General features: G+C 76.4%; 49 protein-coding genes, 6 pseudogenes and 1 riboswitch (1 of these 56 cut by a window edge). Of the genes and pseudogenes, 39 read left to right on the top strand and 16 right to left on the bottom strand.

Annotated features, from left to right (window positions below; all coding sequences use genetic code 11):
• Together IEY96_RS21965 and IEY96_RS21960 are read right to left on the bottom strand one after the other, a co-directional pair.
• Positions 1-280: the 5' end (the start) of an alpha/beta hydrolase gene (locus tag IEY96_RS21965; protein WP_189196693.1), read on the bottom strand. It extends 416 nt beyond the left edge of the window; only the first 280 of its 696 coding nucleotides appear in the window; the start codon lies at positions 278-280; the stop codon falls past the left edge of the window.
• Between the two features lie 144 nt (positions 281-424).
• Entirely contained in the window at positions 425-1,414 is a 990-nt protein-coding gene (locus tag IEY96_RS21960) for a LacI family DNA-binding transcriptional regulator (RefSeq protein ID WP_189196692.1), read from the bottom strand.
• Between the two features lie 105 nt (positions 1,415-1,519).
• Here IEY96_RS21960 and IEY96_RS21955 point away from each other — a divergent pair, with 105 nt between their 5' ends.
• Positions 1,520-2,776 (top strand): MFS transporter, encoded by a 1,257-nt coding sequence (locus IEY96_RS21955; RefSeq protein WP_373293622.1) that lies wholly within the window; start codon positions 1,520-1,522, stop codon positions 2,774-2,776.
• Positions 2,777-2,883: 107 nt separating this feature from the next.
• Positions 2,884-3,216, top strand: coding sequence for a hypothetical protein (locus IEY96_RS21950; protein WP_189196690.1), 333 nt, complete (start codon positions 2,884-2,886; stop codon positions 3,214-3,216).
• A 75-nt stretch (positions 3,217-3,291) separates the two neighbouring features.
• On the opposite strand, the gene IEY96_RS21945 is transcribed toward IEY96_RS21950, so the two are convergent.
• Complete coding sequence (locus tag IEY96_RS21945; RefSeq protein ID WP_229791779.1) at positions 3,292-4,002, bottom strand: MBL fold metallo-hydrolase; 711 nt, start codon at positions 4,000-4,002, stop codon at positions 3,292-3,294.
• Between the two features lie 147 nt (positions 4,003-4,149).
• A riboswitch (cobalamin riboswitch) is annotated at positions 4,150-4,279 on the top strand.
• A gap of 46 nt (positions 4,280-4,325) precedes the next feature.
• On the opposite strand from IEY96_RS21945, the gene IEY96_RS33190 reads away from it, so the two are divergent.
• The 15 genes and pseudogenes from IEY96_RS33190 (at position 4,326) to cobA (ending at position 22,208) form a co-directional block, all read left to right on the top strand.
• Positions 4,326-4,460, top strand: coding sequence for a hypothetical protein (locus tag IEY96_RS33190; RefSeq protein ID WP_268247161.1), 135 nt, complete (start codon positions 4,326-4,328; stop codon positions 4,458-4,460).
• Positions 4,461-4,612: 152 nt separating this feature from the next.
• Positions 4,613-8,281 (top strand): cobaltochelatase subunit CobN, encoded by a 3,669-nt coding sequence (gene cobN / locus IEY96_RS21940; protein WP_189196689.1) that lies wholly within the window; start codon positions 4,613-4,615, stop codon positions 8,279-8,281.
• Positions 8,282-8,336: 55 nt separating this feature from the next.
• Positions 8,337-10,633, top strand: a pseudogene (locus tag IEY96_RS21935) (VWA domain-containing protein).
• Positions 10,633-11,244, top strand: coding sequence for a cob(I)yrinic acid a,c-diamide adenosyltransferase (gene cobO, locus IEY96_RS21930; protein WP_189196688.1), 612 nt, complete (start codon positions 10,633-10,635; stop codon positions 11,242-11,244). Before IEY96_RS21935 ends, cobO begins: the two are co-directional and overlap by 1 nt.
• Positions 11,238-12,593 carry a cobyrinic acid a,c-diamide synthase CobB gene (locus tag IEY96_RS21925; RefSeq protein WP_189196687.1) on the top strand — a complete coding sequence of 452 codons (1,356 nt, stop codon included), beginning with the start codon at positions 11,238-11,240 and terminating at the stop codon, positions 12,591-12,593. The genes cobO and IEY96_RS21925 overlap by 7 nt, the downstream gene beginning before the upstream one ends.
• Positions 12,590-13,348, top strand: a complete 759-nt coding sequence (gene cobI, locus IEY96_RS21920) for a precorrin-2 C(20)-methyltransferase (protein WP_189196686.1) — start codon at positions 12,590-12,592, stop codon at positions 13,346-13,348. Before IEY96_RS21925 ends, cobI begins: the two co-directional genes overlap by 4 nt.
• Positions 13,345-14,217 carry a precorrin-4 C(11)-methyltransferase gene (gene cobM / locus IEY96_RS21915; RefSeq protein WP_229791778.1) on the top strand — a complete coding sequence of 291 codons (873 nt, stop codon included), beginning with the start codon at positions 13,345-13,347 and terminating at the stop codon, positions 14,215-14,217. The genes cobI and cobM overlap by 4 nt, the downstream gene beginning before the upstream one ends.
• Entirely contained in the window at positions 14,214-15,359 is a 1,146-nt protein-coding gene (locus tag IEY96_RS21910; protein WP_189196685.1) for a cobalt-precorrin-5B (C(1))-methyltransferase, read from the top strand. Before cobM ends, IEY96_RS21910 begins: the two co-directional genes overlap by 4 nt.
• Before the next feature lie 8 nt (positions 15,360-15,367).
• Positions 15,368-16,747: pseudogene (cbiE, locus tag IEY96_RS21905) on the top strand (precorrin-6y C5,15-methyltransferase (decarboxylating) subunit CbiE); the annotation flags it as partial.
• A gap of 41 nt (positions 16,748-16,788) precedes the next feature.
• Positions 16,789-17,334, top strand: a pseudogene (locus IEY96_RS33395) (precorrin-3B C(17)-methyltransferase); the annotation flags it as partial.
• 105 nt (positions 17,335-17,439) lie between these two features.
• A pseudogene (gene cobJ / locus IEY96_RS21900) lies at positions 17,440-18,681 on the top strand (precorrin-3B C(17)-methyltransferase); the annotation flags it as partial.
• Positions 18,669-18,827 (top strand): annotated as a pseudogene (locus IEY96_RS21895) (4Fe-4S binding protein); the annotation flags it as partial. The pseudogenes cobJ and IEY96_RS21895, both read left to right, overlap by 13 nt.
• 26 nt (positions 18,828-18,853) lie before the next feature.
• Positions 18,854-19,930, top strand: coding sequence for a HoxN/HupN/NixA family nickel/cobalt transporter (locus IEY96_RS21890; RefSeq protein ID WP_373293621.1), 1,077 nt, complete (start codon positions 18,854-18,856; stop codon positions 19,928-19,930).
• The gene (locus IEY96_RS21885; RefSeq protein ID WP_189196681.1) at positions 19,927-20,520 is read left to right on the top strand and encodes a precorrin-8X methylmutase; all 594 of its coding nucleotides are present in this window, start codon (positions 19,927-19,929) and stop codon (positions 20,518-20,520) included. The genes IEY96_RS21890 and IEY96_RS21885 overlap by 4 nt, the downstream gene beginning before the upstream one ends.
• Positions 20,517-22,208: a uroporphyrinogen-III C-methyltransferase gene (cobA, locus tag IEY96_RS21880; RefSeq protein ID WP_189196680.1), complete on the top strand. Its 1,692-nt coding sequence runs from the start codon at positions 20,517-20,519 to the stop codon at positions 22,206-22,208. Before IEY96_RS21885 ends, cobA begins: the two co-directional genes overlap by 4 nt.
• A gap of 19 nt (positions 22,209-22,227) precedes the next feature.
• Here cobA and crcB read toward each other — a convergent pair whose 3' ends face one another.
• The 3 genes from crcB to IEY96_RS21865 form a co-directional block, all read right to left on the bottom strand.
• Positions 22,228-22,590, bottom strand: a complete 363-nt coding sequence (crcB, locus tag IEY96_RS21875; RefSeq protein ID WP_189196679.1) for a fluoride efflux transporter CrcB — start codon at positions 22,588-22,590, stop codon at positions 22,228-22,230.
• Positions 22,587-23,081: a FluC/FEX family fluoride channel gene (locus IEY96_RS21870; RefSeq protein ID WP_189196814.1), complete on the bottom strand. Its 495-nt coding sequence runs from the start codon at positions 23,079-23,081 to the stop codon at positions 22,587-22,589. The genes crcB and IEY96_RS21870 overlap by 4 nt, the downstream gene beginning before the upstream one ends.
• A gap of 155 nt (positions 23,082-23,236) precedes the next feature.
• On the bottom strand, positions 23,237-24,454 hold the full coding sequence (locus tag IEY96_RS21865; protein ID WP_189196678.1) for an MFS transporter: 1,218 nt from the start codon (positions 24,452-24,454) through the stop codon (positions 23,237-23,239).
• Positions 24,455-24,593: 139 nt separating this feature from the next.
• Between IEY96_RS21865 and IEY96_RS21860 the strand changes: the two genes are divergently transcribed.
• The 4 genes from IEY96_RS21860 to IEY96_RS21845 all read left to right on the top strand — a co-directional run bounded on the left by IEY96_RS21860 (position 24,594) and on the right by IEY96_RS21845 (position 27,495).
• Positions 24,594-25,043: a MarR family winged helix-turn-helix transcriptional regulator gene (locus IEY96_RS21860; protein ID WP_189196677.1), complete on the top strand. Its 450-nt coding sequence runs from the start codon at positions 24,594-24,596 to the stop codon at positions 25,041-25,043.
• A gap of 120 nt (positions 25,044-25,163) precedes the next feature.
• Complete coding sequence (paaK, locus tag IEY96_RS21855) at positions 25,164-26,471, top strand: phenylacetate--CoA ligase PaaK (RefSeq protein ID WP_189196676.1); 1,308 nt, start codon at positions 25,164-25,166, stop codon at positions 26,469-26,471.
• Between the two features lie 37 nt (positions 26,472-26,508).
• Positions 26,509-26,880 carry a hydroxyphenylacetyl-CoA thioesterase PaaI gene (gene paaI, locus IEY96_RS21850; protein ID WP_229791802.1) on the top strand — a complete coding sequence of 124 codons (372 nt, stop codon included), beginning with the start codon at positions 26,509-26,511 and terminating at the stop codon, positions 26,878-26,880.
• Between the two features lie 48 nt (positions 26,881-26,928).
• A complete protein-coding gene (locus tag IEY96_RS21845; RefSeq protein WP_189196674.1) occupies positions 26,929-27,495 on the top strand; it encodes a dienelactone hydrolase family protein in 567 nt (188 codons plus the stop codon).
• 92 nt (positions 27,496-27,587) lie between these two features.
• On the opposite strand, the gene IEY96_RS21840 is transcribed toward IEY96_RS21845, so the two are convergent.
• Positions 27,588-29,918 (bottom strand): adenylate/guanylate cyclase domain-containing protein, encoded by a 2,331-nt coding sequence (locus IEY96_RS21840; protein ID WP_229791777.1) that lies wholly within the window; start codon positions 29,916-29,918, stop codon positions 27,588-27,590.
• Between the two features lie 189 nt (positions 29,919-30,107).
• Here IEY96_RS21840 and IEY96_RS21835 point away from each other — a divergent pair, with 189 nt between their 5' ends.
• Both IEY96_RS21835 and IEY96_RS21830 read left to right on the top strand, forming a co-directional pair.
• A complete protein-coding gene (locus tag IEY96_RS21835; RefSeq protein ID WP_189196673.1) occupies positions 30,108-33,050 on the top strand; it encodes a helix-turn-helix transcriptional regulator in 2,943 nt (980 codons plus the stop codon).
• A 112-nt stretch (positions 33,051-33,162) separates the two neighbouring features.
• Positions 33,163-33,933 carry a DUF5995 family protein gene (locus IEY96_RS21830; RefSeq protein ID WP_189196672.1) on the top strand — a complete coding sequence of 257 codons (771 nt, stop codon included), beginning with the start codon at positions 33,163-33,165 and terminating at the stop codon, positions 33,931-33,933.
• A 73-nt stretch (positions 33,934-34,006) separates the two neighbouring features.
• Here IEY96_RS21830 and IEY96_RS21825 read toward each other — a convergent pair whose 3' ends face one another.
• Positions 34,007-34,555 (bottom strand): CGNR zinc finger domain-containing protein, encoded by a 549-nt coding sequence (locus IEY96_RS21825; protein ID WP_189196671.1) that lies wholly within the window; start codon positions 34,553-34,555, stop codon positions 34,007-34,009.
• Between the two features lie 124 nt (positions 34,556-34,679).
• Between IEY96_RS21825 and IEY96_RS21820 the strand changes: the two genes are divergently transcribed.
• From IEY96_RS21820 to IEY96_RS21810, 3 genes are all read left to right on the top strand, one after another.
• Positions 34,680-35,531, top strand: coding sequence for an alpha/beta hydrolase family protein (locus IEY96_RS21820; RefSeq protein ID WP_189196670.1), 852 nt, complete (start codon positions 34,680-34,682; stop codon positions 35,529-35,531).
• 111 nt (positions 35,532-35,642) lie between these two features.
• Positions 35,643-36,044 carry a hypothetical protein gene (locus IEY96_RS21815; RefSeq protein ID WP_189196669.1) on the top strand — a complete coding sequence of 134 codons (402 nt, stop codon included), beginning with the start codon at positions 35,643-35,645 and terminating at the stop codon, positions 36,042-36,044.
• A gap of 82 nt (positions 36,045-36,126) precedes the next feature.
• Positions 36,127-38,229, top strand: a complete 2,103-nt coding sequence (locus IEY96_RS21810) for an APC family permease (protein ID WP_189196668.1) — start codon at positions 36,127-36,129, stop codon at positions 38,227-38,229.
• A 100-nt stretch (positions 38,230-38,329) separates the two neighbouring features.
• Here the strand turns inward: IEY96_RS21810 and IEY96_RS21805 are convergent, their stop codons facing one another.
• The 6 genes from IEY96_RS21805 to IEY96_RS21780 form a co-directional block, all read right to left on the bottom strand.
• Positions 38,330-39,289: a TIGR03557 family F420-dependent LLM class oxidoreductase gene (locus IEY96_RS21805; protein WP_189196667.1), complete on the bottom strand. Its 960-nt coding sequence runs from the start codon at positions 39,287-39,289 to the stop codon at positions 38,330-38,332.
• Positions 39,290-39,504: 215 nt separating this feature from the next.
• Positions 39,505-39,711 (bottom strand): hypothetical protein, encoded by a 207-nt coding sequence (locus IEY96_RS21800; RefSeq protein ID WP_189196666.1) that lies wholly within the window; start codon positions 39,709-39,711, stop codon positions 39,505-39,507.
• A 118-nt stretch (positions 39,712-39,829) separates the two neighbouring features.
• Positions 39,830-41,032, bottom strand: coding sequence for a low temperature requirement protein A (locus IEY96_RS21795; protein WP_189196665.1), 1,203 nt, complete (start codon positions 41,030-41,032; stop codon positions 39,830-39,832).
• 214 nt (positions 41,033-41,246) lie between these two features.
• Positions 41,247-42,179, bottom strand: a complete 933-nt coding sequence (locus IEY96_RS21790) for a helix-hairpin-helix domain-containing protein (protein ID WP_229791776.1) — start codon at positions 42,177-42,179, stop codon at positions 41,247-41,249.
• A gap of 235 nt (positions 42,180-42,414) precedes the next feature.
• On the bottom strand, positions 42,415-42,762 hold the full coding sequence (locus IEY96_RS21785) for a TcmI family type II polyketide cyclase (protein WP_189196664.1): 348 nt from the start codon (positions 42,760-42,762) through the stop codon (positions 42,415-42,417).
• Between the two features lie 133 nt (positions 42,763-42,895).
• On the bottom strand, positions 42,896-43,720 hold the full coding sequence (locus IEY96_RS21780; RefSeq protein ID WP_373293620.1) for an AfsR/SARP family transcriptional regulator: 825 nt from the start codon (positions 43,718-43,720) through the stop codon (positions 42,896-42,898).
• Between the two features lie 435 nt (positions 43,721-44,155).
• Between IEY96_RS21780 and IEY96_RS21775 the strand changes: the two genes are divergently transcribed.
• From IEY96_RS21775 to IEY96_RS21740, 8 genes are read left to right on the top strand one after another with little or no spacing between them, the layout of a single operon-like run.
• Positions 44,156-44,518: a TcmI family type II polyketide cyclase gene (locus IEY96_RS21775; protein ID WP_189196663.1), complete on the top strand. Its 363-nt coding sequence runs from the start codon at positions 44,156-44,158 to the stop codon at positions 44,516-44,518.
• Complete coding sequence (locus tag IEY96_RS21770; RefSeq protein ID WP_189196662.1) at positions 44,515-46,257, top strand: acetyl-CoA carboxylase carboxyltransferase subunit alpha; 1,743 nt, start codon at positions 44,515-44,517, stop codon at positions 46,255-46,257. The genes IEY96_RS21775 and IEY96_RS21770 overlap by 4 nt, the downstream gene beginning before the upstream one ends.
• Complete coding sequence (gene accB, locus IEY96_RS21765; protein WP_189196661.1) at positions 46,254-46,730, top strand: acetyl-CoA carboxylase biotin carboxyl carrier protein; 477 nt, start codon at positions 46,254-46,256, stop codon at positions 46,728-46,730. Before IEY96_RS21770 ends, accB begins: the two co-directional genes overlap by 4 nt.
• Positions 46,730-48,235 (top strand): acetyl-CoA carboxylase biotin carboxylase subunit, encoded by a 1,506-nt coding sequence (locus IEY96_RS21760; RefSeq protein WP_189196660.1) that lies wholly within the window; start codon positions 46,730-46,732, stop codon positions 48,233-48,235. The genes accB and IEY96_RS21760 overlap by 1 nt, the downstream gene beginning before the upstream one ends.
• On the top strand, positions 48,232-48,942 hold the full coding sequence (locus IEY96_RS21755; protein ID WP_189196659.1) for an SRPBCC family protein: 711 nt from the start codon (positions 48,232-48,234) through the stop codon (positions 48,940-48,942). Before IEY96_RS21760 ends, IEY96_RS21755 begins: the two co-directional genes overlap by 4 nt.
• Positions 48,939-49,346, top strand: a complete 408-nt coding sequence (locus tag IEY96_RS21750) for a cupin domain-containing protein (RefSeq protein WP_189196658.1) — start codon at positions 48,939-48,941, stop codon at positions 49,344-49,346. The genes IEY96_RS21755 and IEY96_RS21750 overlap by 4 nt, the downstream gene beginning before the upstream one ends.
• Positions 49,343-50,611 (top strand): beta-ketoacyl-[acyl-carrier-protein] synthase family protein, encoded by a 1,269-nt coding sequence (locus IEY96_RS21745; protein WP_189196657.1) that lies wholly within the window; start codon positions 49,343-49,345, stop codon positions 50,609-50,611. Before IEY96_RS21750 ends, IEY96_RS21745 begins: the two co-directional genes overlap by 4 nt.
• Positions 50,608-51,855 carry a beta-ketoacyl synthase N-terminal-like domain-containing protein gene (locus IEY96_RS21740; RefSeq protein ID WP_189196656.1) on the top strand — a complete coding sequence of 416 codons (1,248 nt, stop codon included), beginning with the start codon at positions 50,608-50,610 and terminating at the stop codon, positions 51,853-51,855. Before IEY96_RS21745 ends, IEY96_RS21740 begins: the two co-directional genes overlap by 4 nt.
• A 3-nt stretch (positions 51,856-51,858) precedes the next feature.
• Here IEY96_RS21740 and IEY96_RS21735 read toward each other — a convergent pair whose 3' ends face one another.
• Positions 51,859-52,503 (bottom strand): dihydrofolate reductase family protein, encoded by a 645-nt coding sequence (locus tag IEY96_RS21735; RefSeq protein ID WP_189196655.1) that lies wholly within the window; start codon positions 52,501-52,503, stop codon positions 51,859-51,861.
• A gap of 124 nt (positions 52,504-52,627) precedes the next feature.
• Here IEY96_RS21735 and IEY96_RS21730 point away from each other — a divergent pair, with 124 nt between their 5' ends.
• Together IEY96_RS21730 and IEY96_RS21725 are read left to right on the top strand one after the other, a co-directional pair.
• Entirely contained in the window at positions 52,628-53,101 is a 474-nt protein-coding gene (locus IEY96_RS21730) for a winged helix-turn-helix transcriptional regulator (protein ID WP_229791774.1), read from the top strand.
• Positions 53,102-53,336: 235 nt separating this feature from the next.
• On the top strand, positions 53,337-54,719 hold the full coding sequence (locus IEY96_RS21725) for a class I adenylate-forming enzyme family protein (RefSeq protein WP_189196653.1): 1,383 nt from the start codon (positions 53,337-53,339) through the stop codon (positions 54,717-54,719).
• On the opposite strand, the gene IEY96_RS21720 is transcribed toward IEY96_RS21725, so the two are convergent.
• Positions 54,617-55,336: a 4'-phosphopantetheinyl transferase family protein gene (locus IEY96_RS21720; RefSeq protein WP_189196652.1), complete on the bottom strand. Its 720-nt coding sequence runs from the start codon at positions 55,334-55,336 to the stop codon at positions 54,617-54,619. The genes IEY96_RS21725 and IEY96_RS21720 overlap by 103 nt on opposite strands.
• A 17-nt stretch (positions 55,337-55,353) precedes the next feature.
• Between IEY96_RS21720 and IEY96_RS21715 the strand changes: the two genes are divergently transcribed.
• The 3 genes and pseudogenes from IEY96_RS21715 to IEY96_RS32800 all read left to right on the top strand — a co-directional run.
• Complete coding sequence (locus IEY96_RS21715) at positions 55,354-55,617, top strand: acyl carrier protein (RefSeq protein WP_189196651.1); 264 nt, start codon at positions 55,354-55,356, stop codon at positions 55,615-55,617.
• Positions 55,617-55,862, top strand: coding sequence for a hypothetical protein (locus tag IEY96_RS21710; protein ID WP_091305853.1), 246 nt, complete (start codon positions 55,617-55,619; stop codon positions 55,860-55,862). Before IEY96_RS21715 ends, IEY96_RS21710 begins: the two co-directional genes overlap by 1 nt.
• Positions 55,855-56,174, top strand: a pseudogene (locus IEY96_RS32800) (beta-ketoacyl-[acyl-carrier-protein] synthase family protein); the annotation flags it as partial. The gene IEY96_RS21710 and the pseudogene IEY96_RS32800, both read left to right, overlap by 8 nt.

Raw genomic sequence — 56,174 nt, 5'->3', positions numbered from 1 at the left:
GCGGGGCGAGCAGCAGCAGTCGGTGCGCGTCGGCCAGCGGCAGCAGCAGGTCGAGGCCCTGCCGGGCCGAGCCGCCCGCGCCGTGCAGCAGCAGCACCAGCCGGTACGGTCCCGTGCCGCCGGTCGGCACGTGGCGCAGCGCGGGCGGCCCGCCCGCAGGATCGGGCACCTCGGCCGGCCCGGTCGGACCGGGTGCGGCCACGGCGGTGGGGCGGGCGGTCAGCCGGCCGTGCCGGTACCCCTCCTCGGGCTGCCGGTGCGGCGGCGCGGGCTCGGTCACCTCGGCCCCCTGTCGTCGGTCGGGTCGGGCCGCGGATACCCGGCTGCCGGCGACTCAACCGCCCGGCCGCGCCCAGCCGGCGAATGCGCGCCGCCGCCGGCCCCGTGCCCGACCGCGGCTGCCTGCGGGTCCCCGCCGCGCGGGTCAGGCGCTCTCGCGCGCCACCAGCGTCGAGGGGAACGCGGTCACCGGCGGCACCGGCCGGCCGTCCAGCACCGCCGTCGCCGCCGCGGTGGCGATGCGGGCCACCGGATGGGTGGCCGTGGTCAGAGCCGGGCTGCTCACCGCCGCGTACGGGATGTCGTCGAAGCCGCCCACCGCCACGTCGTGCGGCACCCGGATCCCGCGCCCGCGCAGCGCCGCGATCACGCCCAGCGCGGTGGCGTCGCTGGCCGCGTAGATCGCGTCGGTGTCCGGCCAGCGGGTCAGCGCCTCCAGCGCCGCCCGGCCGCCCCGCGCGGCGGTGAAGTCGCCGGTGACCAGCCGCACCGGCAGCCCGGCCGCCCGCATCAGCTCCTGGTACGCGGTCACCGACCGCTCGGCGCAGCTCAGCCAGCGCGGGCCGGTGACCATGGCGATCCGGCGGCGGCCGCCGGCGTGCAGGTGGCGCAGCACCGCGTCGGCGCCGCCGGCGTTGTCGACGTCGAAGGAGGGGACGGCCGGCGAGCCGGTGCCGATCGAGACGACCCGCCCGCGCAGCCCGGCGGGCACGGCGTCGAGCACCGGCGCGGTGGTGTTGACCAGCAGCACCCCGCAGACGCTCCGGTCGTCGCCGAGCCGGCGTAGCCCGGCCGGGGCGTCCAGCGGCAGCCACTCCAGGGCCACCCCGACCCCGTGCGGGGCGCACACCCGGGCCGCCGCGCTCACCAGCCGGTCCACGTACGGGTCGTCCAGCACCGTGGCGTCGGTGCCGGAGACCGCCACGACGAGGCGTACCCCGGCGCCCCGGACCAGCGCGCGGGCCGTGATGTTCGGCACGTAGCCGAGCCGGTCGGCGGCGGCGCCCACCCGCTCGCGGGCGTCCACCGAGGCGAACCCGTAGCCGCCGAGCACCCGGGACGCGGTGGCCCGGGACACCCCGGCCGCCCGCGCGACGTCGTCGAGGGTCACCGGGCGGCTGGTCGGCGTCTCCATGTCTGGTCCTCCCCGTGGTGGCCGTTCTGTCGGCATCATGCCCGGTCAGGGCCGGCCGGGGTAAGGGGTGGGAGCGTTTGTGGTGGTAGCGCTCTCAGGTGTGCGATGGTCGTCGGACGACTTCGGGGAGAGGACCACACCACGGTGAGCAGCACCATCGACGCGCCGGCCGAGGCCCGCGCCGTGAACCCCCGGGCGGTCCTGGCCGCCCGCAACGGCGTGGCGGTCGTGTTCGCCCTCAACGGGCTGGCCGTGGCCACCTGGTTCTCCCGGGTGCCCGCCATCCGCGAGGCGCTCGGGCTCAGCGCCGGGCGGCTCGGCCTGCTGCTGCTGGCCATGTCGGCGGGCGCGCTGATGGCCATGTCCACGGCCGGACTGGTCACCCTGCGGCTCGGCCCGGCCCGCACCGTGGCCGGTTCGACCGTGCTGGTCGCGCTCGGCCTGACGACCGCCGGCCTGTCGGCCACGCTGGGCGGCTCGCTGGTCGGCGTCGTGGTCGGGCTCTTCGCCGTGGGCTACGGCTCCGGCACCTGCGACGTGGCGATGAACGTCGAGGGCGCGGCCGTGGAGAAGCGGCTCGGCCGGACGATCATGCCCCGGTTCCACGCCGCCTGGAGCCTCGGTTCGGTCGCCGGGGCCGGGCTGGGCGCCGGGGCGGCCCGGCTGGGCGTACCGGTCGGCTGGCACCTGCCGGTGATCGCGGCGGTGGTCCTGGCCGGCACGCTGCTCGGCGTCCGCGCCTTCCTGCCCGCACCGGCCGAGACGGCCGGCTCGGCCGACCCGACCGCCCACCGGCGCGCGCTGCTGGCCACCTGGCGTGAGCCGCGCACCCTGCTCATCGGCCTGTTCGTGCTGGTGATGGCGTTCACCGAGGGCAGCGCGAACGACTGGCTCGCGGTGGCGTTCGTCGACGGGTACGGGGTCAGCGAGGCGGCCGGCGCCGCCGTCTTCGGGGTCTTCGTGGTCGGCATGACCCTCGGCCGGACCGCCGGCACCGTGGCGATCGACCGGTGGGGCCGGGTGCCGGTGCTGTTCGGCACCATCGCGCTGGCCGTCACCGGGGCCACGTGCGCGGTGCTGGCCGGCTCCGGGCCGCTCGCCGTGGTCGGCGTGGCGCTGTGGGGCGTCGGCGCGTCACTCGGCTTCCCGGTCGGGATGAGCGCCGCCGCCGACGACGAGGACCGGGCGCCGACCCGGGTCAGCGTGGTCGCCATGATCGGCTACACGGCCTTCCTCGCCGGCCCGCCGCTGCTCGGCTTCCTCGGTGACCACCTGGGCATCCTCCACGCCCTCGGCGTGGTGCCGCTCCTGCTGCTGCCCACCCTCGCCCTGGTCCCGGTGCTGCGCCCGCGGGCCCGCTGACAGCGGTCCGGCGGCCCGCACCGGCTCAACGGACTCCCACCCGGCTCGCAGCCGCTTCCCAGGTACGGGTGCTGCACTGGACGGAACGCCGAGGAGAGGAGGCGGGCATGGGCTGGTTCAGTCGACGGGCCGCCGAACCGACGACCCCGACGAAGCTCGACCGGGAGGCGACCCGGGACGACCTCGCCGCGCTGGAGGCGTTCGTGACCAGCCGCCGCGGGGTGGAGTTCTACCTGGAGCCGGAGACCACCGCCACGGACACGACCGTGGTGGCCATCGCCCACGACGGTGAGTGGATCCGCCGCCGCACCGGCTCGCCCCGGGCCGCCGGGAAGATCGCCCAGAAGCACGCGGTCCCGCTCTACGAGGCGGCCCGCACCGGCTACCCGGAGCGGATGCGCGCCTGGAACCGGGCCCACCCGGAGCGGCGCGCCCGCTGACCCCGACGCGGGTCGGCCCGCGCCGGCCAGCGGCCCGCTCGGGTCGGCCCGCGCCGCCCAGCGCGGCCGCTCGGATCAGCCCGCGCCGCCCAGGGCGGCCCGCGCCTCGGCCAGCGGCAGCGGCTCGTCGTGGGCCGAGACGTACCAGGCGAGGTCGTCGTCGAGCAGGCTCGCCGCGAGGGCCAGGTCGGGCACGTCCTCGGGCGTCCGCAGGTGCGCGGGCGGCGGGTACCAGCAGTCGCCGAGCAACAGCACCCCGGAGTCCGGCACCCGCACCACCGCGGAGTCCGGCGCGTGCCGGCCACCCACGTGCCGAACCACCACGCCGGTGGGCAGGGTCAGCTCGTCGGCGAAGGTGCGGGTGGGCGGGAGCACGGCGAAGCCGTCCCAGGAGTCGACCGCCAGGGCCCGGGCGCGGAAGCTGTGCCCGAGGCGGGGGTTCTCGCGGACCTGCTCGCGCAGGTAGCGGTGGCTCCACGGCCGAGCCGCCTCGGCGCGCAGCAGGGCCACCGCCGACTCGTGCCCGACGATCTCCACGCCCGGCCAGGCGCAGGCGCCCCAGACGTGGTCCCAGTGGTGGTGGGTGTAGACCAGCCAGCGCGGCTCCGGCAGCCCGGCCGCCGTCAGCTCGGCCTGGACCTCCCGGGCGTGGGCGGGGCTCTGGCCCGCGTCGATGATCACACTTCCGCGGTCGTCGGCGACCACCGCCACGGTCGGGCGGACCGCCAACGGGTCGGGATCGCCGGGGAACAACCAGACCCGACCGGCGAGATGTCGCAGTGCCACCCTCAGTTCCTCCCCGTTCCGTGGCCCGTGGTCCACGGTCGACCGATGCTATCGGCCGGGCGCCGCTGCGGGCTGGCCGGCCGCTCGGGGACCCGGCGTTGACCCCCGCCGGGCGGCTGTGGCAGCATTCGCGGCCTGACGGCAGTGAAGGAAGCCGGTGCGATTCCGGCGCGGTCCCGCCACTGTCACCGGGGAGCGATCCCCCCTCGTGAGTCACGGCCGTGCGTGCGCGGTTGGAAGGCCGGGGGTGAGCGTCGATCCGGGAGCCAGGATACTTCGGCCGTCGGAGAACCCCAGGGCGTGGACACCCGAGGAGGACCCCGATGCACGGCCTTTCCGCCATCGACGACGATCGTCGTATCCGGCCGGCGCGCACTGACGCGCCGATGACCGCACACCTCGCCGCCCCGCAGGCCGTCGCGCCGCGCGCCGGGCGGGCCCGCGCCGCCCGCCGCTGATCGTCCCGCCGGGTTCCGTGCCCGGCCGGACGCCCCTGCCGACTCGTGGTCGGTGAGCCGTCCGCCGGACCCGCGTACCCGCAGAACCCGCACCCGCCCCCGCCCGCCGCCGGCCCCGCCGCGCCGCCGGGCGTCACGCTCCGGAGCCGTCCGTGCGCATCCTGCTGCTCTCCACCGCCGACACCGACCTGCTCGCCGCCCGCGCCAGCGGCGCCGACTACCGGCTGGCCAACCCCGCCCGGGTCGCCGCCGACGCCGTACCCGCGCTGCTCGACGGCGTCGACCTGGCCGTCGTACGCCTGCTCGGCGGGCGGCAGGCGTGGCCGGACGGCCTCGCCGCGGTGCTCGACTCCGGCGTGCCCACGGTCGTGCTCGGCGGCGAGGCGGTGCCCGACGCGGAGCTCATGGCGGCGTCCACGGTGGCCGCCGGGGTGGCCGCCGAGGCGCTCGCCTACCTGGTCGAGGGCGGGCCGGAGAACCTCGCCGAGCTGGCCCGGTTCCTCTCCGACACGGTGCTGCTCACCGGCGAGGGCTTCGCCCCGCCCGCGCCCACCCCGTCGCACGGGATCCTCGGCCCCGACCCGGCGCCCGACGGTCGGCCCGTGGTCGGCATCGTCTTCTACCGGGCGCACGCCCTGGCCGGGAACACCGCCTTCGTCGAGACCCTGGCCGACGCGGTCACCGCGGCCGGCGGGCAGCCGCTGCCGGTGTTCTGCGGCTCGCTGCGCGCGCTCACCCCGAGCGCGGGCCCGCTCGACCTCTTCGCCCGGTGCGACGCCCTCGTGGTGACGGTGCTCGCGGCCGGCGGGGCGGTCGCCGCGGACGCCTCCGGTGGCGGCGACGAGGACGCCTGGGACGTCGGCGCGCTCGCCGCCCTGGACGTGCCGATCGTCCAGGCGCTCTGCCTCACCAGCGACCGCGACCGGTGGGCGGCCAGCGACGCCGGACTGTCCCCGTTGGACGCTGCCATGCAGGTGGCCATCCCCGAGTTCGACGGCCGGATCGTGACCGTGCCGTTCTCGTTCAAGCGGATCGACGCCGACGGGCTCTCGGTCTACCAGCCCGACCCGGAGCGCGCCGCCCGGGTCGCCGGCATCGCCGTCCGGCAGGCCCGGCTGCGGCACGTGCCGAACGCCGACAAGCGCCTCGCCATCGTGCTCAGCTCGTACCCGACGAAGCACTCCCGCGTGGGCAACGCCGTCGGCCTCGACACTCCGGCCTCCGCGGTCCGGCTGCTCGCCGCCCTCGCCGAGGCCGGCTGGCACCTGGGCGACGGGCCGGTGCCGGACGACGGGGACGCCCTGATCCACGCCCTGATCGCCGCCGGCGGACACGACGTCGAGTGGCTCACCCCGGAACAGCTCGCCGTCGCCGAGGCGCGGGTGCCGGGGGAGACCTACCGGCGCTGGTTCGACGCGGTCCCCGCCCCGCTGCGCGAGCGGATGCGGGAGCACTGGGGCGAGCCGCCCGGCCGGCTCTACACCGACGGCGGCGACCTCGTCCTCGCCGGCCTGCGCTTCGGCAACGTGGCGCTGCTCATCCAGCCGCCCCGCGGCTTCGGCGAGAACCCCGTGGCCATCTACCACGACCCGGACCTGCCTCCCAGCCACCACTACCTGGCCGCGTACCGCTGGCTGGCCGTGCCGGTCGCCGACGGCGGCTTCGGCGCGGACGCCGTCGTCCACCTCGGCAAGCACGGCACCCTCGAATGGCTGCCCGGCAAGGGTCTCGGGCTGGCCGCCGACTGCGCCCCCGACGCCGTCCTCGGCGACCTGCCGCTGGTCTACCCGTTCATCGTCAACGACCCCGGCGAGGGCACCCAGGCCAAGCGCCGCGCGCACGCCGTGGTGGTCGACCACCTCGTGCCGCCGATGGCCCGCGCCGAGACCTACGGCGACCTGGCGAAACTCGAACAGCTCCTCGACGAGTACGCCACCGTGCAGGCCCTCGACCCGGCCAAGGCGCCCACCGTGCAGCGGCAGATCTGGGACCTCGTCCGCGCCGCCGAGCTGCACCACGACCTGCACCAGGCCGAGATGCCCGGAACGGACGACTTCGACGACTTCGTGCTGCACCTCGACGGCTACCTCTGCGAGGTCAAGGACGTGCAGATCCGCGACGGCCTGCACGTGCTCGCCGAGGCGCCCGCCGGGGAGGCCCGGGTCAACCTGGTGCTCGCCGTGCTGCGCGCCCCGCAGGTCTGGGGCGGGGTCCGCGCGCTGCCCGGGCTGCGCCAGGCCCTCGCCGCCCACGCCGGCCTCGACGAGGCGGCGCTGCTCGCCACGCCCGGCGCGCGGATCACCGTGCCGGCGGCGCTCACCGAGGCCGTCGACGGGCCGGCCGCCACCGCCGCCGACGCCGTCGACCTCATCGAGGCCCTGGCCCGCCGGCTCGTGCTCGGCATGGAGACCCTCGGCTGGGACGACACCAAGGCCGGCGCGGTGGTCGAGGAGGTGGTCGGCGCTCCCGTGCCCGACGCCACCGAGGTGCTCCGCTTCGCCGCCCGCGAGGTGGTGCCCCGGCTGGACCGGACCACCGACGAGATCGACCGCGTGCTCGGCGCCCTCGACGGCCGGTTCGTGCCGCCCGGCCCGTCCGGCTCGCCCACCCGCGGGCTGGTCAACGTGCTCCCCACCGGCCGCAACTTCTACTCCGTCGACCCGAAGGCCATCCCCAGCCGCAACGCCTGGGACGTCGGGGTGGCCCTCGCCGACTCGCTGCTCGCCCGGCACCTCGCCGACACGGGGGCGTACCCGCGGTCGGTCGGGCTCACCGTCTGGGGCACCAGCGCCATGCGGACCCAGGGCGACGACATCGCCGAGGTGCTGGCGCTGCTCGGCGTCCGTCCGACGTGGGACGACCGGTCCCGCCGGGTCACCGGCGTCGAGGTGCTACCCCTCGCCGAGCTGGGCCGCCCCCGGGTCGACGTCACCGTGCGCATCTCTGGCTTCTTCCGCGACGCCTTCCCGCACGTGGTCGCGCTCATCGACGACGCCGTCCGGCAGGTCGCCGCGCTCGACGAGCCGGCCGCCGAGAACTACGTGAAGGCGCACGTCGACGCGGACGTCGCCGAGCACGGCGACCCGCGCCGGGCCACCGCCCGGATCTTCGGCTCCAAACCCGGGGCGTACGGGGCCGGGCTGCTGCCGCTCATCGACGCCCGGAACTGGCGCACCGACGCCGACCTGGCCGAGGTGTACGCCGTCTGGGGCGGCTACGCGTACGGGCCGGGGCTGGACGGGCGGGAGGCACGCGCCGACATGGAACGCTCCTTCGCCCGCATCGCCGTCGCCGTGAAGAACCAGGACACCCGCGAGCACGACATCGTCGACTCCGACGACTACTTCCAGTACCACGGCGGGATGGTGGCCATGGTCCGCCACCTCACCGGCGGCGCCCCGGCCGCGTACGTGGGCGACTCCGCCATGCCGCACGACGTGCGGACCCGCACCCTCGGCGAGGAGACCCGCCGGGTGTTCCGCGCCCGCGTGGTCAACCCGCGCTGGATCGCCGCCATGCGCCGGCACGGCTACAAGGGCGCCTTCGAGCTGGCCGCCACCGTGGACTACCTGTTCGGCTACGACGCCACCGCCGGGGTCGTCGACGACTGGATGTACGAGCGGCTCGCCGAGGCGTACCTCTTCGACCCGGAGACCCGGGAGTTCCTGGAGCGGTCCAACCCGTGGGCGCTGCGCGGCATCGCCGAGCGGCTGCTGGAGGCCGCCGGCCGGGGGCTGTGGGCGGCACCCGAGCCGGCCACCCTCGACCGCCTGCACGAGACGTACCTGGCCAGCGAGGGCGACCTGGAGGAGCGGCAGTGAGCGCGAGGAGTGGGTCGGGTCTGCGAGCCCCGCAGTCGCGAACGAAGGAGGGGCAGTGAGCGTGAGGAGTGAGCCGGGTTTGCGAGCCCCGCAGTCGCGAACGAAGGAGGCGCAGTGACGAGCTATCCGTTCAGCGCGGTGCTCGGGATGGACGAGATGCGCCTGGCCCTGCTGCTCAACGCGGTCAGCCCGGCCGTCGGCGGGGTGCTGGTCCGGGGCGAGAAGGGCACCGCCAAGTCCACCGCCGTCCGCGCCCTCGCCGGGCTGCTGCCCCCGGTCGACCGGGTCGCGGCCTGCCGCTTCGCCTGCGACCCGGCCGCGCCCGACCCGGGCTGCCCGGACGGGCCGCACCCGGCCGGGTCGGCGGCCGAGCGCCGCCCGGCCCGCCTGGTCGAGCTGCCCGTCGGCGCCGCCGAGGACCGGGTGGTCGGCTCGCTCGACCTGGAGAAGGCCCTCGCCGAGGGGGTACGCGCCTACGAGCCCGGCCTGCTCGCCGCCGCCCACCGTGGCGTGCTCTACGTCGACGAGGTCAACCTCCTTCACGACCACCTCGTCGACCTGCTCCTGGACGCCGCCGCGATGGGGCGCTGCCACGTCGAGCGGGAGGGCGTCTCGGTGAGCCACGCCGCCCGGTTCCTGCTGGTGGGCACCATGAACCCGGAGGAGGGGGAGCTGCGCCCGCAGCTGCTCGACCGGTTCGGGCTCACCGTCGAGGTGGCCGCCAGCCGCGACCCCGCCGTACGGGCCGAGGTGGTCCGCCGCCGGCTCGCCGCGGACGCCGACCCGGCCGGCTTCGCCGCTGGCTGGGCCGAGGCGGACGCCGAGGTGGCCCGCCGGGTGGCCGCCGCCCGCCGCCGGCTGCCCCGGGTGGCGCTGCCGGACGCGGCGCTGCGGCAGATCGCCGAGGTCTGCGCCGCGTTCGACGTGGACGGCATGCGCGCCGACATCGTGACCGCCCGCGCCGCCGTGGCGCACGCCGCCTGGCAGGGCCGGGACCGGGTGACCGCCGACGACGTCCGGGTCGCCGCGCGGCTGGCCCTGCCGCACCGCCGCCGCCGGGACCCGTTCGACACGCCGGGGCTGGACGAGCAGCGCCTGGACGAGGCGCTGCGCCGGGCCCGCGAGCAGCACCCCGACGACGACCCGGACGGCGACGGCCCAGACGGTGGACCCGGCGGCGGGCCCGGGCCGGACGGCGGCTCCGGCGGCGGGCCCGGCGGGGGCTCCGGCGGGCCCGGGGCGGACGACGACCGGTTCAACGACGACCAGCCCGGCGACGGTCTGTCCGGCGACAGTTGGCCCCGCGACGGCTGGTCCGGTGACGGCCGGCCCGGCGACGACCGCGGCGGCCGGGACGACGCCGGGTGGGACCGGTTCGGGCGCGACGACCGGGGCGCCGGCGAGGACGGGGACGGCCCGGAGGCCGATGGGCCGGGCCGGGGCACAGGGGCCGGGAATGGCCGCCGGCCGCGCGCCGGCCGGCCCCGGTCCAGCGGCCGGCCGGGGGACCCGGGCGGCGCCGAGGGACGCCCGGGGACCGTGGCCGTTCCCGACCGGGGGCTGCGGGCCCGGCTGTTCACCGCGCCCGGCGTCGGCGAGGGCGTGCCCGGCCGGCGCTCCCGGGCCCGCACCGGGCGGGGCCGCACCACCGGCGCGCGGGTGCCCGCCGGCCGCGCCGGGGCGCTGCACCTGCCGGCCACCGTCCGGGCCGCCGCCCCGCACCAGGCCGCGCGGGGCCGGGGCGGCGGGCCGCTGCGGCTGCGCCCGTCGGACGTGCGCGAGGCGGTCCGCGAGGGGCGTGAGGGCAACCTCGTCCTCTTCGTGGTGGACGCCAGCGGGTCGATGGGCGCCCGGGAGCGGATGTCCGCCGTGAAGGGCGCGGTGCTGGCCCTGCTCACCGATGCGTACCAGCGGCGGGACAAGGTCGCCGTGGTCGCCTTCCGGGGCACGGGCGCGCAGACTCTCCTCCCGGCCACCTCGTCCGTGCTGGCCGCCTCGGTCCGGCTCGCCGAGCTGCCGACCGGCGGGCGTACCCCGCTCGCGGAGGGGCTGCTGGCGGCGGCCGACCTGCTCCGCGTGGAGAAGCTGCGCGACCCGAAGCGCCGCCCCCTGGTGCTCGTGGTCACCGACGGCCGGGCCACGGCCGGCCCCCGCCCGCTGGACCGGGCCGCCCGGGCGGCGGCCGTGCTCGCCGCCACCGGCGCCCCCTGCGTCGTCGTCGACTGCGAGTCCGGCCCGGTACGCCTGCACCTGGCCCGCCGCCTCGCCGCCCAACTGCACGCCCCGCACCACCACCTCGCCGACGTGGCCAGTGACCCGCTCGTCGGCCTCACCACGAGGAGCGCCGCCTGATGCCACAGGGAAAGCCGAGCCACGTGCCCGCCGACGGGCTGACCACCCGGCAGCGGCGCCACCGACCGCTGGTGATCGTGCACACCGGACAGATGAAGGGGAAGTCGACGGCCGCGTTCGGGCTGGCGCTGCGGGCGTGGACAGCCGGCCTGCCGATCGGCGTGTTCCAGTTCGTCAAGAGCGCCAAGTGGCGGGTGGGGGAGGAGAACGCCTTCCGGGCCCTCGGCGAGGTGCACGAGCGCACCGGGCAGGGCGCCCCGGTGAGCTGGCACAAGATGGGCGAGGGCTGGTCCTGGATCCAGCGCGGCGGCGAGGCCGACCACGCCGAGGACGCCCGGGAGGGGTGGCGGCAGATCCAGCGCGACCTGGCCGCCGAGCGCTACGGGCTCTACGTGCTCGACGAGTTCACGTACCCGATGAAGTGGGGCTGGGTCGACGTCGACGAGGTGGTCGCCACGCTGCGCGACCGGCCCGGCTTCCAGCACGTGGTGATCACCGGCCGGGACGCCGACCCGCGGCTGGTCGAGGCCGCCGACCTGGTCGCCGAGCTGACCAAGGTCAAGCACCCGATGGACGCCGGCCAGAAGGGCCAGAAGGGCATCGAATGGTGACGCCCTGGGCGCTGCCCCGGCTGGTCGTCGCCGCTCCCGCCAGCGGGCATGGCAAGACCACCGTGGCCACCGGCCTGCTCGCCGCGCTGCGCCGCCGCGGCCTGGCGGTCAGCCCGCACAAGGTCGGCCCCGACTACATCGACCCCGGCTACCACGCGCTCGCCGCCGGCCGCCCCGGCCGCAACCTCGACCCCTGGCTGGTCGGCCCGGAGCGGATCGCCCCGCTGCTGCGGCACGGCGCGACCGTGCCCACCCCGGCCGACGTGGCCGTGGTGGAGGGGGTGATGGGGCTGCACGACGGCGCGGTCGGGCACGGCGGGTACGCCTCCACGGCTCACGTCGCCCGGCTGATCGAGGCGCCCGTGCTGCTGGTCCTCGACACCACCGCGCAGGGCCGATCCGCCGCCGCGCTGGTGCTCGGCATGCGCGCCTTCGACCGTGCGGTGCGGATCGGCGGGGTGATCCTCAACCGGGTCGGCTCGACCCGGCACGAGACCCTGCTGCGCGACGCGCTCGCCGAGGTGGGCGTGCCGGTGCTCGGCGCGGTGACCCGGGCCGCCGAGGTGGCCGCGCCGTCCCGCCACCTCGGGCTGGTGCCGGTCGCCGAACGCGCGCCCGAGTCCGTCGCCGTGGTGGCCGCGCTCGCCGACCTGGTGGAGTCCACCGTGGACCTCGACGCCGTACTGGCGCTGGCCCGTACCGCGCCGCCGCTGACCGCGCCCGCCTGGGATCCGGCCGTCGCGGTCGGCGGTCCCGCCGGCACCGCCCGCCCGGTCGTCGCGGTCGCCGGCGGGGCGGCCTTCACCTTCTCGTACGCGGAGACCGCCGAACTGCTCACCGCGGCCGGCGCGCAGGTGGTGACCCTCGACCCGCTCCGCGACGAGGCCCTGCCGCCCGGCACCCGGGCCGTGGTGATCGGCGGCGGCTTCCCCGAGGTGCACGCCGACGCCCTGGCCAGCAACACCGCGCTCCGCGCCGAGCTGGCCGGCTTCGACGGCCCGGTGGTCGCCGAGTGCGCCGGGCTGCTCTACCTCGGCCGCGCCCTCGACGGGGTGCCGATGTGCGGGCGGCTCGACCACACCGCCCGGATGACCGGCCGGCTCACCCTCGGCTACCGCGACGCGGTGGCCGCCGCCGACTCCCCGGCGCACCGCGCCGGCGACCCGGTACGCGGACACGAGTTCCACCGCACCGTCACCGACCCCGGGCACGGCGACCGCCCCGCCTGGCACTGGGACGGCGCCCCGCACGGCTTCGTGGCCGGCCGGGTGCACGCGTCCTACCTGCACACCCACTGGGCCGGGCACCCGGCGGCGGCCCGCCGGCTGGTCGAGGCGGCGAGCCGGTGACCCCGACCGGTGCCGTGTTGACCGGGATCGGGGTCGGGCCCGGTGACCCGGAACTGCTCACGCTCAAGGCCGCGCGACTGCTGGGCGAGGCCGACCTGGTGTTCGTACCCGTGCTGGACCGGCACGCCGCGGACCCGGACGCGCCCCCCGGCCGGGCCGAGACCACCGTGCGGGCGCACGTGCCGGCGGACCGGCTGCGCCGGCTGCCGTTCGCCCTGGACGACCGCGGCGGGGTGACCGCACGCCGGGAGCGGGCCTGGGACGCCGCGGCCGAGGCCGTGGTGACCGCCGTCGACGCGGGCGCCCGGACGGTCGCCTTCGCCACCATCGGCGACCCCAACGTCTACTCCACCTTCGGCTACCTGGCCGACGGTGTCCGGGCCCGGCGGCCCGGAGTCGAGGTGCGCACGGTGCCCGGCATCACCGCCATGCAGGAGCTGGCCGCCCGCGCCGGCGTGCCGCTGTGCGAGGGCCGGGAACCGCTCACCCTGCTGCCCGCCACCGCCGGGCTCACGCCGGTCGCCGACGCGCTCGCCGGGCCCGGCACCGTCGTCGTCTACAAGGGCTGGCGCCGCCACCCCGACCTGGTCGACGAGCTGCGCCGGCAGGGCCGGCTCGCCGACGCCGTGCTGGGCCGGGCGCTCGGCCTGCCCGGCGAGCGGATCGGCCCGGTCGACGGCGCCGCCGCCGACCTGCCCTACCTGTCGACGCTGCTGGTCCCGGCCCGCCGGGACGGCCGGGGAGGAAAACTGTGACCACCACCGGCAAGGTCTGGTTCGTCGGGGCCGGCCCCGGCGCCGCCGACCTGCTCACCCTGCGCGCCGCCCGGGTCATCGCCGAGGCCGACGTGGTCATCTGGGCGGCGAGCCTGGTGCACGCCGACGTGCTCGCCCACGCCCGCCCGGACGCCGAGATCGTCGACTCCTCCCAGCTGCCCATCGAGGGCGTCCGGCCGCTGTACGAGCGGGCCGCCGCCGACGGGCTGACCGTGGCCCGGATCCACTCCGGCGACCCGGCCCTGTGGGGCGCCGTGCAGGAGCAGCTCGACCTGTGCCGCGCCCTCGGCCTGGCCGTGGAGGTGGTGCCCGGGGTGTCCTCGTTCACCGCGGTCGCCGCGCTGGTCGGCCGGGAGCTGACCATCCCCGAGGTCGCCCAGTCGGTGATCCTCACCCGCCTGGAGGGCGGCAAGACGCCGATGCCGCCCGGCGAGCGGGTCCGCGAGTTCGCCCGGCACGGCACCACCATGGCGCTGTTCCTGTCCGCCGCCCGCTCCGGGCAGGCGCAGGCGGAGCTGCTGGGCGGCGGCTACCCGCCGGAGACCCCGGTGGTGGTGGCGTACCAGGCGACCTGGCCGGACGAACTGGTGGTCCGGTGCACGCTGGGCGAGCTGGAGGCCACCGTCAAGGCGCACAAGCTCTGGAAGCACACCCTGTTCCTGGTCGGTCCGGCGCTCGCCGCCACGGGCACCCGCTCGCACCTGTACCACCCCGGCCACTTCCACACCCACCGCCGGGCCGAGCCGGCCGCCCGCGCCGCGCTGCGCCGCGCCCGCGCCGACAGGTCCGGCGTCGACCAGCCCGGCGTCGACCAGCCCGGCGTCGACCCGGGCGGGGACGGCCGGTGACGTACGTCGAGCCGCCGCTGCGGGAGCCGGACCTGCCGCGTACGGCCAAGGTCCGGCCCACCGCGCTACGGACCGGCTGGACGACCGGCGCGTGCGCCACCGCGGCGACCAAGGCGGCGCTGACCGCGCTGGTCACCGGCGAGCCGCAGCGCCAGGTGGAGATCGGCCTGCCGGCCGGCCGGCGGGTCACCTTCGCGGTGGCCCGCTGCGACCTCGAACCGTCCCGCCGGGCGGAGGCCGTGGTGGTCAAGGACGCGGGCGACGACCCGGACGTCACCCACGGCGCCGAGCTGACCGCCACCGTCACCTGGCGGGACGAGCCGGGGCTGCGCCTCGACGGCGGGCCGGGCGTCGGCACGGTAACCCGGCCGGGGCTCGGCCTGGCGGTGGGCGGCCCGGCCATCAACGAGACGCCGCGCCGCATGATCGGCCAGGCCGTGGCCGAGGTGGTCGACCTCGGCGAGACCGGGGTGCGCGTGGTGATCAGCGTGCCGCGCGGCGAGATCATGGCCCGCAAGACCACCAACCGGCGGCTCGGCATCCTCGGTGGCATCTCCATCCTCGGCACCACCGGGATCGTCCGGCCGTTCTCCACCGCCTCCTGGCGGGCCAGCGTGGTGCAGGCCGTGCACGTGATGGCCGCCCAGGGGGAGCGGACCGTGGTGCTGTGCACCGGTGGGCGTACCGAGCGGGCCGCCCGTGCGCTCCTGCCGGAGCTGCCCGAGGTGTGCTTCGTCGAGGTCGGCGACTTCACCGGCGCGGCGGTCACCGCCGCCGTCGGCGACGGGATGACCGGGGTGGTCTTCGTCGGCATGGCCGGCAAGCTGGCCAAGCTCGCCGCCGGAATCCTGATGACCCACTACACCCGCTCCAAGGTGGACCTGTCGCTGCTCGGCGCGGTCACCGCCGAGGCCGGCGGCGACCCGGACCTGGTCGCCGCCGTGACGGCGGCCAACACCGGCCGGCACGCGTACGAGCTGTGGGCGGCCGCCGGCCTGCTCGGCCCGGCCGGGGACCTGCTCTGCCGGCGGGTCCGGCAGGTCCTGCGTCGCTTCGCCGGCCACGCGGTCACCGTCGACGTGGCCATGGTGGACTTCGCGGGCGCCCGGGTGGTCGCCTCCTCGGGGCGGTGGGCCGCGTGACCCCGACCGTGCTCGTGGCGGGGATCGACGCCGCCGGCCGGCCCGCGGACCCCGCGCTCGCGGAGGCGCTGGCCGGCGCCGGGCTGGTCGTCGGCGCGGCCCGGCACCTGGCCGCCGTGCCGGTGCCGCCAGGCTGCGCCACCGTCGTGCTCGGCCCGCTCGCCCCCGCCCTGGACCGGCTCGCCGCCGCCGTCGCCGCCGGCACGCCCGCGGTGGTGCTGGCCAGCGGCGACCCCGGCTTCTTCGGCATCGTCCGCCGGCTCCGGGCGGCCGGACTGCCGGTGCGGGTGCTGCCCGCCGTCTCCAGCGTCGCCGCCGCGTTCGCCCGCGCCGGGCTGCCCTGGGACGGCGCGGCCGTGGTCACCGCGCACGGCCGGGACCCGCGCCCCGCGCTCAACGCCTGCCGGGCGCTGCCCGTCGTCGCGGTCCTCACCGCCCCCGGCGCGGGCGCGGCCGAACTGGGCGCCGGCCTGGCCGGCTGGGACCGCCGCCTGGTCGTCGCCGAGCACCTCGGCACCCCCGACGAGCGGGTCACCTGGACCACCCCGGCCGAGGCCGCCGCGATCCGCTGGGCCGACCCGCACGTCGTGCTCAGCCTCGCCCCGGAAGCCGTGCCGGGTGCGCCTGCTGAGATCCCCGCTCTCGGGGACGCTGCGGGCGGGCTTCCCGGGCGGCCGGCGGACGGCACCGCCCGGACGCGTGCCGAGGACGAGCCGCTCGCCGCCCGGCCGCCGACGGCCGGCACCGCCGGGACGCGTGCCGAGGACGAGCCGCTCGCCGCGCGGCCGCCGACGGCCGGCTCTGCCGGGATGCGCGCCGACGACCGGCCAGCCGCCGCGCCCGCCGGGGGCTGGGCGTTGCCCGAGTCCGCGTACGCCCACCGGGACTCGATGATCACCAAGGCCGAGGTCCGGGCCATCGCGGTGGCCCGGTTGCGGCCCCGGCTGGGCCGGCTGGTCTGGGACGTCGGCGCCGGCAGCGGCTCGGTCGGCATCGAGTGCGCGCTGCTCGGCGCGGCGGTGCTCGCCGTCGAACGCGACCCGGACGCGCCGATCCGGGCCAACGCCGCGCGGCACGGCGTCGACGTCCGGATCGTGACCGGGACGGCCCCGGCCGCCCTGGTCGGGCTGCCCGACCCGGACGCGGTCTTCGTCGGCGGGGGCGGCCTGGACGTGCTCGCCGCGGTGGCCGACCGCCGCCCGCCCCGGGTGGTGGTCGCCCTGGCCGCCCTCGACCGGGTCGCGCCGGCCGTGCACCTGCTGCGCGCCGCCGGCTACACGGTCGACGGCTGCCAGCTCGCCGCCGCCCGCCTCGCCGACCTGCCCGGCGGCTCGCTGCGCCTGGCCGCCACCAACCCGGTCGTCCTGCTCACCGGCGACCAGCCGTGACCGTTCACCCGGAGGAACCCGTGACCCCACCCTCGGACCCGTTGACCGGGGACCCCTGCGCCGCCGAAGGCGCGCGACAGGAGACCGTCCTCGTCGGACTCGTGGCGGCGACCGCCGCCGGGCGGGGGCAGGCGCGCCGCCTCGCGGCGGCCTGGCCGCACGCCCGGCTCGTGGAGGCGGAGAGCGTCGCCGACGCGCTGCGAACGGCCTGGCGGGAGTACGACGCCGTGGTCGCCTTCCTGGCCACCGGCGCGGTGGTCCGGATCCTCGCCCCGCTGCTCGGCGACAAGCGGACCGACCCGGCCGTGGTGGTGGTCGACGAGGCCGCCCGGCACGCGGTGGCCCTGCTCGGCGGGCACGCCGGCGGCGCCAACGCCCTCGCCGCCGACGTCGGCGCGCTGCTCGACGCCCGGCCCGTGGTGACCACCGCCACCGACGCGGTCGGCCTGCCCGGGCTGGACACCCTCGGCTGGCCCGTGGAGGGCGCGGTGGCCGCGGTGTCCCGGGCGATCCTCGACGGCGAGCCGGTCCGGCTGGTCGCCGACGCCACCTGGCCGCTGCCCGCCCTGCCGGAGCACGTCCGCGTCGAGGTCGCACCCCCGCCGCCCGGCGGAGGCACACCGGCCGGCACCCCGGACACCACCGGGACGCCGCCCGTCGGAGCGGACGCCGGGACGTCGACCGTCGCAGCGGACGCCGGGACGCCTCCCGCGGCTGCCGCGATGCCGACTGTGGGAGCGGCCGCCGCCGAGCACGGCGAGAGCGCGGGCGGCTGGCGGATCCTGGTCACCGACCGGGTCGTCCCGCTCGACGGGCGGACCGTGGTGCTCCGCCCGCCGTCCCTGGTCGCCGGGATCGGCTCCAGCCGGGGTGTTTCCGCCGCCGAGGTGACCGGCCTCCTGCGCCGGGCGCTCGCCGACGCCGGCCTCAGCCCGGCCAGCCTGCGCTGCCTGGCCAGCGTGGACCTGAAGGCCGACGAGGCGGGCATCCGGGCGACCGCCGACGCGTACGACGTACCCCTTCAGACCTGGCCGGCGGCGGAGCTGGCGGCGGTCGACGTGCCGCACCCCAGCGAGGTGGTCCGGGCCGCGGTCGGCACGCCGAGCGTCGCGGAGGCCGCGGCGCTGCGCCACGGCGGCACGCTGCTGGTGCCGAAGACCGCCTCGGCGATGGCCACCGTCGCGGTGGCCCGGCAGGCCCCGCGCGGCCGGCTCGCGCTGGTCGGCCTCGGCCCCGGCTCGGCCGACCTGCGCACCCCGCGAGCCGTGGCCGAGCTGCGCCGGGCCGCCGTGGTGGTCGGCCTGGACCAGTACCTCGACCAGGTGCGCGACCTGCTGCGCCCCGGCACCCGGGTGCTGGCCAGCGGGCTCGGCGCGGAGGAGGCGCGGGCCCGGGCCGCCGTCGCCGAGGCCACCGCCGGCCACGCCGTCGCCCTGGTGGGCTCCGGCGACGCCGGGGTGTACGCGATGGCCAGCCCCGCCCTGGAGTACGCCGACGACCGGATCGACGTGGTCGGGGTGCCCGGGGTGACCGCCGGCCTCGCCGCGTCCGCGCTGCTCGGCGCGCCGCTCGGGCACGACCACGTCTACCTGAGCCTGTCCGACCTGCACACCCCGTGGGAGGTGATCGCCCGGCGGGTGGCCGCGGCCGCCGCGGGCGACCTGGTGGCGCTGCTCTACAACCCGCGCAGCCGCACCCGGGACTGGCAGCTCGGCGCCGCGCTGGAGACCTTCGCGGCGCACCGGCCGCCGGACACGCCGGTCGGCGTGGTGCGCAACGCCAGCCGCCCCGGGCAGCGGGTGCACCTGGCCACCCTCGCCACCCTCGACCCGGCGCTGGTCGACATGTACAGCGTCGTGGTGGTCGGCAGCTCGCAGACCCGGGTGGTCGCCGGCCGGATGGTCACGCCCCGGGGGTACCGGTGGCGGTCGTGACCATCGGCCCCTGCCAGGGCTGCGGCGCCTGCCTGCTCACCTGCCCGGTGCACGCCATCCGCCCCACCCCCGCCGGCCTGCGGGTCACCGACCGCTGCACCGGCTGCCTCGAATGCCTGGAGATCTGCCCCGTGGACGCCGTCCGCGTCGACCCCGAACCCGGAGGAGAGCGATGACCTCGACCCCGACCGCCGCCCCGCCCGTCGGCCGCTGGAGCCGCGCCGAGCAGGCCCGCCTCGGCGGCATCGTCTGCGCGGTCGCCGCGCTGCACGTCGCCGGCGTGACCCTCTACCTGTACTGGAACGACCAGCCGGTGGCGGCCGGCGGGCTGGCCGGCGCCGGCACCCTCGCCTACGTGCTGGGCGTGCGGCACGCCTTCGACGCCGACCACATCGCCGCCATCGACGACACCACCCGGCTCATGCTGCTGCGCGGCCGGCGGCCGGTCGGCGTCGGCTTCTTCTTCGCCCTCGGGCACAGCGCCGTGGTGCTGCTGCTCGCCCTGGTGATCGGGCTCGCCTCCACCCGGCTGTCCGGCGCCCGGATGGCCGGCTTCCGCGAGGTCGGCGCCACCGTCGCGGCGGTCACCGCCACCGGCTTCCTGCTGCTGGTGGCGGCCCTCAACGCGGCGGTGCTGGCCGGGCTGGCCCGGCTCTGGCGGCGGCTGCGCGCCGGCGCGCTGGACGAGACGGAGCTGGACCTCCTGCTGCTCAACCGGGGGCTCATGCACCGGATCCTCGGGGCCCGGGCCCGCACCCTGGTCCGCTCCTCCTGGCACATGGCCCCGGTCGGCTTCCTGTTCGGGCTGGGCCTGGAGACGGCGAGCGAGGTGACCCTGCTGGCGCTCTCGGCGAGCACCGCCGCCGCCGGTGGGTTGCCGGTGCTGGCCCTGCTCACCCTGCCGCTGCTCTTCGCCGCCGGGATGTCCGCCATGGACACCGCGGACAGCCTGCTGATGAGCCGCGCCTACTCGTGGGCGTACCGGCAGCCGGCCCGGCGGCTCTGGTACAACCTGGCCACCACCACGATGACCGTGCTGGTCGGCGGCCTGGTCGCCAGCGTCTACCTGGCCGGGCTGCTCGCCGACCACCTCGGCGCCACCGCCCTGGCCGGGTACGCCTCGATCGCCGACCACTTCGAGCAGCTCGGCTACGCCGTGGTGGGCCTCTTCGCGTTCGCCTGGGCCGGCGCCGTGCTGCTCTGGCGGCTGCAGGGTTACGACCGCCGCTACGGGCAGGCCGGCTCATGACCCGGACCGTGCACCCGATCGAGGCGGAGTCGTACCGGATCCTGCGCGACCGGGTCGACCTGTCCCACCTGCCGCCGCTGACCCGGGCGGTCACCGAGCGGGTGGTGCACGCCAGCGCCGACCTCGACTACGTCACCGACCTGGTCTGCGACGAGGACGGCCTGGCCGCCGGGCTGGCCGCGCTGCGGGCCGGCGCGCCGATCGTCACAGACGTGTGGATGGTCGCCGCCGGCATCACCCGGGCCGGGCGGGAGATCGTCTGCCCGGTCGCCGAGCCGGCCGCCGCCGATCTGGGCCGCGCCGCCGGCATCACCCGCTCGGCCGCGGCCGTGCGGATCGCGGCCGACCGGGTCGGCCCCGGCGCGCTCTGGGTGGTCGGCTGCGCCCCCACCGCGCTGGTCGAGCTGATCGGCCTCGACGTGGCCCCGGCGCTGGTGGTCGGCCTGCCGGTCGGTTTCGTCGGCGCGGCCGAGTCCAAGGCGGCGCTGCGGGCCAGCGGCCTGCCCGCCGTGTCCAACGTGGGGGAGAAGGGCGGCTCCGCGGTGGCCGCCGCCGCCCTCAACGCCCTGCTGTACCTGGAGGACAAGTGAAGGACCGGACCCCGCTGCTGATCGTCGGGCACGGCACCCGCAGCGCCGCCGGCGTCGGCCAGTTCGCCGCGCTCGTCGCGCGGATCCGCCGCCGGGAGGCCGTCGCCGACGTCGAGGGCGGCTTCATCGAGCTGTCCCGCCCGCCCCTGACCGACGCGGTCGGCGCGCTGGCCGGGCGGGGCCACCGCCGCCTCGTGGCGCTGCCGCTGGTGCTGGCCGCCGCCGGGCACGGCAAGGGGGACATCCCCGCCGCCCTCGCCCGGGAGAAGCGGCGCCACCCCGGCCTCCGGTACGCCTACGGCCGGCCGCTCGGGCCGCACCCGCTGCTCCAGGAGGTGCTGGCGGAGCGGATCGACGCGGCGCTCGACGGCGCCGACCGGGCCGGCACCTGGGTCGCCCTGATCGGGCGCGGCTCCACCGACCCGGACGCCAACGCCGAGGTGACCAAGGTGGCCCGTCTGCTCTGGGAGGGGCGCGGCTATGCCGGCGTGGAACCCGGCTTCGTCTCCCTCGCCGAGCCGTCCGTGCCGGCCGTGCTGGAACGGCTGCGCCGGCTCGGCGCCCGGCGGATCGTGGTCGCCCCGTACTTCCTCTTCGCCGGGGTGCTGCCGGACCGGATCGTGGCGCAGAGCCGGGAGTTCGCGGCCGACCATCCCGGCCTGGACGTGCGGGTCGCCGAGGTGATCGGCGACTGCGACGCCCTCGCCGACCTGGTCCTCGAACGGCACGCCGAGGCGCTGCGCGGGGACATCCGGATGAACTGCGACACGTGCGCGTACCGGGTGGCGCTGCCCGGGTTCGCGGACAAGGTGGGGCGGCCGCAGACCCCCCACCACCACCCGGACGACCCGGCCCACGGCCACGACCACCAGCACCACCACGCCGACCATCACCACGAGCCGGCGTTGCGCCCCGGCCAGGTCGCCGTCGTGGGCGGCGGGCCCGGCCCGGACGACCTGATCACGGTACGCGGCAGGGCGCTGCTCGACGCCGCCGACGTGGTGGTGGCCGACCGGCTCGCCCCGGCCGGGCTGCTGCGCGGGCTCCGCCCCGGCGTGGTGGTCGTGGACGCGGCCAAGGTGCCCCGGGGCCCGTCGATGGCCCAGGAGACCATCAACGACACGCTCGTGGCGCACGCCCGCGCCGGCAAGCGGGTGGTCCGGCTCAAGGGCGGCGACCCGTACGTCTTCGGTCGCGGCCACGAGGAGGTCCTCGCCTGCGCGGCGGCCGGGGTGGAGACGGTGCTGGTGCCCGGGGTGAGCAGCGCGGTGGCCGCGCCCGCCCTGGCCGGCGTGCCGGTGACCCACCGGGGCGTGGCGCACGAGTTCACCGTGGTCTCCGGGCACCTGCCACCCGGGCACCCGGACTCCCTCGTGGACTGGGCCGCGCTGGCCCAGGCCCGGGGCACGCTCGTGCTGCTCATGGCCGTGGACACGGTCGGGCGGATCGCCGCCGAGCTGCTCGCCCACGGCCGGGCGGCCGATACGCCGGTGCTGGTGGTCCGGGACGCCGGCCACCCGGACCAGTGGACGGCCCGGTGCCGGCTGGACGAGGTCGGCGCGCTCGCCGAACGCGACGAGGTCCGGCCACCAGCGGTTTTCGTGGTCGGACCGGTGGTGGCGCTCGCCGCCGACCCGGCGCCCGCTGCGGCCGCCCCCGCGCCCGCTGCCGTCCCGGCGCGGGGGTGAGCGCGGCGGCCTCGGGGGATCAGCCGGTGGCGGCGTGGGTCAGGGCGTAGCCGGCGGTGGCCGCGGTGAGGCCGGCGGCGAGGCTGCCGAGGATGTTGGCCAGCGCGTGGCCGCGATGGCCCCCGCGGTGCAGCCGCAGGGTCTCGTAGCTCAGCGTGGACCAGGTGGTGAGCGCGCCGCAGAAGCCCGTGCCCACCAGGGCGGTGACCGCGGGCGAGGCGGGCACCGCGGCCACCGCGCCGAGCAGCAGCGACCCGGTGACGTTGACGGTCAGGGTGCCCCAGGGGAAGGGGGAGTCGTGGCGGGCCTGTACGGCCCGGTCGGTCAGGTAGCGCAGCGGCGCGCCCAGCGCCGCCCCGAGCGTGATCAGCAGGACGGTCACCGGGCCGCCTCCACCCCGGCCCGGGCCAGCAGCCGGCCGGCCACCGCGTCCCCGGCCCAGACCGCCAGCAGCGCCCCGGCCAGGGTCGCCGCCAGGTACGCCAGCGCGGTGCCCGGCGCTCCGGCGGCGATCGCCCGCTGGGTGTCCACGGCGTAGGTGGAGAAGGTGGTGAAGCCGCCGAGCACGCCGACGCCGAGGAACGGCCGGACCAGCGGGCCGGCCGGGCGGGCCGTCAGTACCGCCATCAGCGCGCCGATCAGCAGGCAGCCGCCGACGTTGATGCCGAAGGTGGCCCACGGGAAGCCGGTGGGCGGGTGCGGGAACGCGGCCTGGAGCCCGGCCCGGGCCAGCGCGCCGAGCACCCCGCCGGCCGCGACGACGCCGAGCACGGCCGCCGGGTGGGCGGCCAGTTCCCGCCGGTCGGCGGGGACGTGCAGGTCGACGTCGGGGTCGACGCGGAACTCGGACGGTCCGGTCACGGTGCCTCCCACCAGGACGGGCATCACTGGCAGGGACCGTTGGCGAGCGTGTCGCGGTTCTCCCGGCGGGTTCCGGGACGGCGGGCCCCACCGCCGCGCCGAGCATAACGCCGCCCCGCCCGGTCCCGCCGGGTCCACGGACGGCGGGCCGGCCGGTGCCCGCCGGGTCAGGCCGCCACGCCGGCCGGCTCGCGGGCCGCGTCCACCGGGGTACGCCGGGCCTGCCGCTCGGCCACCAGCAGCACGGCGAGGCCGAGCAGGGTGAGCCCGGCGCCGGCCCAGATCGGGGCGGTGAAGCCGAGGCCGGCGTCGATGGTCAGCCCGCCGAGCCAGGCGCCGAGCGCGTTGCCCACGTTGAACGCGGCGATGTTCGCCCCGGAGGCCAGCGTCGGCGCCTGGCGGGCGTACCTCATGATCCGCATTTGCAGCGGCGGCACGGTGGCGAAGCCGAACGCGCCCATCAGCACCAGCGAGCCCACGGTCAGGGCCGGGCTCGTGGCGGTCAGCGCGAAACCGACCAGCACGACGGTGAGCACCGCGAGGACGGTGACCAGGGTCCGGGACAGCGACACGTCGGCGGCCCGGCCGCCGGCCAGGTTGCCGGCGAAGAGCCCGACGCCGAAGAGCACCAGCAGCCACGGCACGGTCCCGGCGGCGAAGCCGCTCACCTCGGTCAGCGTGTACGCGATGTAGGTGAACGCGCCGAACATGCCGCCGAACCCGAGCACGGTGACCACCAGCGAGAACCAGACCTGGGAGTGGGTGAACGCCCGCAGCTCGCCGCGCAGCCCGCCGGTCGGGGCGGCGTCGGTGGCCGGCCCGCGTCCGGGCACCAGGAGGGCGAGGCCGAGGAGCGCGACCAGCCCGATGGCGGTGATCGCCCAGAACGTGGCGCGCCAGCCGAGGTGCTGGCCGAGGAAGGTGCCGAACGGCACGCCGAGGACGTTGGCGATGGTGAGGCCGGCGAACATCATGGCGATCGCGCCCGCCCGGCGGGCCGGCGGGACCAGGCCGGCCGCCACCACCGCGCCGATGCCGAAGAACGCGCCGTGGCAGAGCGCCGCGACGATCCGGCCGGCCAGCATGGTCCCGTAGTCGCCGGCCAGGGCGGAGAGCAGGTTGCCGGCGATGAAGAGCACCATCAGCCCGAGCAGCACCGGCTTGCGGCGCAGCCGGGTGACGGCGGCGGTGAGCGCCACGCCGCCCACGGCGACGCTGAGGGCGTACCCGGAGATCAGCCAGCCGGCGACCGACTCGCTGACCGCGAAGTCGGCGGCGACCTGGGGGAGCAGCCCCATGATCACGAACTCGGTCAGCCCGATGCCGAACGCCCCGATCGCCAGGGCGATCAGGCCGCCGGGAAGGGCCGAGGTGCGCTGTGCCATGCCGTACCCAATCCATGCGCGGGAAACAAAGAGGCGCGTGCAACTACCCGCGCCGACAACGAGATAGTTGCACGCGCCTTATACCGGCGCAAGGGTGGTAGCCTGGGGGGGACGTGCAGGTCACACCGGAGGGGGCGCCATGGGCATCGCCGACGACGCGGTCGAGATCCGCGCCCAGGGCTGGCGCACGCTCGCCGCGCTGCACGGCCTGATCGAGACCGCCCTGGAACGCGCGCTCCAGACCGAGCACGACCTCTCCGTCGTCGAGTACACGGTGCTCGACGCGCTCTCCCGGCAGCACGGCTGGCACATGCGGATGCGGCAGCTCGCCCGGGCCGCGGCGCTCTCCGGCAGCGCCACCACCCGCCTGGTCACCCGGCTGGAGGACCGTGGCCTGCTCACCCGCGTCCTCTGCGCGGACGACCGGCGCGGCATCTACACCGAGCTGACCCCGGCCGGCTCGGAGCTGCTCGGCCGGGCCCGCCCCACCCACGACCGGGTGCTCGCCGACGCGCTCGCCGAGGCCGAGCGCACCCCCGAACTGGCTCCGCTGGTCGACGCGCTGCACCGGCTACCCGCCGCCCACTGATCCGCTGAGCCGCGTCGGCACCGGCGACCTGACCTGGCAGGACGGGCCGTACGGGCGTACGGTGATCGGCACCGCCCGGCGCGACGCGGCGTCGGCGGACCCGTCGCGCAGGAGGCCACCGTGCAGGACCGCACCCCTCGTCCGGACGAGCTGGAACCCGTGGAGCGGGTCGGCGTCGACGAGCTGCGGGCGCTGCAACTGGACCGGCTGCGCTGGTCGCTGCGGCACGCGTACGACAACGTGCCGCACTACCGGCGGGCCTTCGCGGCGGCCGGCGTGCACCCCGACGACCTGCGCGAGCTGACCGACCTGGCGCGCTTCCCGTTCACCGGCAAGGCCGAGCTGCGGGAGAACTACCCGTTCGGCATGTTCGCCGTGCCCCGGGAGCGGGTCGCCCGGCTGCACGCCTCCTCGGGCACCACCGGCCGCCCCACCGTGGTCGGCTACACCCGCGCCGACCTGGACACCTGGGCGAAGCTGATGGCCCGTTCGATCCGGGCCGCCGGCGGGCGCCCCGGCGACCGGGTGCACGTGGCGTACGGCTACGGGCTCTTCACCGGCGGGCTCGGCGCGCACTACGGCGCCGAGGAGCTCGGCTGCACGGTCATCCCGGTCTCCGGCGGCATGACGGAGCGGCAGGTCATGCTGATCCGCGACTTCGCGCCGGAGGTCATCATGGTCACCCCCAGCTACATGCTGGCCATCGTCGACGAGATGGAGCGCCAGGGCGTCGACCCGAAGTCCACCTCGCTGCGGGTCGGCGTCTTCGGCGCCGAGCCGTGGACCGAGGACATGCGCCGGGAGATGGAGCAGCGCCTCGACATGCACGCCGTGGACATCTACGGCCTCTCCGAGGTGATGGGCCCCGGGGTGGCCGTCGAGTGCGTGGAGACCAAGGACGGCCTGCACCTCTGGGAGGACCACTTCTACCCGGAGATCATCGATCCGGTCACCGGCGAGGTGCTGCCCGACGGCGAGCGGGGCGAGCTGGTGCTCACCTCGCTCACCAAGGAGGCCATGCCGGTGGTCCGCTACCGCACGCGCGACCTCACCCGGCTGCTGCCCGGCACCGCCCGCACCATGCGCCGGATCGAGAAGATCACCGGCCGGACCGACGACATGATGATCGTGCGCGGGGTCAACGTCTTCCCGACCCAGATCGAGGAGCTGATCCTGCGCACGCCCGCGCTCTCGCCGCACTTCCAGTGCGTGCTGGACCGGCAGGGCCGGATGGACACCCTCACCGTCAGGGTGGAACGGCGGGCCGGGGTGGCCGCCGACGAGGCCGAGCGGGCCGGGGCGGCCCTGGTCGAGCAGGTCAAGAACACCATCGGGGTGAGCGTGGCGGTGCAGGTCATCGAGCCGGACGGGGTGGAGCGCTCGATGGGCAAGATGCGCCGGATCGTCGACCAGCGGCAGGGGCGCTGACGTGGCGGGCGACGACGGCCGCACCGCGGCCCACGACATGTTCGACGCCGACGTGGCGTCCAAGGGGCTCGGCATCGAGCTGGTCTCCGCCGGTGACGGCGCGGCGGTGGCGCGGATGCGGGTCACCGCCGCCATGCTCAACGGCCACGCCATCGGCCACGGCGGCTTCGTCTTCCTGCTCGCCGACACCGCGTTCGCGTTGGCCTGCAACAGCCACGGCCCGGCCACCGTGGCCGCCGGCGGCGAGATCAGTTTCCTGCGTCCGGTCCACGAGGGCGACCTGCTGGAGGCCCGGGCCACCGAGCGGGTCCGGCACGGCCGCAGCGGCATCTACGACGTCACGGTGTGGCGGGACGGCGAGGTGGTCGCCGAGTTCCGGGGCCGCAGCCGCACCATCGCCCGGGACTGACCGGCGCGCCGGCCGGACCGCCCGGCGGGCGCGGGCCAGGATGGGCCGATGGCACACATCCTGCTCCTGCACTCCGTCTACGGGCTGCGACCCGCCGTGCTGGCCGCCGCCGACCGGCTGCGCGCCGCCGGGCACCGGGTCGCCACCCCCGACCTGTACGAGGTGCCGGCCGCGGAGACCGTCGAGGCCGGCTTCGCCCTGTTCGAGAAGGTCGGCCGGGACGCGGTCCTCGACCGGGCCCGGGCGGCGGCGGCCGACCTGCCCGCCGAGACCGTGCTGGCCGGCTTCTCGATGGGCGCCGGCGTCGCCGGGGCGCTGCTGGCCGAGCGGCCGGAGGCGGCGGCGCTGCTCCTGCTGCACGGCACCGGCGGCGACCCCGGCTCGGTACGTCCCGGCCTGCCGGTGCAGCTGCACCTGGCCGAGCCCGACGAGTACGAGACGCCGGACGAGGTGGACGAGTGGCAGCGGGCCATGACCGCGGCCGGCGCCGAGCTGACCGTGCACCGCTACCCGGGCGCCGGGCACCTGTTCACCGATCCGGGCACGCCCGACCACGACGCGCCGGCCGCCGCGCTCACCTGGGACCGCGCGCTGGCGTTCCTCGCCGACCGCTGACGTGCTGGTCCGGGCCGCGCCCGCGACGTCGCCGCGCACGGCGACGTCCGGGTCGGAGTGGCCCCGTGCCCGCTCCGGCCCGGACGTCGCGTTCAGGCGGCCAGCACAGGCCGGCCCGTAACCAGGGATCTCCCGGCCCGGCCGATCGCCGCAGCCGGCCGTCCCCACTGGGCCCGGCGCGGATGCGGCGGCCCGTCGGTCGGCGCCCGCCCGCCCACCGGCCCCACCCGNCCCGCCGACTCGGGCGGCGGGCCGCCCGGTAACGCGTCGTGGAGCCCCGGGAACACCCCGGGTCGCGCCCGCACCGGCCGCCCGGCCCGCTTCCCCCCGGGCCGGACCGTCGGCAGGCCCGGCGAGATGGAACGCGCGGCGGGGGCGCCCCCCGACGCCCCCGCCGGACGGCCCACCGCGCCGTCGCGCCCCTCCGCGGCGACGGCGACCGTCCGTCGCCCACCCCGCGCCGCGCCGCCCCCTGCCGGCACACCCGCCGCCGCGCCGACCGCCGGAGCCACGCCCGCGACCGGGCACTCCGTCGCCGGCGCGCCCGGCGTCGGAATGTCCGCTCCCGGGACCGGCGCCGGTCGGGCCCCTCCACCCGACCGGTGCCCCACCCCGGCCGGGCAGGGCGCCCGGCCGGTGGTGACCCCGCCGGCCGGTCCCCTGACGGCCGGGCGGACCGCCCCGACCGTCCCGGCGTCCGGCAGCCGGCGGGTGAACTCCGCCCGGACCGCGCGGGGCAGCCGGTGCGCGGCCACCCGGGCCACCGCCGGCTCGGCGACCGCGTAGCCGCCCGTGGCCGTGCGCCGCAGCAGGCCGGCGTCGACCAGTGCGCGCAGCACCCGCTCGGCGCGCCCGGCCGGCCAGCCGAGCATCCGGTCCACCGTGGCGGCCGGGACGTCCCCGCCCCGGGCGGCGGCGGCCATGAGCACCGCCCGCCGCTCGTCGTCCAGCCGGGCCAGCCAGGCGTCGACCAGGCGGCGGACCGGCTCGGGTACCCCGCCCGGCTCGCCGCCGGCGTCCGGCGTGGTGGCGTACGCCGCCGCGACGGCCGGGCTGCCGCCGACCAGCGGGAGCAGCGCCGCGGCCGGCGCGGTGGGCCGGCCGGCCCGGTCGAGCAGGTGCCGCAGCAGCCGTCCGGTGTCGACGCTGCCCAACGCGGGCAGCGGCACCCGGCGCCGCCGGCCGGCCGCGCCGGGCAGCAGGTCGGCCCAGCCCGGGCCGTGGGTGGCCACCACCGCGAGCGGCAACCCCCGCTCGCTCGCGGTCGCGAAGAGCCGGTGCAGGAACCGGTTCAACGCCGGTGCGGCCCGGTCCAGGTCGTCCACCGCCACCACCACCGGCTGTCCGGCGGCCAGGCCGAGCAGGACCTCCCGGCACACCTCGGCGCCGCGGGCGGCCGCCCCGGCGTCGCTCGGCGCGGCCAGGAACTCGGCGAGCGCGTCCGCCGCCGCACCGCGTCGCGCCGCCGGCAGCAGCCCGTCCAGGGCCGTGGCCAGCCGCCGGCGTACGGTCTCGGGCGGGTGGGTGTCGCGGAGCCCGGCGACGGCGCGGACCAGGTCCGCCAGCGGCGCCAGTTCCCCGTCCGGGAACGGCGGGCAGTGCGCGACGCACCAGCGAACCGGGACGCCGTCCACCATCGACACCGCCCGGACCAGCTCATGCAGCATCCGGCTGCGCCCGCTGCCGGCCGGACCGACCAGCGAGATCCAGCGTGGACGCCGCTCCCGCACCGCCCGGGCGATCTCCTCGCCGGCCGTGGCCAGCTCGCGACGGCGGCCGACCAGCGGGCCGTGGTGCCGGGCCGGCCGGGACCGGGCCACCCCGGTCACCCGCCAGACGTCCAGCGGCTGCGCCTTGCCGGCCACCGCCATGGCGGCCAGCGGGCGCTGCTCGACCAGGCCGGCGACAGCCCGCCGGGTGGCCGCGCAGACCACCACCCCGCCGGGTGGGGCGTACTCCTGGAGCCGGGCCGCCGTGGTGATCACGGCGCCGCTGGCCGCGCCGTGCCCGCCGTCGCGGGTGCCGGCCAGGTCGACCAGCACCTCGCCGGTGGCCACGCCGACCCGGACCCGCAGCCGCGTGCCGGCCGGCAGCCGCCGGTCCAGCGCGGCCTGGATCTCCAGCCCGGCGCGCACCCCCCGGTACGCGTCGAACCCGTCGGAGTCGTGCGCCCCGAACAGCGCCATCACCGCGTCGCCGACGTACTTCTCCACCACGCCGTGCCACCGGCGCAGCACCGCGGCCACCGTGCCGAAGTACGCCTGTTGCAGCGCCCGGACGTCCTCCGGGTCGAGCCGCTCGACCAGCCCGGTCGACCCGACGATGTCGGCGAAGAGCACGGTGACCGTGCGCCGCTCCTCCGGCACCGGCCAGCGCGCGGCCGTGACGGCTTCCCGACTCCCCACGGGCGTGGTGATCAACATCGCACCCACCCTTTCCCCGGTCCGGTGCCTGACGACCTCCGGAGACTTTCACCACCGGATCCTCGGGGGATCGGTAGGACGACGTATGTCGACCACCCGCAACCATTAGTCGCAATGTCGACGCGAGGAGTACCACAAGGGCACTGAGCCCGTAGAACGGTGCGGGAACCTGTGACTAGGCTGCGTGACATGGCCAGCGATGTGGACACTGCGCCGCTCGTCGGCCGTGCCGGCACGGTGGCGGCGCTCCGGTCGGCGCTGCTCGACGACGTCGCCCCCGGGCAGACCGCGGCGGTGTTCCTCACCGGCGAGAGCGGGGTGGGCAAGACCCGGCTGCTGGCCGAGGTCGGCGAGCGACTGCGGGACGCGGGCGCGCTGGTCCTCACCGGCGCCTGCCTCGACATCGGCGACGCCTCCCCGCTGCACCCGGTGCGCCAGGCGCTGCGCCGCCTCGACGCCGATCTGACCGAGGCGCGCACCTCCTCCGCGGTCCGCGGCCTGCTCCAGGTCTTCGACGAGGAGACCCCGGGCCCCGACGGCGCCGGCGCGCTGCTGGAACGGGTCTCGCGCGGCCTGCACCTGGTCGCCGCCGGGCGGCCGCTGGTGCTCGTCCTCGACGACCTCCAGTGGGTCGACCGCAGCACGCGCCAGCTCCTGCTCTACCTGCTCGCCGGCCTCGGCGACCTCCAGCTGTCGGTGCTGGCCGCGATCCGGGCCGAGTCGTTGCAGGGCGCGCACCCGCTGCGCCGGGTCCTCACCGAGCTGCGCCGGCTGCGCTCGGTCCGGGTGATGGACCTGGCGCCGCTGGACCGGGCCGGCACCGACGAGCTGGCCGCCGCGATCGTCGGCGCGCCGCCGGCCCCCGAGGCCGCCGACCAGCTCTGGCAGCGCAGCGGCGGCAACCCGTTCGTGGTGGAGGAGCTGGCCCGCGACCTGCGCGACGGCCACGACGGCCTCTCCGAGACGCTGCGCGAGGTGTTCCTGGCCCGGGTCGACGCGCTGCCGCAGCCCGCGCACGCCGTGGTGCACGCGGTCGCCGCCGGTGTCGAGCCGGTCGAGCACTGGCTGCTGGCCCAGGTGGTCCGGCTGCCGGAGGACCAGCTCATCGAGGCGGTCCGGGAGGCGGTGGCGCACCGGCTGCTGGTCGGCGCCGACGACGGCTACCGGCTGCGGCACCGCCTGGTCGCCGAGGTGCTGGCGCACGAGCTGCTCCCCGCCGAGCGGGCCGCGCTGCACCGCCGCTACGCCGAGACGCTGACCTCGGCCACCGCCGAGCTGCACCAGGCCCGGCTGGCCCACCACTGGCGGCTGGCCGGCGAGCCGGCCCGGGCCCTGCCCGCCGCCATGGCCGCCGCCCGCGAGGCCGAGCGGTTGCACGGCTACGCCGAGGCGCACCGCCACTGGTCGGCCGCGCTGAGCCTGGCCGACACCCCGCCCGCCGTGCTGCCCGACGGCGGCCGGCCCGAGCCGGTCGAGGTGGACCGGGCCGAGCTGCTGACCCACGCGGCCGAGTCGGCGCACCACAGCGGCGAGCACGCCCGCGCCCTGGCCCTGCTGGAGGAGCTGGCCGCCGACCCCGCCGGCCCGCCCACCTGCGCCCTGCACATCCGGCGGGCCCGCTACCTGGCCGCCGCCGGGCGCTCAGCGCCGGCCGAGGCCGAGTACCGGCAGGTGCTCGCGGCGGCCGACTGCACGCCCCGGGAACGGGCCACCGCCGCCGCCCACCTGGCCGAGCTGCTGCTGCACCTGGGCCGCTACGCCGAGGCCGGCGACCAGGCGCGGGAGGCGCTCCGGCTCGCCGCCGAGGTCGACGGCTCCGCCTCGGAGGTGGTGCTGGCCAGCGCCGCGCTCGGGTTCAGCGAGGCCTACCTGGAGGACCCGGACGCCGGGCTGGCCGTCATGCGCCGGGCGCTGGACACCGCCGAGCGCTCCGGTCGGCCGGAGGACGTGGCCTGCGCGTACCTGCACCTGGCCGAGCTGCTCACCGGGCCGCTGAACATCCTCGAGGAGGGGGTGGTGGTGGCCCGCCGGGGCGCCGAGCGGGTCGCCGAGCTGGGCCTCGGCCGCACGTGGGAGACCCGGCTGCTGGCCATCGCCACCAACGGGCTGTTCCGGGTGGGGCAGTGGGCCGAGGCCGAGAAGGTCGTGGCGGCCGCGCTGCGGCACCGCCCCTCCGGCGCCGACGCGGTGGAGCTGCTGCTCGCCCGGTGCCGGCTCTCCGTCGGCTACGGCGACGTCGAGGCCAGCGACCGCGACCTGGAGGCGGTCGCCACCGTGCTGGCCGGCGGCGGGGCACGGCACGTGCTGCCGATGCTCATCCTGCGCGCCGGGCTGGCCATGTGGCAGGGCCGGCACGACCTGGCCCGGCAGGCGGTCCAGCGGGGCCTGACCGAGAGCCGCTCCGACGACGTCATCGTGCTGGCCACCCTGGCCTGGCACGGGCTGCGCGCGGAGGCGGAGGCGTCCGCCAGCCGTACCGTCGAGGTGGACCCGAACGCGGTCCGCCGGCTGCGCGAAGTGGTCGAGCGGGTGGCCCGCAAGAGCGGGAAGGCGGGCGCCCCGGTGCGCTACGTCGCCGACGCCTTCCTGGCCCTCTGCGCCGCCGAGCTGAGCCGGCTGGACGACGGCCGGGGCGACCCGGAGCTGTGGGCGAGCGCGGCCACCGAGTGGGACCGGCGCAACCACCCCTACCCGGCGGCCTACTCCCGGCTGCGGCAGGCCGAGGCGCTGCTGGCCCGGCGCAGCCGGGTGGCCACCGCCGGCAAGCTGCTGCGGCAGGCCCACCAGACGGCCCAGGCGCTCGGCGCGGTGCCGCTGAGCGAGGAGATCCGCACCCTGGCCGGGCGGGCCCGGGTGCCCCTGGAGGACGGGCCGGCCGCCGCCCGTCCCGCGCCCCGGCCCCGGGCCGCGGCGCCGGCCGCGCCCGCGGTGGACGAGCTGGACGTGCTCACCGCCCGGGAACGCGAGGTGCTCGCCGCGGTCGCCGAGGGGCTGACCAACCGGGAGATCGGCCAGCGGCTGTTCATCAGCGAGCGGACCATCGGCGTGCACGTGTCGCACATCTTCGACAAGCTCCAGGTCCGCACCCGGGTGCAGGCCAGCGCCATCTTCCTGCGCAACCGCCCCGAGTAGCCGTACGTCGGCAATACGTCGTTCTACTGATCCGGCCGGCGTACGCCGGCTGGAAGGCTGTCCTGCGTCACCGGGTGGCGTCGTGGGGGGCGCCGACCACTGTGGAGGAGAGATGACCGAACCGGTATGGGGTCCTGTGCACCAGGACATCGTCGGGCTGCTCGCCGACCACCCCGCCGACGTGCCGGCGGTCGTCGACCACCTCACCAAGCTCCAGGACCTGCTGGTCCGGCTGCCTCCGCTGGAGGACAGCTGCCCGCTGGCCGACTTCAACAAGCTCTACCTGGTCATCACCTCCACGGTGCTCGACGGGCTGTACGACGACCGCTTCACCGACCCGGCCTTCCTGGCCCGGCTCGACGTGGAGTTCGCGGCCCGCTACTTCGACGCGCTGCGGTTCTGGTCCGACTCCCACCCGAGCACCCCGAAGGCCTGGTCGTGCCTGTTCCAGCGGATGCGCGGCCCGGACGCCCGGCCGCTGCCGTCGGCCGCCGCCGGGGTGAACGCCCACATCAACTACGACCTGCCGTTCGCGCTGGTGACCACCTTCGACAGCCTGGACTCCGAGCCGGTCGACGGCAGCGACCAGCACCGCGACTACCTGGAGATCAACAAGATCTTCGCGGAGCGGATCCCGGAGCTGCGCCGCGGCTACCTGGACCACTGGCAGCTGATGATCGACATGGTGAACGGCGACATCGACGACTGGTACCAGGGCGAACTGGTCGAGTACACCCGGAACGTGGCCTGGCGCAACGCGCAGAAGATCTGGCGGTGCCGGCACGACCCGGAGGCCCGCGAGTGTGAGCGGATGCGGCTGGACGACAATGCCGCACTGCTCGGCCGGCTGCTGCTGTCGCCCCTCGGGGCGTTCCTCCAGTAGCCGCGACGGGGGGTCCCCGCGTCTCGCCGTCCGGGCGTGGGACGCGGGGACGCCGTCCGTGGCCGCCGAACCGTCAGCCGCGCCGGGACCGCCCCCGGTACGCCGCCGCGGCGGCCCGGTTGTTGCACAGCTCGCAGCAGTAGCGCTGCCGGCCGGCGCGGGTCCGGTCCAGGTAGGGCGCGTCGCACCCGTCGGCCGCGCAGACCCCGAACCGGTCCGCCCCGCCGGCCGCCGCGGCCCGGGCGAGCGCGCCGGTGACCAGGGCGGCGAACGGCCCGACCGGGCCGGGCCGGGGGAGCGGGGTGAGCCGCAGCGCGCCGTCGGGTCCGGCCTCGAGCACCGTGCCGGCGCTCACGTCGGCCAGCACCTCGTTGAGGGTGGCCACCCGGGTGGGCGGATCGGGCGCGGCGAAGACCCGGTGGAGCCGGTCGCGCAGTTCGCGCAGCCGGGGCAGGTCCGCCTCGGTGAGCGGCTCGGCGACGTCGGCGAGGCCGAGTTCCCGGGCGGCGGCCCGCAGCCGGGCCACCGAGAGCTGGTCGACCGGGTCCTGGAGCACCCAGTAGCTGTGCAGCAGCGCGACGGCCAGGCGCAGCGCCGGTTCCAGGGGTGGCACCGCGCTCATCCGCGCCTCCTCCCTCGTCCGGTCGCCGACACGCCCGCCGTCCCCTCCGCACTTGACCGATCGCCGCACGCCATCCTAGCGTCGTCAGCTATTAAACGTGCTTAGAAACTGATGGAGGTGGCGTATGAGACGTCTGCCCGTCCTCGTGTCCGTGGCGCCACTGCTGGTGGCCGGCGCGGTCGCCGGCGCCGGTGGAGCCCACGCGGAGGCACCCGCCGACCCGGACCGCGCGGCGGCCACGGTGGTCCGCGACATCGAGATCCCGGTCGCCGGGCAGCCGGCCGTCCGGGCCTGGCTGGTCCGGCCGCAGCGCGCCGGCGGCGGGCTGGCCGGGGTGCTGGACCTGCACTGGTTCGAGCCCGGCCGGGCCAACCAGGACCGCAGCGAGTTCCTTGCCGAGGCGACCGCCCTGGCCGGCCGGGGCGTGGTGTCCGTGCTGCCGCAGCTCACCTTCCCGTGGGCCGGCGACCCGGTGGGCGACGCCCGGGACCGGGCCACGGTCACCGCCCAGCTCGACGCCGTGCAGGCGGCGTACCGGCGGCTGCTCGCCGAGCCGGGGGTGGACCGGAAGCGCACCGCGGTGGTCGGCCACGACTACGGCGCCATGTACGCCGTCGACCTGACCGCCCGGGAGCCGGGGCTGCGCACCGCCGTGCTGCTCGCCCCGGACGCCACCTGGGCCAACTGGTTCGACCTCTACTGGCTCCAGCTGCCGGCGGGGGAGCGGGCGGCGTACCGGGCGGTCTTCGCCGGCCTCGACCCGGTGGACCTGGTGGGGCGCCTCGGCGCCGGCGCGTACCTCCAGTTCGCCGGCGCGGACCGGTTCGTCGGCACGGAGACCCGCGCCGCCTTCGCCGCCGCGGCACCGCAGGCCAAGGTGTCGCTCTACCCGGACGAGGAGCACGACCTGGGCGCCGCCCGCACCCGGGACGACCGGCTCGCCTGGCTGGCCGGCCGGCTCGGACTGGGCGGCTGAACCGAGGGAACCAACCGGGCCGGCCGGCCCCGCCCCGTGGGGGAGCGGTGGGCCGGCCCGGGCCGACGGCGCGGCGGGTGTCGGTCCGGCACTGCCGGGTACCCGGCCGCCATGCCGCACACCGACCCGGTCCGCCGCTTCGCCTTCCGGTTCGACCCGGCGTTCCGGCTGCCGCTGGCCCTGCTCGGGGTGCGGCCGGAGACCGCCCGCGTCGAACTGGGCCAGGACGAGCTGACCGTGCGGTTCGGCCCCTGGCGGCTGCGCACCGCCCGGGACAACGTCGCGGGGGTCGAGCTGGGCGGCCCGTACCGCTGGTGGCGGGCCGTCGGCCCGCACCTGTCCCTGGCCGACGGCGGGGTCACCTTCGGTACCAGCGTGGCGGCCGGGGTCTGTGTCCGCCTCGCCACCCCGGTGCCGGCGCTCGCCCCCGGCCCCTGGCCGCGCCACCCGGCCGTCACGGTGACGGTGACCGACCCGGAGGCGTTGCGCGACGCCCTGACCGGCCCGCCCTGATCATCTTTCCCCGCTTGCCCGGTTCCGCCGGGCCGCGCCCCGGGTACCACCTACGGTCGGTTCAGGGCCTGAAGGGGTGCAGATGACGGAAGGACGGGACGGGGCGCAGCCCCGGCGGACGCGGGGGCGCCGCCACCACGCGCACTCGACCGCGGCGGACCGGGCGCTGCGCGCCGCCCGCGATCCGGAGCACGGCGACCCCGCCCGCCGGCCGGGGACGCTGCCGGCGAGCGTGGAGAGCCCGGTCCGGCCGGCCGAACCGGCCGGCCGGCTGAGCCGCTGGCTGTTCCAGCACCGGGTGCAGCCGGTCGGCCCGGAGACCCGGGAGCACCAGACGCGGGCGCACCCCTGGTGGCAGGTGATGTGCCTGACCGGCGTCGACTACTTCTCCACCCTGTCCTACCTGCCCGGCATCGCGGCGGTGGCGGCCGGCGCGCTGAGCCCTCTCGCGACCCTGCTGATCGTGGCGCTGACCCTGTTCGGGATGCTGCCCATGTACCGGCGGGTGGCCCGCGAGAGCCCGCACGGACAGGGCTCGGTGGCGATGCTGGAACGGCTGCTGCCGTTCTGGCGCGGCAAGCTGTTCGTGCTGGTGCTGCTCGGCTTCGTGGCCACCTCGTGGATCATCACGATCACGCTCTCCGCCGCCGACGCGACGGTGCACCTGCTGGAGAACCCGATCCTGCCCGAGTCCTTCCCGCACGGCACCACGGCCGCCGTGCTGGTGACCGTGGTGCTGCTGCTCATCCTCGGCGGAGTGTTCCTGCTGGGGTTCAGCGAGGCGGTGCAGGTCGCCATCCCCCTGGTCGCGGTCTTCCTCGCGCTGAACGCGGTGATCGTGGTCGCCGGCCTGGCCGAGGTCGCCGCCGACCCGGGGATCCTCACCGGTTGGACCGACCGGCTGACCACGGTCGGCGGGGCGGGTGACGTGCTGGCCACCAGCGTGCTCGCGTTCCCGCTGCTGGTGCTGGGCCTCTCCGGCTTCGAGACCGGGGTGAGCATGATGCCGCTGGTCAAGGGGGGCGACGGCGACGCCGAGCGGCGGTTGACGGTCCGGATCGGCAACACCCGCAAGCTGCTCACCACCGCCGCGCTGATCATGTCGGTCTACCTGATCGCCACCACGTTCGTCACCACCGTGCTGATCCCGGCGGACGCGTTCGCGCCCGGCGGGCCGGCCAGCGGCCGGGCGCTGGCGTTCCTGGCCCACGAGCACCTGGGCGAGGCGTTCGGCACGGTCTACGACATCAGCAGCATCTTCATCCTCTGGTTCGCCGGCGCCTCGGCGATGGCCGGCCTCATCAACATCGTGCCCCGCTACCTGCCCACCTACGGCATGGCGCCCGAATGGGGGCGGGCGGTCCGCCCGGTGGTGCTGGTCTACACCGCGATCAGCATCGCCATCACGGTCGCCTTCCGGGCCGACGTCAACGCCCAGGCCGGCGCGTACGCCACCGGCATCCTGGCCATGATGGTCTCCGGCGCGATCGCGGTGACCATCTCCGCGTACCGGGCGCGGCACCGGTTCGCCGCCGGCGGCTTCGCGGTGCTCACCCTGGTGCTGCTCTACGCGCTCGTCGAGAACGTGATCGAGAAGCCCGACGGGATCACCATCTCCGGCCTGTTCATCGCCGGCATCGTCGCCGTCTCCCTGATCTCCCGGGTGTCCCGCACGACCGAGCTGCGCACCGAGCGGATCGAGTTCGACGACGCCGCGCGGCGGTTCGTCGCCGAATCGATCGCCCACGACGGCCGGCTGCACCTGATCGCCAACAAGCGGCAGAGCGGCTCGCTGAAGGAGTACCGGGTCAAGGAGCGCGCCCAGCGCGGCATGAACCCGGTGCCCGGCGCGGCCGACGTGCTCTTCCTGGAGATCGACGTCAGCGACCCCTCGCGGTTCAGCGAGGTGCTGCGGGTGCACGGGGTGGAGGTCGGCGGATACCGGATCCTGCGCGCCAGCAGCCCGGCGGCGCCGAACGCCATCGCGGCCATCCTGCTGGCGCTGCGCGACGCCACCGGGGTCCGCCCGCACTGCCACTTCGAGTGGTCCGAGGGGAACCCGATCGCGCACCTGCTGCGCTACCTGATCCTCGGCCGTGGCGACACCCCGCCGGTGGTCCGGGAGATCATCCGCAAGTCCGAGCCGGACCCCACCCGACGCCCCGGGATCCACGTGGGCGGCTGAGCCCCGCCGCCGGCGCCGGCCCCGTCCCGGTCCGACCCCCCCCGGGGGGTACGCCCACCGCCACGCCGGACCGGGCTGCGCCCGGCTACCGGCGCCCCGATCAGGCGAGCGCGCGCACCCGGGCGATGAAGTCGTCCGCGCAGAAGTCGAGGAAGCCGTCCGGGTCCGGGCCGGCGTTCTGCAGCACGATGTGGTCGTAGCCGGCCTCGACGTACGCCCGCACCTTCGCCAGGTGCGGCGCCGGGTCCGGCCCGACCGAGAACTGCCGCCGGATGTGCTGGTCCTCGACCCAGATCGTCGCCGCGTCGAAGTTCACCGGGTTGGGCAGCTCACTCATCACCTTCCACCCGGTGACCGCCCACCGGCTGGTCTCCCTCGCCGCTCGGACCGCCTGTTCCTCGTCCGTGGCCCAGGCCAGCGGCACCTCCGCGTAACGCGGCCCCTGCCCGCCGGCCTCCCGGTAGTGCGCGACGATCGACGACTTCGGCTCGGTGGCGAACAGCCCGTCACCCAGCTCGGCGGCCGTCGCGGCGGAGGACCGCCCGCTCGCGGCCACGGCGATCACGGGTGGGGTCTCCGGCAGGTCCCAGACCCGGGCGTCCTCCAGTTGGAGGTGGCGGCCCTCGTACGACTGGTAGCCGCCCTGCCAGAGCAGCCGGATGATCTCCAGGGCCTCGCGCAGCCGTTCGTGCCGGCCGCGGACGCTCGGGAAGCCCTGCCCGACCACGTGCTCGTTGAGCCGCTCGCCGGCGCCCACGCCCAGGGTGAACCGTCCGTCGGAGATCAGCGCCATGGTGGCCGCGGCCTGGGCGATGATCGCCGGGTGGTACCGGACCGAGGGGCAGGTGACCCCGGTGGCCAGGCCGAGCGTGCTGGTCTTCGCGGCGATGGCCGCGAGCGCGCTCCAGGTGAAGCAGGAGTGCCCCTGCACCTCCAGCCAGGGGTGGTAGTGGTCGCTCATCTCGACGAAGTCGAAGCCGGCCTGCTCCGCGCGGACGGCCTGCCGGATGAGCTCCTGCGGGCCGAAGGCCTCCGAGGCCAGCTTGTAGCCGATCTGCATCGCCCTGGTCTCCCGTCCCCCGCGCGGCTGGACCGCTGCCCTTCCCGCCCCGCGACCCGGCAAACGCCGCACCGCGCCCGGCGCGGGGCAGGAACGCCCCGGCGAGGAACCCAGCCTCCTAGGACGGCTCAGAGGTGGTGACGCGGCACGCGCCGGGCACGGAACGGCCCGCGCCGCGGGGAGCGGGCGCGGGCCGGGGTGGTGCGGGGCCGGGCCTACTTGGACGGCTCGGGAAGCTCGCAGTCCACCTTGGGGTTCGCGCCGATGTAGTTCAGCGGGCCGGCCACGATGGTGACCAGGATGGTGCCCGCCTCGGCGCAGTTGGTGTCGTCGTTGCCGTAGTAGCCGCGCTGACCGGCGGCGATGGCGCCGATGACGAGCCAGATGACGACCAGGACGCCGACTATCGAGGTGCCGCGCATGGGTTGCCTCCACTGGGGTTGTGGTGGATTCGAGGTGGAGGCCATGTACCCACAGCGGGGGAACGGTCAAACGGCGCCCCGGTGGCGGCGCGGCCGATTCCGACCATCGCGGGGCGGCTCAGTGCGGCGGCGCGGGCGACTCCGGAGGCCGGCCCCGGCTGCGCAGGTGGTCGGCGACGGCCACCCCGGCCAGCACCAGCATCGCCCCGAGGGCGGCGTAGACGGGCGCGAGGAACACCGCGCCGGGCGCGATGGTGAGCAGCGCCAGGACGCCGCCGGGGCGGGAGAGCGACACCCGGCTGAACACCTCGTACTCGAAGGCGGCGCGACCGACCAGGAACAGCGCCGGCCCGCCGAGGAGGACCGCCAGCCAGCCCGGCGGGGTGTGCCCGGTCGGTTCGAGCAGCACGAGGTCGAATCCGGCGGCGCTGGTCACCACCCCGGCCACCATCAGCAGGTGCGTGTAGGGGGCGGAGTTCAGGAACCGGGCCGGCTGTTTCGCCATGGCGATGGCGTGCGGCAGCAGTTCGCCGGACTTGTGTACGTAGATCCGCCAGAGCAGCAGCGTGGTGGCGAACGCGATGGCGAACGCGCCGATGTTCTCCGTCTCGGAGTGGTGCAGGCTGAAGACGGTGCCGGTGACCAGGATGGCGTCGCCCAGCGCGATGATGAAGAACTGCTGGTAGCGCTCGGAGAGGTGCTCGGCGGTCACGTTGCGCTGGGCGTCCGGCACCACGCCGAGGCCGGGCACCGGGTACGCGAGCCGGAAGCCGAGGTAGTCGATGCCCAGGGCCAGCGCCCAGAGCGTTTCGCGGGCGTGGCCGCCCACCTTGGCGCCGACGAGCCAGGGGATCGCGGAGATCGCGAACCAGGTGAAGATGCGGGCCGCCCGGCGCTGGGTCTGCCGGTGGTGCCGGACCGCCGGCATGAGGAACAGCCCGCGTCCGAGATGGATCGCCACGTAGGTCCCGGCGAAGACCAGCCCGCGGGCGCCGAACGCCTCCGGAATGGCGGTGGTCATCAGCAGCGCACCGAACATGACCGCGACGATCAGCAGCTTGATCTCGGGACGTTGCGGGTCGTACATGTCGGTGACCAGGGTGGTGATCGCCCAGGTCCACCACATCGCCATCAGCATGATCAGCGACTGGAAGGCCCGCTCCCAGCTCACCTCGGTGATCAGGCCCCGCGAGATGAGCGAGAGCGCGACCACGTACACCAGGTCGAAGAAGAGCTCCAGCAGGGTCACCCGGCGTGGCGCCTCGGGATCGCGCACCGGGGGTCGACGCCCGGCGGGCTGCTCCGGCGTGGCGGTGGGCACGAGGTGCTCCTGCGGTGGCGGGATCGGCGCGGCGGGCCGTCCGGCCCTGCACCGACCGTAGCGACGCCGGCGCGGACCCGTGCCGGGTTTCCCCTATTCGCGCTCTCCGAGGCGTCGCGCCGCGACCGGTCCCACCGGCCGGCCCGGCTCGACGGTCGCCGGACACGGCGCGGGCCGGTGGCGACCGTCGGTCACCACCGGCCCGGGCGTCGGATCAGGCGTCCTCGCCGGCGCCGACCGGGAGCACCCGCTCGGCCTCGGCGCGGGCGCCGGCCAGCACCTTCGCCTGCTGCGACCACGTCGCCAGGCCCGGGGCGGCGCGCAGGCCGGCGGCCTTCACGGTCTCCCGCAGCGCCGCCTCGTCCAGCTCGGCGAGCTGCTGGTAGGTGCGGATGCCGGCGGCCTGGAGCGCGGCGGCCAGCTTCGGCCCGATGCCCTGGATCCGCCGGAAGTCGTCCGGCGCGGCGGCGTCCACCTGGGCCGGAGCGGCGTCCTCGACCGCGGCGCGCGGCGCGGGCACCGCCACCGGCGTGGCCGGCTCGGTCTCGGCCACCGGCTCGGCCTCCACGGCCACCGGCTCGGTCTCCACGGCCACCGGCTCGGCCGGCTCGGTCACCGGCTCGACGGCCGGCTCGGTCTCGGCGGCCGGGCTCGCGACCGGCTCCGCGTCGGCGGCCACCGGCTCGGGCGCGGTCCGGGCCGGCTCGCTCTCCTCGACGGCGACCGGCTCGGCGCCGACCTCGACCACCGGCTCGACCGGACGGGCCGGCTCGGACCGGCCCGGCTCCTCTACGGCCACCGGCTCGACGGTCACCGGCTCGGCGGTCACCGGCTCGGCGGACGCGGGCTCGGCGGACGGCAGGGTGGTCGCCTGGGCGGCCAGCGTGGCGGCGGCCGGGGCGGCGTCCTGCTCGACCGGGGCCGCCGGCTCGGTCACCGCGGCGGGCGCCGGCACCTCGTCGACCACGGCCTCCGGCCGCTCCTGGTCGACCGTGGCGGTCACCTCGGGCGCCGGGGCGGCGGCACCCTCCACCGTGGGCGTACCGGTGCCGGCCGCGTTCCGGCGGCCGCTCACCACCCACCCGATGCCCAGGCCCACCAGCAGGGCCAGGATCAGAACCAGCCACTGCCCGAAGCTCGACGGCATGCCAACCTCCTCCTATGTACGTGACGACAATCGCGAGAAAACCCGGGGCAGCTTCGCACACGTACGCGCGGGGCGACAGGGAGGTCGGCGGCTGCCGTCGCTGGTGGGACCGGGCGATGCCGGCCGGTGGTCGCGAGATGACCGACCGTGTGCCGCGGGGGGCCATGGAAGGGGCGCCCCGGACCCCGGTGCCGTTCGAGGGTCCGGGACGCCCCGGTCTTCGGTGCGGTGACGCTCAGCAGATCCGCCGGGGCGCGGGCAGGTCGACCGCGTCCCAGCTGTAGAAGCAGCCGGCCACGGCGTCCCTGGGGGACCGCCAGGTCGGCAGGTACGGCGAGGTGTGCGCCGACAGCCGCTCGTTGACCTGCTGGTACAGCGGGTTGTCGCGGACCTCGGCGGCCAGGTCCGGGTCGACGGCGACCGTCTCCATGAGGTGCACGCACAGGTCGTGCAGGTAGTACAGCGACCGGTGCCGTACGCCGGTGAGGCGGGGCAGTTCGGTGGCGTCGGACTCGGCGAAGATCTGTGCCACCCGGCCCTGCGCCCCCGGCACGATCCGGCTGACGACCAATAGTCGACTCATCGGGACCCCTCTCGCCGCTCGTGGTGCCCCGAGCCCGGCCGAGGGCGTCGGTCACCGTGCGGCTCACCCTGCCGGGCCGGCTGTCACCTGGCCGTCACGGCCTGTCCGGGGACATTGATGGCGGTGGTGACGGTCAGCGAGGGTGCGGCGTGGTGGGCGCGGTGGGGCCGCGCGGCGTGGAACCGGCCGGGCGGCCGGGGGCGTTGTTCCGGTCCGCGCGCCGCTGCGGGGCCTGCCGGGTGGCCCGCCGGATCGGGGCGAGGGTCTCGTCGAGCAGGGCGCACATCGCCGGGGACGGCTCCAGGCGCAGCTCGCGCAGCAGCAGGTCGCGGTAGACGTAGAAGGCGTGCACCGCCTCGAAGGCGTTGCCCTCGGCGAGGTGGATGCGGACCACGAGGCGGTGCGGGGTCTCGCGCAGCGGTTCGGCGGCCATCGCCTCCAGCGCCGCCTCCAGGGCCTCGCCGTGCCGGTTGGCGGCGAGGTGGTTGCCGGCGAGTTCCTCCAGCATGTGCAGCCGGAGCTGGCGCAGCCGCTCGCGTTCCAGCAGCACCCAGTCGTCGTACCAGCCGGGGAGCAGGTCGTGCCGGCCGGCGCCGGCGGCCCCGCGGGGCACCTCGCCGTCGCGTACGCGGGCCGCAGTGGCGACGAGTTCGTCGACGTCGAGTTGGACGGTGGGGCCGAGGCGGACGGTGTCGCCGTCGGTGCACAGCGGGCAGCAGGGGTCCTGCCGGAGCCGCCACAGCGCGGTGCGCAGCGAGGAGAGCGCCCGGTCCTCGGGGGTCTCCGGCCAGAGCAGCCCGGCGAGGTGGCTACGGGTGGCGCCCGGGCGCAGCCCGATGAGGGCGATCACCCGTTGCAGGCCCCGGGGGACCACCACCGGGACGTCGTCGTGGAGCAGCCGGAATCCCCCGAGCAGGTGCAGCGACACCCGTGGGACGGGATCTCCCGCCGTCGGCATTCTCGATCCCACGGACACGGGCGCACCCCCTGAACCGGAACCCTCGTCCCGACCGTCCTCTGTTGCCCGCCTCGGCTGCCCGCGACGCCGGTGTCGGAACGGCTCCGCCGTGGGCGGAGAAAGCCCGCTGTGGCGGGGCTGACCGGTACGGAGGATATCAACACTTGTTACTCTGCGTCAACGACGCGTCGCTTTGCTGACCGTCCGTAGTGGTCAGACGAACCGCCTGTGAACTGCGAATAAGTGTCGCTATACGTGTGGAGCAGTTGATCTTCCCATAGCTGGCGCACAGCTTGCGTCAACGCAGCGTCACGGACTTCCCGGGCCGATGGTGGCCGGTTGACGCCGCGTTGACGGTGCCGGCGGCACCGTGTCGCCAGTCGTCCGGCGAGACCGGTCGCCACGCACCGGGACGCACTCAGGGGAGGCTGCGCAATGGACCGCTCGCTCATCGTCGCCAAGGTGGTGCCGACCGCCGAGGATCGGGTCGCCGAGATCTTCGCCGAGTCCGACGCCACCGAACTGCCCGGCCTGGTCGGCGTCCGGCACCGCTCCCTCTACCGGCTGCACGACCTCTACGTCCATCTCCTGGAGACGGAGGCGCCGGCCCAGGGGGCGGTGGAGGAGGCGCGCGGCCATCCCGAGTTCGTCCGGGTCAGCGAGCGGCTGCGCCCGTACATCTCGCCGTACCTGCCGACCTGGCGCTCGCCCCGCGACGCCATGGCCCACTGCTTCTACCGGTACGACGCCCCGGGGCGGCAGTCCACTCCGTACGACGTGCTCGGGCGGCAGTCGTGACCACCACCGCGCCCCGGGACGAGCAGCTCTGGTCCCGCTGCGACGGGTGCGCCTCGCTGCTCTACCGCAAACGCCTGCGGCGCAACCTCGACGTCTGCCCGGAGTGCGGGTCGCACGCCCGGCTCGACGCGCCGGACCGGGTGGCGCAGCTGGTCGACCCGGACTCGTTCACCCCGTTGCCGGAGCGGGCGGTGCGGGTCGACCCGATCGGGTTCGTCGACGCGCTGCCGTACCCGCACCGGCTCGGCGCGGCCCGCACCGCCACCGGCCTGGACGAGGCGGTGGTCTGCGGCACCGCCCGGGTCGGCGGCCACCCGGTCGCCCTGGCCGTCATGGACTTCCGCTTCCTCGGCGGCAGCCTCGGCTGCGCGGTCGGCGAGCTGATCACCCGGACCGCCGAGCGGGCGCTGACCGACGCCGTGCCGCTGGTGCTGGTCACCGCCTCCGGCGGGGCGCGGATGCAGGAGGGCGCGCTGTCGCTCATGCAGATGGCCACGGTCAGCCAGGCCGTCGCCGGACTGCGCGAGGCGGGGCTGCTGACGGTCAGCGTCATCACCGACCCGACGTACGGCGGGGTGGCCGCGTCCTTCGCCACCAACACCGACGTGGTGCTCGCCGAGAGCGGCGCCCGGCTGGGCTTCGCCGGCCCCCGGGTGATCCGCCAGGTCACCGGCGCCACGCTGCCGGAGGGCTTCCAGACCGCCGAGTTCCTCCTCCGGCACGGCCAGATCGACGTGGTGGTGCCCCGGCACGCGCTGCGCGGCCGGCTGACCGCGCTGCTCGCCGCCGCCGAGGCCGGCCGGCGGGTGCCCGTACCCCGGCAGGAGCCGGCGCCGCGACCGGCCAACGGGACCGCCGCGCCCGCCGCCGCGCCCGGCCCGGCCCGCGACGCCTGGGAGACGGTCCGCACGGCCCGGCACCCCGGCCGGCCCACCACCCTCGACTACCTGGAGACCGCCTTCGACGGCTTCGTGGAGCTGCACGGCGACCGGCTCGGCGCGGACTGTCCCGCGATCGTCGGCGGGGTGGCCCGGCTGGACGGCCGGCCGGTCATGGTGATCGGCCACCAGAAGGGACACACCACGGCGGAGCTGGTGGCCCGCAACTTCGGCATGGCCAGCCCGGCCGGGCACCGCAAGGCGCTGCGGCTGATGCGCCTCGCCGCCCGGCTTCGCCTTCCGGTGGTGACCCTCGTGGACACCCCGGGCGCCGACCCGGGCGTGGACGCCGAGCAGCAGGGCCAGGCCGCCGCGATCGCGGAGAACATCCTCGCGCTGAGCGTCCTGCCCACGCCGGTCGTTGCGGTGGTCACCGGCGAGGGCGGCAGCGGCGGCGCGCTCGCCCTCGCGGTCGCCGACCGGGTGCTGATGCTGGAGCACGCCGTCTACTCGGTGATCAGCCCCGAGGGCTGCGCCGCGATCCTCTGGCCGGACAGCTCGGCCGCCCCGCAGGCCGCCCGGGCGCTCCGGCTCACCGCCGCCGACCTGTGCCGGCTCGGGGTGGTCGACGAGGTGGTGCCCGAGCCGTGCCCCGCCGCACACGGCGACCCCGCCGGCGCGGCCGAGCTGCTGGGCCGGGCCGTGACGGCGAACCTCGCCCCGCTGCTCGCCGTCCCGCCGGCCACCCTGGTCCGCCGCCGCCGGCAGCGGTTCCGCCGCTTCGGCGCGGCCCGGGCCGCGGACGTGAACGCGCAGCGCGACGCGATCCGGAACGGCGCGCGGACGGAGGTGGGGCGATGAGTGCGGACACCGGGCCCGAGGAAGTGCTGGACGGGCTGAGCCGGCACGCCCGCAAGCTGGTCGCCGAGCTGGCCGGCCCGGTCCGCCGGGTACGGCTGCGCAGCGGCGAGACCGTGCTGGAGGTGGAATGGCACGGCCCGGCCCGGCCGGCGCCCGCGCCGCGTGCCGAGGCGGAACCTGTGCCCGCGCCGCAGGTCCAGGGGGTGGCCGCGACGGACCGGCCGGTGGTGCGGGCGCCCGTGGTGGGCACCTTCTACCGGTCCCCCGAACCCGGCGCCGCCCCGTTCGTGGCGGTCGGCGACGTCGTCCGGCCCGGCCAGGTCATCGGGATCGTGGAGGCGATGAAGTTGATGAACGAGGTGACCGCCGGCCAGGCCGGACGGGTCGTCGAGGTGCTCGTGGAGGACGGCAAGCCCGTCGAGTACGACCAGCCGCTGATCGCCCTGGAACCGCTCACCGGACGGGACGCCTGATGTTCGACAAGGTGCTGATCGCCAACCGCGGCGAGATCGCGCTGCGCGTGCTGCGCGCCTGCCGGGAGCTGGGTGTCCGGACGGTGGTGGTGCACTCCAGCGCCGACGCCGACTCGCTGCCGGTGCGGCTGGCCGACGAGACCGTCCGGATCGGACCGGCGGCCAGCCGGCAGAGCTACCTGAACGCCGCGGCGATCGTCGAGGCGGCCCGGCAGACCGGCGCCCAGGCCGTGCACCCCGGCTACGGCTTCCTCTCCGAGGACGCCGACTTCGCCGAGATCTGCGCGGAGAACGGGCTCACCTTCGTCGGCCCGCCGCCGCAGGTGATGGCCGCCCTCGCCGACAAGTCCACCGCGCGGGCGCTCATGAGCCGCGCCGGCCTGCCGCTGCCGCCGGGCAGCGTGCGCACCCTGCCGACCGCCGCCGACGCCCTCGACGTGGCCGCCGAGGTCGGCTACCCGGTGATCGTCAAGGCGGCCGCCGGCGGGGGCGGGCGGGGGATGACGGTGGTCCGCTCGGCCGCCGAGCTGCCCCGCGCGTACGCCCGTACCCGCGCCGCCGCCCAGGTCGCCTTCGGCGACGACCGGGTCTACGTCGAGCGGTACCTGGCCGACGCCCGGCACGTCGAGGTGCAGGTGCTCTGCGACGGCCACGGCAACGGCATCCACCTGGGCACCCGGGACTGCTCGGTGCAGCGCCGGCACCAGAAGCTGATCGAGGAGGCCCCCGCCCCGGCGCTGCGACCGGCCACCCTGGACACCCTCGCGGAGACCGCGCTGCGCGGCGCCCTGTCGGTCGGCTTCACCGGCGCCGGCACCGTCGAGTTCCTGGTGGACGAGGCGGAGCGCTGCCACTTCCTGGAGATCAACTGCCGGATCCAGGTGGAACACCCGGTGACCGAGATGGTCACCGGCATCGACCTGGTCCACGAACAGCTGCACGTGGCCGCCGGCACGCCGCTGCGCTGGCGGCAGGAGGACGTCCGGCTGCGCGGGGTGGCGGTCGAGTGCCGGGTCAACGTGGAGGACCCGGACCGCGACTTCGCCCCCGCCCCCGGCCGGCTGGACCACTTCCGTCCGCCCGGCGGCCCGTTCACCCGGGTCGACACCCACGGCCACGTCGGCTACCTGGTCAGCCCGCACTACGACTCCCTCCTGGCCAAGGTGGCGGTCTGGGCGCCGGACCGGGACGGCGCGCTGGACCGGCTCGACCGGGCGCTCGCCGAGTTCGAGATCGCGGGGCCGGGGGTGCGCACCACCATCCCGTTCGCCCGGCGGGTCCTGCGCGACGCCGCCTTCCGCGCCGGACGGCACACCACCGGCCTGGTCGACCGCCTGCTCAACCCGCCCGCCGCCGTTGCCGTGCCGGTCGCCGCCCCGCCGCGCGACGGCGGCGCGGACGCCGACCGGACCGTGCCCGACATCCGAGCCGACGCCGACCCGGCCGGCCGTACCCCCGTCACCGCCGTGCCCGCCGCCGGCCCGACCGCCTGGAGGAACCCATGACCGTCGCCCCCGACCGCCCGCTCGCCAAGGAGATCACCGACATCCTGGTGACCCACTGCGGCCTGGACGCCGACGCCGCCGCCCGCACCCCGGCCGCCAGCCTCGAGGAGCTGGGCATGGACTCGCTGGCGCTGCTCGAACTCTCCGCGGTCGTGGCCGACCGGTGGCGGGTGAAGATCCCCGAGCAGGCCGGGCAGCTCAGCATCGCCGGCGTCGCCGACCTGGTGGCCCGCCGCGGCGACCCGCCGCCCGGGCACACCGAGAACGAGGTCGACATCGCCGCTCCGCTGCCGCTGGTCTGGGAGATCACCAACGACGTGGCCCGGTGGACCGAGCTGTTCACCGAGTACGCGGTGGTCGAGATCCTGCACCGCGAAGGCGACACGGTGCGGTTCCGGCTCACCATGCACCCCGACGAGAACGGCACGTCGTGGAGCTGGGTCAGCGAACGCACCGCCGACCCGGCCACCCGCGAGGTGCACGCCCGGCGGGTGGAGACCGGCCCGTTCGAGTACATGCGCATCCACTGGCGCTACGACGAGATCCCCGGCGGCACGCGGATGACCTGGGTGCAGGACTTCGCCATGAAGCCCACCGCGCCGGTCGACAACGCCGGCATGACCGAGCGCATCAACACCAACAGCAAGGTCCAGCTCGCCGTCATCAAGGAGAAGATCGAGCGGGCGTACGCGGGAGGCGCGCGATGACCGACACCGGTACGGCCCGGATCTCCGTCCACGACGTCACCGCCGACCGGCGGCGCGGCGGCGAGCTGCGGGTGCTGCTCGGCCCGAAGACCGTCGGCAGCACCTCGGGCTTCATGGGGGTGGCCACGCTGGCGCCGGGGGACCGAATCGCCGAGCACTACCACCCCTACAGCGAGGAGTTCCTCTACGTCGCCCGGGGCGCGATCACCGTCGACCTGGACGACCGGCCCGTGCCGCTCGCGGCGGGGGAGGCGCTGTTCGTGCCCCGGCACGTGCGCCACCGGCTGCGCAACACCGGCGACGAGCCGGCCGAGGTGGTCTTCCACCTCGGGCCGCTCGCCCCCCGCCCGGAACTCGGCCACGTCGACACCGAGGGCGCCCCACCACCCCGGAAACCGTCGTGACCGGCCGGCGCACCGTGGTCACCGGCGTCGGCGTCGTCGCCCCCGGCGGCGCCACCCGGGACCGCTTCTGGAAGACCATCACCGAGGGGCGCACCGCCACCCGGCGGATCAGCTTCTTCGACCCGTCGCCGTTCCGCTCGCAGATCGCCGCCGAGTGCGACTTCGACCCGGACGCCGCCGGCATCACCCTCGCCGAGCGGCTGCGCGCCGACCGGTACGTGCAGTTCGCCCTCGCCTGCTCCGCCGAGGCGCTCGCCGACAGCGGCCTGACCCTCTCCGACGCCGAGCGGGAACGCGCCGGCGTGGTGCTCGGCACCGCGGTCGGCGGCACGATGGCGCTGGAGCAGGAGTACGTCCGGGTCAGCGACTCCGGCCGGCGCTGGCTGGTCGACCACACCCTCGGCGGGCCGTACCTGTACCAGGCGCTGATCCCCAGCAGCCTGGCCGCCGACGTGGCCTGCCGGCACGGCCTGCACGGCCCGGCGCAGGTGGTCTCCACCGGCTGCACCTCCGGCATCGACGCCATCGGCTACGCCCACCAGCTCGTCGCCGACGGCGAGGCCGACATCGTGCTGGCCGGGGCCGCGGACTCGCCGATCTCCCCGGTCACCGTCGCCTCGTTCGACGCCATCGGGGCCACCAGCCCGGACAACGACGACCCGGAGCACGCCTCCCGGCCGTTCGACGCCGACCGGCACGGCTTCGTGCTGGCCGAGGGCGCGGCCGTGCTGGTGCTGGAGGAGGCCGAGCACGCCCGCCGCCGGGGCGCGCACGTCTACTGCGAGGTGGCCGGCTACGCCAGCCGCAGCAACGGGTTCCACATGACCGGGCTGCGTCCCGACGGCGCGGAGATGGCCGTGGCGATCAGCGACGCGCTGCGCCAGGCCCGGCTCGCCCCGTCCGCCGTGTCGTACGTCAGCGCGCACGGCTCCGGCACCCGGCAGAACGACCGGCACGAGACCGCCGCGTTCAAGCGGGCGCTCGGTCCGGCGGCGTACCGGGTGCCGGTCAGCTCGATCAAGTCGATGGTCGGGCACTCGCTCGGCGCGATCGGCTCGATCGAGATGGCCGCCTGCGCGCTGGCCATCGAGTACGGCGTGGTCCCGCCCACCGCCAACTGGGCAACCCGGGACCCCGAGTGCGATCTGGACTACGTGCCCAACGAGGCCCGGGAGGTGCCGGTGGACGTGGCGTTGTCGGTGGGCAGCGGGTTCGGCGGCTTCCAGTCCGCGATGATCTTCCGCCGGATGGCGGTCCACCCGTGACCGCGCGGGCCGTGGTGACCGGGATCGGCGTGGTCGCGCCGACCGGCGTCGGCGCCGACGCGCACTGGGAGGCGGTGCTCGCCGGCACCCGGCGCACCGGGCCGATCACCCTGTTCGACCCGGCCGGCTACCCGACCCGGATCGCCGGGGAGGTGCCCGACTTCGACCCGGCCGGGTTCACCGACACCCGGCAGCGGGTGCAGACCGACCGGTGGACGCACCTCGGCTTCGCCGCCACCCGGCTGGCGCTGGCCGACGCGGGCCTGCCCGAGGAGGCCCCCGACCCGTACCAGTGGGCGGTCACCCTGGCCAGCTCGTCGGGCGGGAACCTGTTCGGGCAGCGGGAGCTGCAACGGCTCTGGGGCGGCCCGACGCGGACCGTCGGGGCGTACCAGTCGATCGCCTGGTTCTACGCGGCCAGCGTCGGGCAGCTCTCCATCCGGCACCAGCTCAAGGGACCCTGCGGGGTGACCGTCTCGGAGTCGGCCGGCGGGCTGGACAGCCTCGCTCACGCGGTGCGGACCATCCGCCGGGGCACCCCGCTCGTGGTGGCCGGGGCGACCGAGTGCCCGCTCAGCCCGTACGCGCTGGCCTGCCAGCTCCGCTCCGGGCTGCTCAGCGACGTGGCCGACCCGGAGTTGGCGTACCGGCCGTTCGACGCCGCCGCCGGCGGGTACGTGCCGGCCGAGGGCGGCGCCGTCTTCGTGGTGGAGGAGCTGGGGCACGCGCTGTCCCGGGGCGCCCGGATCTACGGGGAGATCACCGGCTGGGCGGCCACCCACGACGCCGCCCCGACCGACCCCGAGGCCGGTCCCGACCCGACCCACTACGCCCGGGCGCTGCGGCTGGCCCTGGACCGGGCCGCGGTCCGCCCGCACGACGTGGACGTCATCTGGCCGGACGCGCTCGGCGTGCCCGCGTACGACCGGGCCGAGGCGGCCGCCCTGCGCACGGTCTTCGGCGCCACGACCCCGCCGGTGACCACCCAGAAGCCGCTGACCGGCCGGGCCCACCAGGGCGGTTCGGCGCTGGACGCGGCCACCGCGCTGCTCGCCTTCCACCACGGCCTGCTGCCCGCCTCGGCCGGTCCGGAGCAGCCGGCGCCCGGCTGCGAGCTGACCTTCCTGCGCCGGCCACGCCCGCCGCGCAGCCGTATCGCCCTGGTCGGGGCGCGCGGCTTCGACGGCTTCAACAGCGCGGTGGTCCTGCGCGGCGCGGCCCCGCCCCCGCCCCCCGGGAACTAGTGGTCACCGTCGCCAGAAGAAGTGGTGCACCACTCCGCTCGGGCTGGGGATCCGCTCCAGATGGAAACGGTCGAGGAGTTCGTCGGGACTCGCCCACAACCTCTCGCCGCGACCCAGCTCGACGGGTGCGACGGCGACGTGCATCGTGTCGACGAGGTCGGCGTCGAGAAACTCCCGGACCGTGGCGACGCCACCGCCGATGCGCACGTCCTTGCCCTCGGCGGCGGCGAACGCCCGCGCCAGCGCGTCCTTCGGGGACGCGTCGAGGAAGTGGAACGTGGTTTCCCCCCGGGTGATCGAGGGCCGCTCGTGGTGGGTGAGGACGAACACCGGCGTGTGGAACGGGGGTTCGTCGCCCCACCATCCCTGCCAGTCGAGGTTCTCCCACGGTCCCCGCTGCGGACCGAACTTGTTGCGCCCCATGATCTCGGCGCCGATGTTGTTCCGGAAGTCGCGCGTGCAGTAGTCGTCGAGGCCGTAGGTGCCCCCGGGCTCGGTCCGGGTGGGGGCGTGCGCGGTGGCGCCGGACCAGGAGAAGAGCGCGGCCGGATCGGCGTGGCCGAACGGGCGCTCCAGGCTCTGCCCCTCCCCGGAACCGTATCCGTCGCTGGAGACGTTGAAGTTGTGTACACGGACCAGCTGTGCCACGAGCGACCCCTTCTGGTTGCAAATTGCAAGCGGTTAGCAGGCTACCTAGACTGGTCCCATGGCGCAACCAGTTGCACATGACCGGCTCCCGGTGTCCCCGGGCAGGTCGGGCTGTCCGATCAACATGACCGTCGAGCTCCTCGGTGACCGGTGGAGCCTGATCGTCCTGCGCGACATCATGTTCAGCGGCAAGACCCACTACCGCGAGCTGCTCGCCGCGTCCACCGAGGGCATCGCGTCGAACATCCTCGCCAGCCGCCTCGCGAAGCTCGTCGCGGCGGGCCTGCTCACCCGCGACGACGACCCGAGCCACCGCCAGAAGGTCGAATACCACCTGACCGAGGCGGCGATCCAGCTCGTTCCGGTGCTGGCCCAGCTCGGGGCGTGGGGCGCCCGCTGGCTGGAAACGACGCCGGAGCTGACCGTGCGAGCCGAGCTGCTGGCCGCGGGCGGCCCCCCGCTGTGGGAGCGGTTCATGGCCGAACTCCGCGCCACTCACCTGGCCGGAGCGCCGACACCCGCGGATGGAGTGCTGGCGGACCTGACCGCCGCCTATCACCGGGCAGCCGCCGGCCGCGGACGGGCGGCAGCGGGATAGGCCGCCGGGCAGCATCCGGCGGCCGGCGAGCTACCGAGCCGGCGTGGGGCCGATACTGCCTGTCCGATCGAGCCTGAGCAATCCGCCCAGCCGCTTCTATTGATCTAGCCATTTGCATGTAGCAATGCATGGAACGGCTGTCGTACTGTTCCGTCAGCACCCCGGAGAACGCACCTGTTGGGCGGATTTCGCCCACTTCGAGGCTGGGCGGTGGGCGGTCGTGACAGCACATCCTATGGCGGAAGATTCTGCGTCGACAGTGGATAGTTGGGTCGACGACCTTCTGTTCACCGGCCGTCCCGCCGACGTTTGTCTCCGCCTGCCGGAGCCGGTCGACAAGGGCACTCTCCGCCGCCTGGTCGGCGAGGCCCAGACCCGGCTGGCCGAGGCCGGCCTGCGCCCCGGCGGCGCCGCCGCGCTGCGGCTGCCCCCGTCGCTGGCCTACGTGGTGAACCTGCTGGCCACGTGGCGCACCGGCGCCCAGGCGATCCTGCTGGACCACCGGCTCACCGACCACGAGGTCGACCGGGCGCTGCGCCGGCTCGGCCCGCAGGTGGTGGTGGCCCCGGTGCGGACCGGCGGCGGGGCCCTGCGGATCTTCGTGGACGTCACCGCGGGCGTCACGTCGTACTCGGACCGGCCGGCCGGCAGCCCGCACGCCGTGATCCAGCTCAGCTCCGGCTCCACCGGACCGTCCAAGGTGATCGGCCGGACCGCCGAGGACCTGGTCGGCGAGGTGCGCCGCTACACGGAGATCGACGGGGTGGCGCTGCCCGGCGAGCGGATCATCCTGCTGCCCTCCATGGTCCACGTGCTCGGCCTGGTCGGCGGGCTGCTCTACGGCCTGCACGCCGGTGTCGAGCTGTGCCCGCCGGAGCGGCTCAGCGGCGACGCGATCCTTGCCGCCGTCGCCGCCCAGGACAGCCCGGCCACCGTGCTCGGCGTGCCGTTCCACATCGGCCTGCTCGCCTCCACGGTGCCGTCCCGGCCGCTGCCTCAGCTCAAGCGGATGACCACCGGCGGCGAGTTGGTCCCGGCCGCCGTCGCCCGCGCCTTCACCGACCGCTACGGCGTCCCGCTGGGCAACATGTACGGGATGACCGAGGTCGGCGTCATCGGCACCGACCTGTACGGCGCGCACCGGCCCGCCATCGCCCTCGCCCCCGGGATCCGGGTCCGCGAGTCCGGCGGCGAGCTCTGGGTCAGCTGCCCGGCCAACCCCTACGTCGGGCTCGCCGACCCGACCCGCTGGGCCGACGGCTGGCTGCACACCCGCGACGCCGGCGTGGTCGACCCGGGCACCGGGCTGGTCACCATCAAGGGGCGGCTCGACTCGCAGGTCTCGGTGGGCGGCATGAAGGTCGACCTGACCGAGGTGGAGGCCACCGTCGCCGGGCTGCCCGGGGTGACCGCCGCCGTGGTGGTCTGGGACGACGGGATCACCGCGTACGTGCAGACCGACGGCTCGCTCTCCGAGGACACCCTGGACAAGCTGCTCGTGGAGCGCCTCGCCGGCTACAAGCGCCCCCGCACCCTGCACCTGCTCGACCAGTTGCCCCGCACCACCACCGGCAAGCTGGTCCGCTCCGCGACCGCGCTGCGGGACGCGGCGTCATGACCGGCCCGCTGTTCGAGGACGACCTCGACCGGCCCGGCCGCCCCGGCCACCGCGACGGCGAGCACCAGGCCCGCCCCGCCGGCCGGATGGCCGACCCGTACCCCCGGACAGCCGGGGACCGGGCGCAGCAGTTCGCCGCCGCCGTCCGGCGGGGGCATCCGGCGGCGCAGGCCGCCGTCGCGCAGCCCCGTGCCGAGCGCCTTGCCGACCGCCTCCTTGGCCGTCCACAGGCGCAGGAAGTCCAGCTCCCGGCCGGCCTCGTCCCCGGTGGCCAGCCAGGCCGCCTCGTCCGGGTCGTACCAGCGCCGGGCCAGCGCGGTGGCGGGCAGCCGTCGCCGCCGCTCCACGTCCACCCCGACCGGTCCGCCCGCCCGGGCGGCCACCACGACCACCCCGTCGACGTGGCTGACGCTGACCGGCAACGTCCGCCCGTCGTCGGCGTACACCTCCGGGCGTCCGCCGGGCGCCCGTCCCACCCCGATCTCCGCTCCGGGCCGGCCGAGCAACGCGCCACCCGCGCGCCTGAGCAGCCGCCGCGCCAGCTCCCGCTGGTCGCCGGCGGTGCGGCCAATCCACACGTACACGGTGTCCCGACCGGGCACCGGTAGCTGGTTCACGGAAAGAGGTTAACGCCATGCGAGACGAGGTCCGCACCTTCGTCATCGAGCAGCTCGCCGACATGAACTACGACGTCGAGGACATCGACGACGACACCACCCTCGGCCCCTCCGGCGTCGACCTCGAGTCTCTGGCCCTGGCCGACCTCGCCGTCCGCGTCGAGGACCGGTACGGCCTGAAGTTCGACGACGACGAGTCGGAGAAGCTGGCCCTGATGACGGTCGGCGAGTTCACCACGATGGTCGCCGACCGGGTGACCGCGAACAGCGACCACTCCTGATGACCGGTCAGCCCGACCTGGGGCGAGCTGACCTGGTGAGCATGCTCGCCGAACTGACCGCGAAACCCGTCGACCAGGTGCCCGACCGGATCGGCTCGATGGAGCTGGCCTGGCTGGTGCACCTCGTCGAGCAACGCTACGACCGCCGGCTGGACCTGACCGACGACCAGCTCGCCGGCATCCGCACCGTCGACGACGCGCTGGCGGTGTTCCACACCTCGCTGACCGCCCCCGCAGATGGCTGAGCGGGAGCCCGTACGGATCACCGGCATCCACGCGATCAGCGCCCTGGGCAGGGGCGCCGACGCGCTGCTCGCCGGGGTGCTCGCCGGCGCCCCGGCGTTCACGCCGGTGCGCCGCTTCGACACCACCGGCCGCCGGGTCACCGTGGCGGCCACCCTGCCGGAGGTCGGCACCCTCGCCGGCGAACTGGCCGACGCCGTCGACCGCGCGTGCCGGGCGGCCGGCCTGGACCGGACGCACCGGGCCGGCGCCGCGCTGTTCCTGGCCACCCACGGCGGCCCGCCCTCGCTGCCGGTGCCCGGCGCGCCGGCGGG

It is taken from the genome of Micromonospora fulviviridis, from assembly GCF_014648395.1.
In the GTDB taxonomy this organism is placed as follows: Bacteria; Actinomycetota; Actinomycetes; order Mycobacteriales; family Micromonosporaceae; genus Micromonospora; species Micromonospora fulviviridis.
The sequence above is the reverse complement of the archived record's forward strand: the minus strand, read 5'-3'. Positions and strand labels throughout refer to the sequence as shown.

What these genes read in the sequence shown, in the direction of transcription:
- IEY96_RS21830 (WP_189196672.1), top strand. Translation starts at nt 33,163, where the DNA reads ATGACCGAACCGGTATGGGGTCCTGTGCACCAGGACATCGTCGGGCTG.
- IEY96_RS21955 (WP_373293622.1), top strand. Translation starts at nt 1,520, where the DNA reads ATGGTCGTCGGACGACTTCGGGGAGAGGACCACACCACGGTGAGCAGC.
- IEY96_RS21730 (WP_229791774.1), top strand. Translation starts at nt 52,628, where the DNA reads ATGACCGTCGAGCTCCTCGGTGACCGGTGGAGCCTGATCGTCCTGCGC.
- IEY96_RS21800 (WP_189196666.1), bottom strand. Translation starts at nt 39,711, where the DNA reads ATGCGCGGCACCTCGATAGTCGGCGTCCTGGTCGTCATCTGGCTCGTC.
- IEY96_RS21860 (WP_189196677.1), top strand. Translation starts at nt 24,594, where the DNA reads ATGGGCATCGCCGACGACGCGGTCGAGATCCGCGCCCAGGGCTGGCGC.
- IEY96_RS21865 (WP_189196678.1), bottom strand. Translation starts at nt 24,454, where the DNA reads ATGGCACAGCGCACCTCGGCCCTTCCCGGCGGCCTGATCGCCCTGGCG.
- IEY96_RS21715 (WP_189196651.1), top strand. Translation starts at nt 55,354, where the DNA reads ATGCGAGACGAGGTCCGCACCTTCGTCATCGAGCAGCTCGCCGACATG.
- IEY96_RS21790 (WP_229791776.1), bottom strand. Translation starts at nt 42,179, where the DNA reads ATGCCGTCGAGCTTCGGGCAGTGGCTGGTTCTGATCCTGGCCCTGCTG.
- accB (WP_189196661.1), top strand. Translation starts at nt 46,254, where the DNA reads ATGAGTGCGGACACCGGGCCCGAGGAAGTGCTGGACGGGCTGAGCCGG.
- IEY96_RS21775 (WP_189196663.1), top strand. Translation starts at nt 44,156, where the DNA reads ATGGACCGCTCGCTCATCGTCGCCAAGGTGGTGCCGACCGCCGAGGAT.
- IEY96_RS21885 (WP_189196681.1), top strand. Translation starts at nt 19,927, where the DNA reads ATGACCCGGACCGTGCACCCGATCGAGGCGGAGTCGTACCGGATCCTG.
- cobO (WP_189196688.1), top strand. Translation starts at nt 10,633, where the DNA reads ATGCCACAGGGAAAGCCGAGCCACGTGCCCGCCGACGGGCTGACCACC.
- IEY96_RS21760 (WP_189196660.1), top strand. Translation starts at nt 46,730, where the DNA reads ATGTTCGACAAGGTGCTGATCGCCAACCGCGGCGAGATCGCGCTGCGC.
- IEY96_RS21815 (WP_189196669.1), top strand. Translation starts at nt 35,643, where the DNA reads ATGCCGCACACCGACCCGGTCCGCCGCTTCGCCTTCCGGTTCGACCCG.
- IEY96_RS21845 (WP_189196674.1), top strand. Translation starts at nt 26,929, where the DNA reads ATGGCACACATCCTGCTCCTGCACTCCGTCTACGGGCTGCGACCCGCC.
- IEY96_RS33190 (WP_268247161.1), top strand. Translation starts at nt 4,326, where the DNA reads ATGCACGGCCTTTCCGCCATCGACGACGATCGTCGTATCCGGCCGGCG.
- IEY96_RS21725 (WP_189196653.1), top strand. Translation starts at nt 53,337, where the DNA reads ATGGCGGAAGATTCTGCGTCGACAGTGGATAGTTGGGTCGACGACCTT.
- IEY96_RS21825 (WP_189196671.1), bottom strand. Translation starts at nt 34,555, where the DNA reads ATGAGCGCGGTGCCACCCCTGGAACCGGCGCTGCGCCTGGCCGTCGCG.
- IEY96_RS21835 (WP_189196673.1), top strand. Translation starts at nt 30,108, where the DNA reads ATGGCCAGCGATGTGGACACTGCGCCGCTCGTCGGCCGTGCCGGCACG.
- IEY96_RS21925 (WP_189196687.1), top strand. Translation starts at nt 11,238, where the DNA reads ATGGTGACGCCCTGGGCGCTGCCCCGGCTGGTCGTCGCCGCTCCCGCC.
- IEY96_RS21820 (WP_189196670.1), top strand. Translation starts at nt 34,680, where the DNA reads ATGAGACGTCTGCCCGTCCTCGTGTCCGTGGCGCCACTGCTGGTGGCC.
- IEY96_RS21950 (WP_189196690.1), top strand. Translation starts at nt 2,884, where the DNA reads ATGGGCTGGTTCAGTCGACGGGCCGCCGAACCGACGACCCCGACGAAG.
- IEY96_RS21810 (WP_189196668.1), top strand. Translation starts at nt 36,127, where the DNA reads ATGACGGAAGGACGGGACGGGGCGCAGCCCCGGCGGACGCGGGGGCGC.
- IEY96_RS21710 (WP_091305853.1), top strand. Translation starts at nt 55,617, where the DNA reads ATGACCGGTCAGCCCGACCTGGGGCGAGCTGACCTGGTGAGCATGCTC.
- IEY96_RS21890 (WP_373293621.1), top strand. Translation starts at nt 18,854, where the DNA reads ATGACCTCGACCCCGACCGCCGCCCCGCCCGTCGGCCGCTGGAGCCGC.
- IEY96_RS21805 (WP_189196667.1), bottom strand. Translation starts at nt 39,289, where the DNA reads ATGCAGATCGGCTACAAGCTGGCCTCGGAGGCCTTCGGCCCGCAGGAG.
- IEY96_RS21785 (WP_189196664.1), bottom strand. Translation starts at nt 42,762, where the DNA reads ATGAGTCGACTATTGGTCGTCAGCCGGATCGTGCCGGGGGCGCAGGGC.
- IEY96_RS21750 (WP_189196658.1), top strand. Translation starts at nt 48,939, where the DNA reads ATGACCGACACCGGTACGGCCCGGATCTCCGTCCACGACGTCACCGCC.
- IEY96_RS21780 (WP_373293620.1), bottom strand. Translation starts at nt 43,720, where the DNA reads ATGCCGACGGCGGGAGATCCCGTCCCACGGGTGTCGCTGCACCTGCTC.
- paaI (WP_229791802.1), top strand. Translation starts at nt 26,509, where the DNA reads ATGTTCGACGCCGACGTGGCGTCCAAGGGGCTCGGCATCGAGCTGGTC.
- IEY96_RS21960 (WP_189196692.1), bottom strand. Translation starts at nt 1,414, where the DNA reads ATGGAGACGCCGACCAGCCGCCCGGTGACCCTCGACGACGTCGCGCGG.
- IEY96_RS21755 (WP_189196659.1), top strand. Translation starts at nt 48,232, where the DNA reads ATGACCGTCGCCCCCGACCGCCCGCTCGCCAAGGAGATCACCGACATC.